Source organism: Rhodococcus sp. P4_B6 (assembly GCF_056402215.1).
Window position 1 is genome coordinate 1 of sequence record NZ_JBFUHV010000071.1, and the last position, 42,485, is coordinate 42,485.

29 protein-coding genes and 1 pseudogene are annotated in these 42,485 nt (G+C 69.1%); 14 read left to right on the top strand and 16 right to left on the bottom strand.

Translation table 11 applies throughout. From position 1 onward, the window contains the following. The coding region (locus AC1DWT_RS28060) for an amino acid adenylation domain-containing protein (RefSeq protein WP_477923169.1) at window positions 1–11,277 on the bottom strand (11,277 nt) is incomplete at its 3' end. Between the two features lie 118 nt (window positions 11,278–11,395). On the opposite strand from AC1DWT_RS28060, the gene AC1DWT_RS28065 reads away from it, so the two are divergent. From AC1DWT_RS28065 to AC1DWT_RS28075, 3 genes are all read left to right on the top strand, one after another. Beyond that, entirely contained in the window at window positions 11,396–12,094 is a 699-nt protein-coding gene (locus AC1DWT_RS28065; RefSeq protein ID WP_206014873.1) for a TetR family transcriptional regulator, read from the top strand. 174 nt (window positions 12,095–12,268) lie between these two features. Beyond that, window positions 12,269–13,429, top strand: coding sequence for an acyl-CoA dehydrogenase (locus AC1DWT_RS28070; protein ID WP_072944633.1), 1,161 nt, complete (start codon window positions 12,269–12,271; stop codon window positions 13,427–13,429). A gap of 76 nt (window positions 13,430–13,505) precedes the next feature. Continuing rightward, entirely contained in the window at window positions 13,506–14,354 is an 849-nt protein-coding gene (locus AC1DWT_RS28075; RefSeq protein ID WP_072944635.1) for a 3-hydroxybutyryl-CoA dehydrogenase, read from the top strand. Here AC1DWT_RS28075 and ubiG read toward each other — a convergent pair. Then, a complete protein-coding gene (gene ubiG, locus AC1DWT_RS28080; protein ID WP_072944637.1) occupies window positions 14,345–15,184 on the bottom strand; it encodes a bifunctional 2-polyprenyl-6-hydroxyphenol methylase/3-demethylubiquinol 3-O-methyltransferase UbiG in 840 nt (279 codons plus the stop codon). The genes AC1DWT_RS28075 and ubiG overlap by 10 nt on opposite strands. 90 nt (window positions 15,185–15,274) lie before the next feature. On the opposite strand from ubiG, the gene AC1DWT_RS28085 reads away from it, so the two are divergent. Together AC1DWT_RS28085 and AC1DWT_RS28090 are read left to right on the top strand one after the other, a co-directional pair. Continuing rightward, window positions 15,275–16,519, top strand: coding sequence for a hypothetical protein (locus AC1DWT_RS28085; RefSeq protein ID WP_477923173.1), 1,245 nt, complete (start codon window positions 15,275–15,277; stop codon window positions 16,517–16,519). 86 nt (window positions 16,520–16,605) lie between these two features. Next, window positions 16,606–18,051 carry an MFS transporter gene (locus AC1DWT_RS28090; protein ID WP_072944641.1) on the top strand — a complete coding sequence of 482 codons (1,446 nt, stop codon included), beginning with the start codon at window positions 16,606–16,608 and terminating at the stop codon, window positions 18,049–18,051. 12 nt (window positions 18,052–18,063) lie between these two features. On the opposite strand, the gene AC1DWT_RS28095 is transcribed toward AC1DWT_RS28090, so the two are convergent. Continuing rightward, complete coding sequence (locus AC1DWT_RS28095; RefSeq protein ID WP_072944643.1) at window positions 18,064–18,483, bottom strand: hypothetical protein; 420 nt, start codon at window positions 18,481–18,483, stop codon at window positions 18,064–18,066. A gap of 53 nt (window positions 18,484–18,536) precedes the next feature. Beyond that, window positions 18,537–18,992 carry a GNAT family N-acetyltransferase gene (locus tag AC1DWT_RS28100; RefSeq protein ID WP_072944644.1) on the bottom strand — a complete coding sequence of 152 codons (456 nt, stop codon included), beginning with the start codon at window positions 18,990–18,992 and terminating at the stop codon, window positions 18,537–18,539. A 115-nt stretch (window positions 18,993–19,107) separates the two neighbouring features. Between AC1DWT_RS28100 and AC1DWT_RS28105 the strand changes: the two genes are divergently transcribed. Continuing rightward, complete coding sequence (locus tag AC1DWT_RS28105; protein ID WP_095863428.1) at window positions 19,108–20,598, top strand: MFS transporter; 1,491 nt, start codon at window positions 19,108–19,110, stop codon at window positions 20,596–20,598. A gap of 34 nt (window positions 20,599–20,632) precedes the next feature. Next, window positions 20,633–21,016 carry an RNA-binding S4 domain-containing protein gene (locus AC1DWT_RS28110; protein ID WP_072944648.1) on the top strand — a complete coding sequence of 128 codons (384 nt, stop codon included), beginning with the start codon at window positions 20,633–20,635 and terminating at the stop codon, window positions 21,014–21,016. A 4-nt stretch (window positions 21,017–21,020) separates the two neighbouring features. On the opposite strand, the gene AC1DWT_RS28115 is transcribed toward AC1DWT_RS28110, so the two are convergent. From AC1DWT_RS28115 to AC1DWT_RS28130, 4 genes are all read right to left on the bottom strand, one after another. After that, window positions 21,021–21,935, bottom strand: coding sequence for a diacylglycerol kinase (locus tag AC1DWT_RS28115; RefSeq protein WP_095863427.1), 915 nt, complete (start codon window positions 21,933–21,935; stop codon window positions 21,021–21,023). Then, complete coding sequence (locus tag AC1DWT_RS28120) at window positions 21,932–23,512, bottom strand: FAD-binding oxidoreductase (RefSeq protein WP_072944881.1); 1,581 nt, start codon at window positions 23,510–23,512, stop codon at window positions 21,932–21,934. Before AC1DWT_RS28120 ends, AC1DWT_RS28115 begins: the two co-directional genes overlap by 4 nt. A gap of 82 nt (window positions 23,513–23,594) precedes the next feature. Then, window positions 23,595–24,872, bottom strand: coding sequence for an MFS transporter (locus AC1DWT_RS28125; protein ID WP_072944652.1), 1,278 nt, complete (start codon window positions 24,870–24,872; stop codon window positions 23,595–23,597). Window positions 24,873–24,917: 45 nt separating this feature from the next. Continuing rightward, window positions 24,918–25,916 (bottom strand): aldo/keto reductase, encoded by a 999-nt coding sequence (locus AC1DWT_RS28130; protein WP_378682606.1) that lies wholly within the window; start codon window positions 25,914–25,916, stop codon window positions 24,918–24,920. Between the two features lie 83 nt (window positions 25,917–25,999). Between AC1DWT_RS28130 and AC1DWT_RS28135 the strand changes: the two genes are divergently transcribed. Together AC1DWT_RS28135 and ilvD are read left to right on the top strand one after the other, a co-directional pair. Next, a complete protein-coding gene (locus AC1DWT_RS28135) occupies window positions 26,000–26,566 on the top strand; it encodes a TIGR03086 family metal-binding protein (RefSeq protein ID WP_477923181.1) in 567 nt (188 codons plus the stop codon). Between the two features lie 37 nt (window positions 26,567–26,603). Continuing rightward, complete coding sequence (gene ilvD / locus AC1DWT_RS28140) at window positions 26,604–28,298, top strand: dihydroxy-acid dehydratase (protein ID WP_477923183.1); 1,695 nt, start codon at window positions 26,604–26,606, stop codon at window positions 28,296–28,298. Window positions 28,299–28,364: 66 nt separating this feature from the next. Here ilvD and AC1DWT_RS28145 read toward each other — a convergent pair whose 3' ends face one another. Continuing rightward, complete coding sequence (locus AC1DWT_RS28145) at window positions 28,365–29,018, bottom strand: S1 family peptidase (protein WP_072944659.1); 654 nt, start codon at window positions 29,016–29,018, stop codon at window positions 28,365–28,367. A gap of 121 nt (window positions 29,019–29,139) precedes the next feature. Then, a complete protein-coding gene (locus AC1DWT_RS28150) occupies window positions 29,140–29,856 on the bottom strand; it encodes a DUF6319 family protein (protein ID WP_387490686.1) in 717 nt (238 codons plus the stop codon). Window positions 29,857–30,020: 164 nt separating this feature from the next. Between AC1DWT_RS28150 and AC1DWT_RS28155 the strand changes: the two genes are divergently transcribed. Continuing rightward, on the top strand, window positions 30,021–31,076 hold the full coding sequence (locus AC1DWT_RS28155; RefSeq protein ID WP_179377647.1) for an adenylate/guanylate cyclase domain-containing protein: 1,056 nt from the start codon (window positions 30,021–30,023) through the stop codon (window positions 31,074–31,076). 203 nt (window positions 31,077–31,279) lie between these two features. Here the strand turns inward: AC1DWT_RS28155 and AC1DWT_RS28160 are convergent, their stop codons facing one another. After that, the gene (locus tag AC1DWT_RS28160; protein WP_083395614.1) at window positions 31,280–31,951 is read right to left on the bottom strand and encodes a TetR/AcrR family transcriptional regulator; all 672 of its coding nucleotides are present in this window, start codon (window positions 31,949–31,951) and stop codon (window positions 31,280–31,282) included. A 164-nt stretch (window positions 31,952–32,115) separates the two neighbouring features. Here AC1DWT_RS28160 and AC1DWT_RS28165 point away from each other — a divergent pair, with 164 nt between their 5' ends. Together AC1DWT_RS28165 and AC1DWT_RS28170 are read left to right on the top strand one after the other, a co-directional pair. After that, window positions 32,116–33,621, top strand: a complete 1,506-nt coding sequence (locus AC1DWT_RS28165) for an MFS transporter (RefSeq protein ID WP_477923197.1) — start codon at window positions 32,116–32,118, stop codon at window positions 33,619–33,621. A gap of 115 nt (window positions 33,622–33,736) precedes the next feature. Continuing rightward, window positions 33,737–34,633 (top strand): AurF N-oxygenase family protein, encoded by an 897-nt coding sequence (locus AC1DWT_RS28170; protein ID WP_072944665.1) that lies wholly within the window; start codon window positions 33,737–33,739, stop codon window positions 34,631–34,633. Window position 34,634: 1 nt separating this feature from the next. Here the strand turns inward: AC1DWT_RS28170 and AC1DWT_RS28175 are convergent, their stop codons facing one another. From AC1DWT_RS28175 to AC1DWT_RS28190, 4 genes are all read right to left on the bottom strand, one after another. Next, window positions 34,635–36,911 carry a SulP family inorganic anion transporter gene (locus AC1DWT_RS28175; RefSeq protein ID WP_477923187.1) on the bottom strand — a complete coding sequence of 759 codons (2,277 nt, stop codon included), beginning with the start codon at window positions 36,909–36,911 and terminating at the stop codon, window positions 34,635–34,637. A gap of 222 nt (window positions 36,912–37,133) precedes the next feature. Continuing rightward, window positions 37,134–38,501, bottom strand: coding sequence for an SLC13 family permease (locus AC1DWT_RS28180; protein WP_072944669.1), 1,368 nt, complete (start codon window positions 38,499–38,501; stop codon window positions 37,134–37,136). 28 nt (window positions 38,502–38,529) lie between these two features. Next, the gene (locus tag AC1DWT_RS28185) at window positions 38,530–39,399 is read right to left on the bottom strand and encodes a hydroxymethylglutaryl-CoA lyase (RefSeq protein ID WP_477923190.1); all 870 of its coding nucleotides are present in this window, start codon (window positions 39,397–39,399) and stop codon (window positions 38,530–38,532) included. A 14-nt stretch (window positions 39,400–39,413) separates the two neighbouring features. After that, window positions 39,414–40,631 (bottom strand): CaiB/BaiF CoA transferase family protein, encoded by a 1,218-nt coding sequence (locus AC1DWT_RS28190; protein ID WP_477923192.1) that lies wholly within the window; start codon window positions 40,629–40,631, stop codon window positions 39,414–39,416. 213 nt (window positions 40,632–40,844) lie between these two features. Here AC1DWT_RS28190 and AC1DWT_RS28195 point away from each other — a divergent pair, with 213 nt between their 5' ends. Then, entirely contained in the window at window positions 40,845–41,387 is a 543-nt protein-coding gene (locus AC1DWT_RS28195) for a gamma carbonic anhydrase family protein (RefSeq protein ID WP_477923194.1), read from the top strand. A gap of 5 nt (window positions 41,388–41,392) precedes the next feature. Here the strand turns inward: AC1DWT_RS28195 and AC1DWT_RS28200 are convergent, their stop codons facing one another. Continuing rightward, window positions 41,393–42,040 (bottom strand): IclR family transcriptional regulator, encoded by a 648-nt coding sequence (locus AC1DWT_RS28200; protein ID WP_072944677.1) that lies wholly within the window; start codon window positions 42,038–42,040, stop codon window positions 41,393–41,395. Window positions 42,041–42,257: 217 nt separating this feature from the next. On the opposite strand from AC1DWT_RS28200, the pseudogene AC1DWT_RS28205 reads away from it, so the two are divergent. Then, a pseudogene (locus AC1DWT_RS28205) lies at window positions 42,258–42,485 on the top strand (4-hydroxyphenylpyruvate dioxygenase); the annotation flags it as partial.

The following is a 42,485-nucleotide window of genomic DNA, read 5'->3' on the forward strand; positions in this document are numbered from 1 at the left end:
GAACAGTGTGGTGAACCATCCGACGGTGCGGGACAGGTCGGCGCCGGGCACGACGTGGTCTTCGCGGCCGTGGCCCTCGAGGTTGATCAGCACGTCGGCCGTGTCGACCCCGCGGTGCCGCCGCCACCGGATCATAGCCAGTGCGAGGGCGGTGAGGAGGCCGTCGCCGACGGCGCCGTGGAACGCGGCGGGAAGGGTGGTGAGGAGTGCGTCGGTGACGCCGGTGGGCACGTCGACGACGACGCGGCCCGTCGTGGCGTCGACGTCGACGTCCGGATTCAGCGGCCGGGAGCCGAGAAGCGGATCGGGGCCGTCCAGGATCGACTGCCACAGTGCGCCTTCGGCGCGCCGGGACCGCACGGCATCGGTGAGCCCGTGCGACCATCGCCGCATCGACGTCCCGACCGCCGGCAGTGCGGCGGGCAGACCCTCGGCGACGCGGGAATGGGCGGCCGCGAGATCCGCGATCAGGATCCGCCAGGACACGCCGTCGACGACGAGATGATGCGCGACCAGCAGCAGACGCCCCTGCCCGTCCGGGCCGTCGAACCAGAGCACCTGCACCATGCTGGCCGCGGCCGGGTCCAGGCGGTCTGCCGCCGCGTTCAGTTCCACTCTCGCGACCGCGGCGAAGTCGCCGACGTCGAACGACGTCACGGGCACGCGGTGGATCAGCGCGTCGGCGCGCACCGATCCGGTCGGCAGCACCGTCATCGCCCACCGCCCCGCCTCGTCGGCGGCGAGTCGCGCGCGGAGCATGTCGTGGCGGTCCAGCACGGCGTCGACGGCGGCGGCGAGATCCTCGCGGGTGAGGCCGCGTGGTGCGGTGACCGGCACAGACTGGGAGAACCGCTCCAGCCTGCCGCCGCTGCGGTCGAGCATCCACGCGACGACGGGGGTCAGCGGCACCGGGCCGACTCCGCCGCCGGGCAGTTCCTCCAGCACCACGGCATCAGCGCGTTCGTGGTGGGCCACCTCGGCGAGACCGGCGACGGTCCGGCGCTCGAACACGTCCCGCGGGGAGAGGATCAGTCCCGCGGCCTTCGCGCGGGCCACCAGCTGGATCGACATGATGCTGTCGCCGCCCAGCGCGAAGAACGAGTCGTCGACTCCCACCGAGGCGAGTCCCAGCACGTCCCGGAACAGGCCGGCGAGCAGCGCCTCCGTCTCGGTGCGCGGCGGCCGGCTGTCGGTGACGGTGACACCGAAGTCTGGTTCCGGCAACGCCTTCCGGTCGATCTTGCCGTGCACCGTCACCGGGAGCGCCGCGATCACCAGAACGGCGGCGGGCACCATGTACGACGCGAGCCGCGTGCCCGCGAACTGCAGGACCTCGCCTGGATCGACGGCCGCGCCGGGTTCGGGGACGACGTACCCGATCAGCCGGTCGCCGGACCGTTTGTCCCGCCGCACGTCGGCGACTGCCGCCGCCACGTTCTCGTGGGCGAGCAGCGCCGACTCCACCTCGCCGAGTTCGATTCGGAATCCGCGGATCTTCACCTGGAAGTCGGTGCGCCCGAGGTAGTCGAGTTGCCCGTCCGCCGTCCAGCGCACGAGGTCGCCGGTCCGGTACATCCGGCTGCCCGGCGGCCCGAACGGGTTGGCCACGAAGCGTTCCGCGGTGAGGGCGTGCCGGCCGTGATAGCCGCGGGCGAGCGCGGGGCCCGCGAGGTACAGCTCCCCGGCCACGCCTGCCGGCACCGGATGCAGTCGCTGATCGAGGACGGTCTCGGTGAACCCGAGCGTCGGCGCGCCGATCGTGACCGGCTCGCCCGGCGCCAGCGGCGTGCTGATGCTCGACACGACCGTCGCCTCGGTCGGACCGTACGCGTCGAACATGGCCCGGCCCGGCGCCCACCGTGCCACCAGTTCCGGCGGGCATGCCTCGCCGCCGGTCACCACGCACTGCACGCCCTCGAGGCCGGCGGGATCGACCGAGGCGAGCGCCGCCGGCGTGACGAAGCAGTGCGTGACCCGCTCACGCCGCAGCAGGTCCGCCAGGTCGTCGCCGCCGTAGACGGACGGGGACGCGATCACCATCGTCGCGCCCGGTCCGACCGCCAGCATCAGCTCGAGCACCGAGGCGTCGAAGCTCGGCGACGCGAAGTGCAGGGTCCGGGACCCCGTGGTCGTGCCGAACGTGTCCCGCTCCGTCGCAGCGAAATTCGCCAGCCCGCGGTGTGTGGTCACCACACCCTTCGGCCTGCCGGTCGATCCCGACGTGTAGATCACGTACGCGGGGTGGTCGACGTGCAGGGCCGACGAGCGGTCGGTGTCGGTCACCGCCGTCGCCGGAAACAGCGACAGCTCGGCGTCGGTTCCGGGGTCACCGAGATCCAGCCACGGGATCGACGCGGGCAGGGCGGACCGCAGCCCGGCCGTGGTGAGACCGGTGACGGCGCCCGAATCGCCGAGCATGTACTCGATGCGCTCGGCCGGATGGTTCGGGTCGACCGGCAGGAACGCGGCCCCGGTCTTGGCCACCGACCAGACGGCGAGGACGGATTCGATGGACCGCGGCAAGGCCAGCGCCACCACCTGTTCCGGGCCGATGCCCCGCCCGATCAGGAGCCGGGCGAGCCGGTCCGACCGCTCGTCGAGGTCCCGGTAGGACACCCGGCGTCCGTCGAAGACCAGTGCCGCGGCATCCGGGTCCCCGGCGGCGGCCGTCAGCAACTGCGGCAGCGTCCGCGCCGGCACGCCGGGCCCCCCGCTCACCGGCGTCAGTGCGGCCCGCTCGCCGGCGCCGAGAACGTCGACGTCGCCGACCGGGGCGTCCGGCGAGTCGGTGACGGCGCCGAGGATCCGGACCAGGCGCTCGGCGAACGCCGCCACCGTGTCCTCGTCGAAGATGTCGGTGGCGTATCCCAGCGCCGCGCTGATCCCCGCGGGACGACCGTCGGCGTCGACGTTCTCCCGCAGGGTCAGCTGGAGGTCGAAGTTGATCGTGTCGAACTCGAGGTCGAGGGGTTCGACGTGGAGGCCGGGCAGCTCCAGCTCGGGGCGCTCGGTGTTCTGGAATTCGAGCATCACCTGGAACAGCGGTGAGTACTCCGTCGAACGGGAGGGACGCAGACTCTCCACGACGCGTTCGAACGGCACGTCCGCGTGCGTGAACGCCCCGAGGTCGGCCTCACGGACCTGCGCGAGCAGTTCGGCGAACGTGCGGGCGCCGTCGACGGGGGTGCGGAGCACGAGGGTGTTCACGAACATCCCGACCAGGTCGTCGAGTTCGGCCTCGCCGCGGCCCGCGATGGGTGTGCCCACGGCGACGTCGTCCGACGCGCTCAGCCGCGACAGCAGGACCGCCAGCGCGGCGTGCAGCGCCATGAACACGGTCGACCCGTGCCTGCGCGCGACCTGCACGACACCCTGGTGGAGATCCGGGCCGATCCCGAACTCGACGCGGCCCGCGCCGAGGGTGCGGGCGGCCTGGCGGGGCCGGTCCGTGGGCAGTTCCAGCACGTCGGGGATGTCGGCGAGCGCCGCCGTCCAGTAATGGAGTTGGCGGGCGAGCGGCGACTCCTCGTCGTGTTCGTCGCCGAGCCGGTCCCGTTGCCAGAGTGTGTAATCGGCGTACTGGACGGGCAGAGGAGTCCAGTCGGGTGCGGCGCCGCGGGCGCGGGCCGTGTACGCCGACAGGACGTCGCGGGCGAGCGGGACCATCGAGAAGCCGTCCGCCGCGATGTGATGCACCACCACGGCCAGCACGTGCTCGTGCTCGCCTGCCGCGAACAGCCGGGCCCGCAGCGGCGCCTCCGTGGTCACGTCGAATCCCGCGGAGAGCAGGCGGTGGAGTTCCGCGCCGACGTCCGACGGCGCGACGGGGTGAGGTGTGAGATCGGGCGCCACGGTCTCCGGCGGCAGGATCACCTGCCGTGGGCCGGCGTCGGTGAGCGGGAAGACGGTGCGGAGGGATTCGTGACGTTCGACGACGTCGGTGACGGCCGCCTGCAGCGCAGTCACGTCGAGCGTGCCGGTGAGGCGGAGTGCGATCGCGACGTTGTATGCCGCACTGGCCGTGTCGAACTGGTTGGCGAACCACATACGCTGCTGCGCCAGCGAGACGGGGACCTCCCGCGACGGATCCCGCGGGGCGGGCGCAGGCCGGGATTCCGCCCGGGATTCCCCAGCCTCGGCGCGGGCGGCCAGCCCGGCGACGGTCGGGGCGTCGAACACGTCCCGCACGCCCAGACGGTCGCCGACTGCCGCGTTGACGCGGGCGACGAGCCGGGTCGCGGTCAGCGAGTTTCCGCCGAGCGCGAAGAAGCTGTCGTTCGCCCCCACCCGGACGATGCCGAGGAGGTCGGCGAACACGGCGGCGACGATCTCCTCCACCGGGTTGCGTGGGGCGACGAATCCCACCGTCGCCGTGCCGAAGTCGGCGTCCGGCAGCGACTTCCGGTCGAGCTTGCCGTTGACCGTCAGGGGCAGGGCGTCGATCACCACCACCGCCGCCGGCACCATGTACGACGGCACGCTCGCCCCGACCGCGGCGAGAACCGCCGCCGCGTCGACGTCGGCGCCCGCCTCCGGGACCACGTAGCCCACCAGCCGGTCGCCGTCCCGCTCGTCGCCGCGCACCACGACCACCGACTGCGCCACCCCGGCGCACGCGCCGAGGGCGGCCTCCACCTCGCCGAGTTCCACCCGGAATCCGCGCAGCTGCACCTGGAAGTCGCTGCGCCCCACATACTCGAGCCGCCCGCCCGCACCCCACTTCACGACGTCGCCCGACCGGTACATGCGCGTCCCGGCCCGGCGGTGGTCGAACGGGTCGGCGACGAACCGCGTCGCGGTCAGCCCCTGCCGCCCGATGTAGCCGCGGGTCACCTGGTCTCCGGACACGTACAGCTCTCCCACCACCCCGGGGGGTACCGGATGCAGCCGGCCGTCGAGGACGTAGACGCGCAGTCCGGGGAGTCCGCCGCCGATCACCGAGCCGGGTACGGAGGCCGCCAGCGCCCGGTCGAGGGCGAGGTAGCTGACGTGCACGGTGGTCTCGGTGATGCCGTACATGTTCACCAGCACGGGGGCGCGGTCGTCGTGCCGGGTGTACCACCTCTCCAGTTGCCCGACATCGAGGGCTTCGCCGCCGAAGATCACGTGCCGCAGCGACAGTGGCATTGTGTCGCCGTCCTCGACGGTGCTCGCCGCGCGATCGGCCTCCGTCAGCTGATAGAACGCGGTCGGGGTCTGGTTCAGCACCGTCACCCGTTCCCGGCGGAGCAGTTCGAGGAACGTGTCCGGCGACCGCGCGGTGAAGTAGTCGACCAGCACCAGCCGGCCACCGTGGACGAGCGCACCCCACAGTTCCCAGACGGAGAAGTCGAAAGCGTACGAGTGGAACAGCGTCCACACGTCGGACGAGTCGAACCCGAACAGTTCCCGGGTGTTGGTGAGCAGGGTAACGACACACCGATGCGACACCTGGACACCCTTCGGCCGCCCTGTCGATCCCGACGTGAAGATGACGTACGCGACGGCGTCGGCCCACAGCGGCCGCAGCCGGTCCGAGTCGGTGACCGGCAGACCGGACAGTTCGGCCACCGCGCCCACCGTGTCCGGATCGTCGATCGCCACCACCGGAATTCCGGCCGGCGCCAGCGGCGCGAATTCTGCGCTCACCACGGCGCACACGGGTCGCGCGTCCTCGAACATCGCTGCCACCCGCTCGGCGGGATAGCTGGTGTCGACCGGCACGTACCCGCCACCGGCGGCGAGCACCGCCAGCAACGTCACCACGAGGGCAGGCGTGCGATCGACCATCACCGCGACCAGCGACTCGGTGCCCACACCCTCGGCGATCAGCAACCGGGCCAACCGGTTCGACCGCTCGTCCAGTTCGCCGTAGGTCAGCGTCTCGTCGCCGCACACGATCGCGGTGGCGGCCGGGGTCGCCGAGGCCACCCGCGCGAACAACTCGACCACCGTCTGCGCGTCGGCGGCGACACCCTTACGGTTCCAGCGGTCCAGCACCAGGTCGCGCTCGACTGCACCGAGAACCGGGATGTCCCCCACCACCACCGCCGGGTCGTCGACCACCGCCCGCAGCACCCGGACGAAGCGTTCCCCGAACCCCTCCACCGACGACCGGTCGAACACGTCCGTCGCGTACAGGAAGGCGGCCGACATCCCGGCGGCGGTGCCCTTCTCGTCGTGGTATTCGGCGAGCGACAGCTGGAGGTCGAATTTGGCAACCCCCGGGTCTACGTCGACGGCTTCGACGGTCAGGCCCGGCAGTTCGAGGTGGGCACGCACGGTGTTCTGGAATTCGAGCAGCACCTGGAACAGCGGCGAGTGGGACGTCGACCGGCCCGGAGCAAGCTCGTCGACGACGCTCTCGAAGGGAACGTCCGTATGCCCGAACGCGCCCAGATCCGTGTCTCGGGCCCGGGCCAGCACGTCGGTGAACACCTCACCCGGCTCCACCGGGGTGCGCAGCACCAGCGTGTTGACGAACATCCCGACGAGGTCGTCCAGCGCCGCCTCACCGCGACCCGCGATCGGGGTGCCGATGGCGACGTCCCCGGATCCGGTCATCCTCGAGAGCAGCACGGCGAGCGCCGCGTGCATCACCATGAACAGCGTCGCGTGGTGTTCGCGTGCGAGGAGGAGCAGTTTCCGGTGCAGGCCGGCATCGATCGGGAACGCCGCGGTCGCACCCGCGAGCGAGCGGGTGACCGGCCGGTTCCGGTCGAGCGGGAGGGCACTGACCTCCGGGAGGTCGGCCAGCACATCGCGCCAGTACTGCAGTTGCCGGGACATGAGGCTGTCCGGGTCCTCGGCACTGCCGAGCAGTCGACGCTGCCACATGCTGAAGTCGGCGTACTGCACGGGCAGCGGTTCCCAGCTCGGCAGGGTCCCGGACCGGCGCGCCGAGTAGGCGACGATCAGGTCTCGGGCCAGCGGCGCGAGCGACGCCCCGTCGGCAGCGATGTGGTGCACCACGATCACGAGCACGTGCTCGTCCGGACCGGTCCACAACAGGGCCCCGCGCAGCGGGACCTTCGTGCTCACGTCGAACCCACCGGTGAGGAGCGTCCCGATCCGGTCGTGCAGCGACTCGTCGCCGTCGACGTGCGGGGTGAGGTCCGGGGCGACCTCCGCGGTGTCGACCACCACCTGGTAGGGGCCGTCCTCCGATGCCGGATACACGGTGCGCAACGACTCGTGCCGCTCGATCACGTCCCCGACCGCGGCCCGCAACGTGTCCGCGTCCAGAGGTCCGGTAAGGCGCACTGCCATCGGAATGTTGTACGCCGCCGACGACGTGTCGAACTGGTTGAGGAACCACATCCGCTGCTGCGCCAGCGACAACGGGATCCGATCGGGCCGATCCCCGACGGTCAGGGGCGGCCGGTCCACGAATTCGGTGCCTGCCCGGCGGACGTACGCCGCCAGCAGTTCGACGGTGGGCGCCTCGAACAACGCCCGCACCCCGACGTCCGATCCGAGTGCCGCGTTGACCCGGGCGATCACCCGCGTCGCGACGAGCGAGTTACCGCCGAGGTCGAAGAAGCTGTCGTCGACACTGATCCGTTCGACGCCGAGGACTTCGGTGAAGACCTCGGCGATCGACTCCTCGACCGGGTCGGCAGGCGCCTTGAACTCGGCGGCCGCGGACAGGAACCGCGGTTCCGGCAGCGCCGCGCGGTCCAGCTTCCCGACCGGGTTCAGCGGGATCTCGTCCAGCACCACGATCACCGAGGGAACCATGTACGCCGGCAACCGGTTCCGCACCTGCCGCAGTAGTTCCGACGTCACGATCGGCCTGCCCGGAGCCGGGACGACGTAGGACACCAGGACCGTGTCCCCGGACGGTCCCGGCCTGCCGATGGTGACGGCCAGTCGCACGTCCGGATGCGTCTGCAGCATCGCATCGATCTCACCGAGCTCGATGCGGAACCCTCGGACCTTCACCTGGAAATCGCTGCGCCGCAGGTACTCGAGCGTGTGATCGGGCCGCCACCGCACCACGTCGCCGGTGCGGTACATCCGGCCCCGGCCGTACGGGTCGGCGACGAACCGCGCCGCGGTGAGACCCGGGCGGCGGTGATAGCCCCGCGCCACCCCGGCACCGGCGATGTACAGCTCACCCGGTACCCCGACGGGTACCGGATGGAGCCGGGCGTCGAGCACCATTTCCTCGACGCCCCGGAGCGGCCCACCCAGCGTGATGGGGTCACCGGGGGTCATCGGTGCGCTGATGTTCGCCATGATCGTGGTCTCGGTCGGACCGTACGCGTTGTGCAGCCGGCGGTCCGGCGCCCACCGGGCGACGAGGTCGGGCGGGCAGGCCTCGCCGCCCACGACCACGTCGAGGAAGTCGCCCAGCGAATCGGGCGGGATCGTTCCCAGCGCCGCGGTGGTGACGAAGCCGTGCGTGACGCGCTCCGACCGCAGCAGGTCGGCCAGTTCGGCGCCGCCGTACGCGGTCGGCGGCACCACCACCATGGTCGCGCCCACTCCGAAGGCCTGCAGGTACTCGAACACGGATGCGTCGAAGCTGGGGGTCGAGAAATGCAGCGTTCGAGACGATCTGGTGGCGCCGAACCGCTCCTGCTGATCGGCGGCGAAGTTGTCCAGCCCGCGGTGGGTGACGGTGACGCCCTTCGGCTGCCCCGTCGAACCGGACGTGTAGATCAGGTACGCGGCATTGTCGAGGTGCAGGGGCCGAATGCGGTCCGAGTCGGTCAGCGGATTGTCCGGGCGGACGGCGCACTCGGCTTGGAAGTCCGGATCGTCCAGCACGCACCACGGAATCGAATCGTGCAGGCGGCCACGCACCGACTGCTCCGTCAGACCGAGCACCACACCCGAATCGGCAAGCATGTAGTCGATCCGGTCGGCCGGGTAGTTCGGGTCCACCGGCACGAACGCCGCCCCCGTCTTCGCGACCGCCCAGACGGACGCCACCGACCGGAACGACCGCGGCAACGCCAGCGCGACGAACGATTCCGGTCCCACACCCTGGTCGATCAGCACGCGCGCGACCTGCGTCGACCACCGGTCCAGCTCGCGGTAGGACAATTCTTCGCCCTGCCGGGTCAGGGCCGTTGCTGCCGGATCCAGTGCCGCGGCATCGGCGAACAGGCCGGGCAGGGTGCGCTCTGACCGGGCAGGCAGGCCCCGGACCGGTGTCAACGCGGAACGTTCGGCCACGGACAGGATCTCGATGTCACCGACCGGAACGTCCGGATCGGCCGCCATCGCACCGAGGATGCGCAGGTACCGTTCGGCCGCCACCCGGATGGTGTGGGCGTCGAACAGGTCTGCGGCGAAACCGAATTCGACGGTGGCCCCGGCCAGTCCCCCCGACTCGCCGACCGCTTCCGTCACGGACACGCACAGGTCGAGGCCGGGGAATTCCGCATCCGGGGAGCCGGGGGGCCTGGTGTCGAGCAGCACCTGGACGATCGGTGCGTACGCCTCCGACACCGACACGCCGAGCTCCTGCACCAGACGGTCGAACGGAACCCCGGTGTGCGACAACGCCTCCGCGGCGACGTCTCGGACGTGGGCCAGGTAGTCGCGGCACGACACCTCGCCCGCGTACCGCGAACGCACCACCACGGTGTCCGTGCGGTCGCCCACGTCCACTGCCGTCCCGACGGCGATGTCGCTGCTCCCGGTGACCCGGCCGAGCAGGATCGACAGGGCGGTGAGGAACACCGTGCGGCCGGCGGTGCCCGCGTCTTCGGCCAGCGCGCCCACCCGGCGGTGCAACTCCGCAGACACCACCACGGTGACCCGGTCGCTCTCCGGCGACAGCCTGGCGGGCCGGCGCCGGTCGGTGGGCAACGGCAGGAGGTCGGGCAACCCATCCAGTCGCCGGCGCCAGTACTCGACTTCCCGGGCCTCGCCCAGCAACCGTTCCCCGATGCGGGCGCTTTCCTCGTGGATGTCGCCCACCCGGGACGCCGGGTTCGCGGTGGCCAGTTCCGCGAGCAACTCCACGAACTGCCGATGGTGTTCCCGCAGTTCGCCACGCTCGTAGCGGCTGGGGTTCGCACGGAAGTCGACGAAGATCCTGGTGGGCGTGCCGCTCTGGTACACGTTGATCAGCAGGTCCTCCACCGGACCCGAGGTGACGATGTGGAAATCGCCCACCAGCGAACCCAGCGCCACCTCCTGGCGGAACAACATGACGTTCACCATCGGCCCGTACAATTCCGTCGACGCGGTGTCGCCGGCGTCACGTCGGATGTCGTCGAGGCTGCACCGCTGGTGCCGCAGTGCCGCGACCAGCTCACGCTGGACCTGCTCGATCAGGTCCGCGACGGTGTCCTCGGCCCGGACGCGGACGGGCATCGGGGCCACGTTGACGAGCATGCCGCCGGAATTGCGCAGCACCGCCGTCGTGCGCGCCGACACCGGGATGGTCACCAGCACATCGGTTCTGCCGGTGCGCCGCGCCAGGTAGCACGCCGCGGCCGCGATGATGGTCGCCRCCGACGGGCTGTCGCGGGAATCGAGAACGGCCACGACGTCGTTGGAGAGGACCGCACTCTCCACCGTGCTGGCGGCGGACACGTGTCCCACCGTCCGCGCCAATGTGGTGCCCTCGACCCCGGCGACCCGCTCCGCCCAGTACTCGCGGTCGGTCAGGAAACGGTCCGAGGCGCGGTACCGGCTGTCGATGTCGTACAACTGCCGCAAGCTGACCGCCCTGTTCGGATCCGGTTCGCGGCCCGCAACTTTCGCGGAGTACCGGTGCGCGATGCGGCGCAGCATCGTCATCGCACCGTAGCCGTCGAGGGCGACGTGGTGAATCCTGCTGTACCACAGGAAGTGCGCGTCCCCGGTCTGCAGGATCGACGTCTCCACCAGCCGGTCTGCGCTCAGGTCGATCGGCGTGACGTAGTCACGCTCCATCCATTCGTGCGCCGCCGACATCGGATCCTCTTCGGCGCGGAAGTCGACGTACGCGATCGACGTGTCCGTCCGATGGTCCACGTACTGCAGCGGGCGGCCGTCGACGTCGTAGACCTTGAGGAACGGCGATTCGAATTCGCGGGCCGCCTCCACTGTCTCCTGCCGCAACAGGTCCATGTCCAGCGCACCGCGGAACTCGACGTACTGGGCGATGAAGATCGGGACCCGCGGTTCCAGTTGCTGAGCGAACCACGTGGCCCGCTGCGCCGCCGACAGCGGAATCGGTTCACCGCCGCCCGGGGCGGAACCGTCCGATCGCTGTCCCGGGACGCGCAGGTCCGCGGGGCGGCGCGGATCCCCCGCCCCCGGAACGGGTCCTTCATCTTGTCCAGGGCACACTAGAACTCGACCTCGCCCCGCCCAACCAGGACGGACGCACTCTTTCGAGTATCCGCCCGCGCGGCGTTCCGGGTCCAGGGCACTGCGGGTCCAATGCCGCCGATGGATACTGGGCCTCATGACCGAGCGCGTCGACACACCCGGCATCGATCCCGCGGACTTCCGCGTCCACGTGGTGGCGCAGGCCATCCGGCTGTTCTCCGAGAACGGGTACGAGGCGACGACCGTCGAGCAGATCGCGTCGGCCGCCGGGGTGTCCCGGCGGACGTTCTTCCGCCAGTTCCGCTCCAAGGAGGACGTGATCTTCGCCGATCACGAATCACTGTTGCAGCAGGCAGAGGACCATCTGACCACGGAAACCGACGACCCGTGGGCGGCGGTCTGCAGGACAGCGGGCCTGGTCTTCGACAGGTTCCGGGAGAACCGGGAACTGGCGGTGCGCCGGTACCAGGTGGTCCAGAGGGTTCCCGCGCTCCGCGACCGGGAGATCGTCACCGGCGTCCGCTACGAGCGGTTGTTCGTCGACTACCTGCGCGGCGTAGTGCCCACCCAACCGGTCCTTAAGGTCATCGGATTCGCGGCCGCTGTCACCGCGTGCCACAACTTTCTGCTTCGGAACATGATCAAGGGCGACCCGGACGCCACCGCGGAAGAACTCGAGCGGGCCCTGCTCGACGTGCGCCGGACGTTCGGCGTCGCCCCGGGGGCATCCACGCAGGAAGAGGACGCCGTACTGGTGGTCTCGTACCCGCCGGGGACTCCCGTGGAGGAGATCACCGGGCGCATCCGGACGCAGTTGTCCCGGCGCCGGGGCTGAGCGGCCGAAGGTGACGACACCCACCCTTGACTGGCACTCAGTGCCGTGGTTGACTGCACTCCAGTGGCAGTAGTTTGCCGACCACGAACGTTGCGGCCCACCTGAACGGAAATAGACCTGGCACGGAGTGCCGCTCAGACTCGGTGCCGTCGAGACTCAGCAAGGAGCGCCCCCATGGCCGGAAATCCGGACTTCGATCTGTTCAAGCTCGGTGAAGAGCACGACGAACTGCGGTCCGCGATCCGCGCGCTCTCCGAGAAGGAGATCGCACCCCACGCGAAGGAAGTCGACGAGGATTCGCGCTTCCCCGAAGAGGCGCTGCAGGCCCTCGTGAACTCCGGCTTCAACGCCATCCACGTCCCCGAGCAGTACGACGGGCAGGGCGCCGACTCCGTCGCCACCTGCATCGTCATCGAAGAGGTCGCCCGCGTCTGCGGCTCCTCCTCCCTGATCCCCGCCGTCAACAAGCTCGGCACCATGGGCCTGATCCTCAACGGCTCCGAGGAACTCAAGCAACAGGTCCTGCCGCAGCTCGCGTCCGGCGAGGCGATGGCGTCGTACGCGTTGTCCGAGCGCGAGGCCGGTTCGGACGCCGCGAGCATGCGCACCCGCGCCAAGGCCGACGGCGACGACTGGATCCTCAACGGGTCCAAGTGCTGGATCACGAACGGTGGCAAGTCCAGCTGGTACACCGTCATGGCCGTCACCGACGCCGACAAGGGCGCCAACGGCATCTCCGCGTTCATGGTCCACAAGGACGACGAAGGATTCGTCGTCGGACCGAAGGAGAAGAAGCTCGGCATCAAGGGTTCGCCCACCACCGAGCTCTATTTCGAGAACTGCAAGATTCCCGGCGACCGCATCATCGGCGAGCCCGGCACCGGTTTCAAGACGGCGCTGCAGACCCTCGACCACACCCGTCCCACCATCGGCGCGCAGGCAGTCGGCCTCGCACAGGGCGCCCTCGACGCCGCCCTCGCCTACACCAAGGACCGCAAGCAGTTCGGCAAGTCGATCAGCGACTTCCAGGCCGTGCAGTTCATGCTCGCCGACATGGCGATGAAGGTCGAGGCCGCGCGCCTCATGGTCTACACCTCCGCGGCCCGCGCCGAGCGCGGCGAGAAGAACCTCGGTTTCATCTCCGCGGCCGCCAAATGCTTCGCCTCCGACGTCGCGATGGAGGTCACCACGGACGCCGTCCAGCTGTTCGGTGGCGCCGGCTACACCACCGACTTCCCCGTCGAGCGGATGATGCGTGATGCGAAGATCACCCAGATCTACGAAGGCACCAACCAGATCCAGCGCGTCGTGATGTCGCGTGCACTGTTGAAGTAGGCGGCTACGCCGCCCGTGCGTGGTTAACGAGTCTCTGGACTCGCTAACCACGCACGGGCATATCTAAGGAGAATTTGTGGAACTAGTAGGCGTGATCGGCGGCGGCACCATGGGTGCCGGCATCGCCGAGGTATGTATCAAGGCCGGCAGCTCGGTTCTCATCCTCGAGACGAAGCCGGAGTTCGCCGAGGCCGCGCAGGCCCGGATCGAGAAGTCCCTCGCCCGCGGGGTCAAGGCGGGCAAGCTCGACCAGGAGGCCGCGGACGCCGCGCTCGCCCGGGTGCGGGTCACCCTCGACATCGACGACTTCGCCGACCGCGACCTCGTCATCGAGGCGGCGCCGGAGATCGAATCCCTCAAGGTCGACATCTTCCAGAAGCTCGACAAGGTCGTGAAGCCGTCCGGCATCCTCGCGTCCAACACGTCGTCCATTCCGCTGATCAAGATGGCCAACGCCACGCAGCGTCCCGGGCAGGTCGTGGGTGTCCATTTCTTCAACCCGGTGCCGGTGATGCCGCTGGTGGAGATCGTGGTCAGCCTCGTCACGTCGGAGGAGACCGTCACCGCGGTCACCGACTACGCGAAGAACACGCTGCGCAAGAAGACGGTGCGAGCCGGTGACCGCGCGGGATTCATCGTGAACGCGCTGCTCATCCCGTACCTCACGTCGGCGGTCCGGATGCTCGAGTCGGGTTACGCCACCGCCGAGGACATCGACGAGGCCATGAAGGGCGGCTGCGGGTACCCGATGGGCCCGCTGACGCTGATCGACACCGTCGGTCTCGACATCACGCTCGCCGCCGCGGAGTCGCTGTACGCGGAGTTCGCCGAGCCGCACTACGCTCCCCCGACGCTGCTCAAGCGCAAGGTGGATGCCGGGCACCTCGGCAAGAAGAGCGGCAAGGGCTTCTACGACTACAGCTGATCGCGCCCGTCCGGGAGCCCGTCGCGTTGTCGCGGCGGGCTTTCGCCGTTCGCGACGGCGTATCCCATGTACGAGATGGCCGTGCTCCGGATCTGCCCGAAGTCGAGGCGGCGGCTCAACTCCCCGTAGCTGAGCCGGGTTCCGCCCGCCCGGGCGAGGTCGAGGAGCCGGAGAGGATTCTTCGACCGCGGCCCGAGCCCGACGATCTCGCCGAGCCGCAGATCGCGGCGCTCCAGGATCGCCGTCAGCTCCGCGGGACGGATGCACATCGACCAGTCGTGGATGGGGGTGTCGAACATCCGCGTCATCCGCCACTCCTGCATGATCTTGATGGCGACGAGCTTGCTGACGAATGTGCGGTTGATGGTGTCGAACAGGTACAGGCCGCCGGGTTTCAGCACGCGGGACGTCTCGGCGATCACTTCGCCCAGATCCGACACGTGCTCGAGGACGTCGCAGCAGTAGACGACGTCGAACGTGGAGTCCGGCACGGGGAGTCGCTCGCCCGACCCGATGCGGTACTCGATGTCGAGTTCCGCGCGGTCGGCGTGACGGCGGGCGGTGTCGATCGACACCGGGGACGGATCGATTCCCGTCACGCGGAATCCGATCCGGGTGAACTCCTCCGCGAGGAACCCTCCACCCGACCCGACGTCGAGGGCACGCAGACCGCGATAGTCAGGACCGATCGTCTGGCCGAGCACCTTGCGGAAGTAGGCGAATCGTCCCGGCGTCAGGCTTCCGTGCAGCAGGTTGAGCGGGTTGTCCTCCTCCCACCACGACTCCCCCACCCGGTTGTAGACGTCGTTGTCGATGACCACACGGACCACCCCTTCTCTGCCGAGCGCACTTCGACGACTCCAGCCTTCCCCTGCGCGTCGGTCACTTCAAGGCCGACACCCGTACGCGATGCTCGGAGGATGACTTTCCGGATCTCGCACGTGTGCCTGCTGCTGGGCGGGTTCGTCGCGGGAATTGCGTTGACGTCCACCGGGTCCGGTGGGTTCGTGTTCGTCGTGGGCCGTGAGGTCCTGGACGCGTCGTATCTCGATCCCGCCGCCGGTGCCACCCTCGCCGCGGTCGTCGCAGTCCTGGTGACGGTGCTGGTTCGGGCCCGCCGGGGCCTGTCGGCGCTGTCGTTCGCCGGCCTCGCACTGCTGGGCGTCGCCCGTTCGATCGGGCCGTGGGACTTCGAGATGTTCCTCGGCGGCGTCGCTGCGGGACTTCTCCTCGGCGGTCTCGTCGGACTGTGCGCCACCGCCGACCTCGAGTGGTTGCAGACCGCACTCGCGGCGGGTGTCCTCACCGGGGTCCTCCTCGACGGACCGATCGAGCATCTCCGGATATCCCTCCCCCGGCGCTACGCGGACTACCTTCCCGGACACACCGTCGATGCGGCGGCGCTGGCCGTCCTAGCGCTCACGGCCGTGGTTTTGGCTGTGGCGTTGCGATCCGGCGACTTCGGCGAGCGGGCGGACCTCGCGGTGAGCAGGCGCGCCGTCGTCGCGGGGATCGTGGTGCCGCTGGTCGGGCTGGTGCTGTGCTGGTGGTTCGTTCACCAGGCGTGGGACGTGGACTCCGACGGCGGAATGAAGGGCCGGTGGGTGTTCGGGATCGTCCTCGTCGCGGTGGTGATCGCCGCCGCGCTGTGGCTGGAGGGCCGCACCGGGATCGTGTTGCTCGCCGCGATGGCGCTCGTCGCCACGGGCGGCATCGGCAGGTCCGCGTTCCCGGATTCGTGGCCGTGGCTGCTGTTGCCCGCGGCACTGTCACTCGCGGGTGCCGTGCTCGGACGGCGTTTCCCCCAGCCGGTTCTCGGCATCGCGGCGCTGGCGGTGGTCGCCGCGTCGGCAGTGTTCGAGCACCCGCCGTGGGACAACCTGCAACTCGGCGCGATGTGGCTGCTCCTTCCGCTCGCGGCCACGTACACGTTCGCGTCGAGCGTGCCGTCGAGCGGACCGGTCACCGCGGCGGCGCTGGCGATCCCCGCCGCGCTCACCGTCCCCCTGGTCGTCGACTACGGGTGGACGGCGTACACGCCGCTCACCACATCGGGGACCACGCCGTGGCCGGACTCGTGGGGGTGGACGTCCACGGGAGTGTCGGTGGCCGCCGTGGTCGCGTACGGCCTCACCGCGGCCTACCTCGGAAAACGCCCCTCCTGACTAATATGCAGGATACATATGTTGTGCACCATGCATAGACTGTGTAGGGTGCACAAATTGTGTTTCGCAACGTCAAGGAGATTCGTGTGGACAGTCCGACGCCCGTCGTCCGCCCGGGCGGCCTCGTCGCCGTGCTGGCATTCACCGGCATCGTCGCCGCACTCATGCAGACCCTCGTGGTGCCGCTGATCGGTGACCTGCCCCGACTCCTCGGCACGACCGCCTCCAACGCATCCTGGGTGATCACCGCGACGCTGCTCGCCGGCGCGGTGGCTACCCCGGTCACGGGACGTCTCGGCGACCTCTACGGCAAGCGTCGAATGATGCTGATCTGCACGGTGCCGCTCGTCCTGGGCTCGGTGGTCTGCGCACTCGCGACGACCCTGGCCCCGATGGTGATCGGCCGGGGACTGCAGGGCGTCGGGGTGGGCCTGATCCCGCTGGGAATCAGCGCCTTGCGGGACCTGCTGCCGCCCGAGCGCCTGCACTCCTCCATCGCCCTGATGAGCTCGTCGATGGGCATCGGCGGTGCCCTCGGCCTGCCGCTCGCCGCGACGGTCGCCGAGAACGCCTCATGGCGGGTGCTGTTCTGGGGCGCCGCCGGGCTCAGCGCGGTGATCGCCGTACTGCTCTGGTACTTCGTGCCCGCCACCCCGGTGCACGGCACCCGGGGCCGCTTCGATCCCGTCGGGGCGGTCGGGCTCGGCGTCGGACTGGTGTGCCTGCTGCTGGCCGTGTCCAAGGGCGCCGACTGGAGCTGGACGAGCGGCACCACCCTCGGCCTGTTCGCGGCCACGATCATCGTGTTGACGGCGTGGGGCCGGTGGGAACTCCGCACTCCGCAGCCCCTCGTCGACCTGCGGGTCATCGCCGGACGTCAGGTGCTGCTGACCAACGCCGCGTCCGTCGTCGTCGGCTTCGCGATGTACGCCCAGTCGCTGATCGTTCCGCAACTCCTGCAGTTGCCCGCGTCGACGGGATACGGCCTGGGACAGTCGATGCTGGCGATGGGTCTGTGGATGGCCCCGTCGGGCCTGATGATGATGGCGGTGTCCCCGTTCGGCGCCAAGCTGTCGTCGACCCGCGGACCGAAGGTCACGCTGCTAGTCGGCAGCCTCGTCATCGCCCTCGGCTACGGGTCGTCGATGTTCCTGATGGGGTCGACGTGGGGTCTGGTCGTGGTGACCTGCATCTGCGGCGCGGGCGTCGGTCTCGCCTACGGCGCGATGCCCGCCCTCGTGATGAGCGCCGTGCCGCAGTCCGCGACGGCGTCCGCGAACAGCGTGAACTCCCTGATGCGTTCGGTGGGCACGTCGGTGTCCGCGGCCGTCGTCGGCGTGGTCCTGGCGCAGATGAGCGTGCAGGTCGCGGGCCACACCCTGCCCACCGAGGGCGGATTCCGGACCGGTCTGCTGATCGGTTGCGGTGTCGCGCTCGTCGCCGCGGCCATCACCGTGGCAATTCCCACCCGACGTGCACCCACACCGCCGAACACGGCTCCCACCGAACCGCTCGCGTCGTCGAAGGCATAGCCGTCGACCGCCCTACTTGTGCAGGGCGTATCCGGCCACGGGGTTGCCGTTGATGTAAACGGTGCCCTCGTAGGTCCCGTCCGGCCTCGGGGTGATCCGGTCGGTGAGGAAATTCAGGCCGGACGGGCTGTAGTCGGTGACGAGGGAGCCGCCCGGTTCCGGGGTGGTCATGCCGAAGATGTAGGGGAAGAACACCCCGAAGTTGTCCATGACCCATCCGGGTCCGAACGTCTTGCCCTTCCAGATCAGGTCGCCACCGAGAACGTTGGTGGTGCCGAGGTACGTGCCGGCAGGCAACGGGACCGGCATGGGCGCGGGGAGCGGCGGCGGCATGGGCGCCGGTACCGGGTCTGCAGCGGCCGTCCCCGCAGCGAAGAAAGACAGGCCGGCCACCGCGACGGCCCCGACCGCGACCTTGCGCATGATGTCCATGAGTTCTCCGTATATCGAGGTGCGTGGCGGAAAGTGTCGCACGTACACAGCCGTCACAGGGCGAGTGTGAAGAAGATGCTGTTCGGATCGTTGTCGTAGTCCCCGAACGGAGGACATTCGGTGAAGCCGTGCTCGGTGTACAGCCGCCTTGCCGGGGCGAAGAAATCCTCGGTGCCGGTCTCGAGGCTGAGCCGGACGTACCCGCGTGCCCGCGCCTCGTCGACCAGGTGCGTGAGGAGCCGGGTGGCCACACCCCGCCCGCGCGCCTCCGTGGCCGTCCGCATCGACTTGATCTCACCTTCGGCCGCCGAGAGCTCACGCAGAGCCACGGTTCCCAGCACGGCCTCCTCGTCCCACAACGTCCACACGGTGACCGAGGGGTCCCGCAAACCGGACAGATCGAGGGCGTGAACGCTCTCGGGCGGCGACGTGGCACGCATGTCCGCCAGGTGCTCGGCCAGCAGTCCGTGCACGTCCTCGCGGGACAGGTCGTCGACTTCGATATACACGTGCAGGCTCTCGACTTTCGGTTTCCGACCGGGCAACGCTGTCGAGTATGCCGAAGCCGGCGCGAGAAATCGCAACGAGTACCGCACTGCCTGGACCGCAGCGCACCATGGGGAGATGACCGAGACAGTTCTGCGCCTGAGCACCCGCCAGGGGCGGTGGGTGGTCACCGCCACCGTTCTCGGCTCGAGCCTCGCGCTACTGGACGGCACGGTGGTGAACATCGCCCTGCCCCACATCGGCGAGGACCTCGGGTCGGATGTCGCCGGAATGCAGTGGGTACTGAGCGGCTACACCCTCGCCCTGGCGTCGCTGATCCTGCTGGGCGGGGCGCTCGGGGATCGCTGGGGCCGGCGACGCGTCTTCGTCTGGGGGACGGTCTGGTTCGCGGTGGCGTCGCTCCTGTGCGGCATCGCACCCGACATCACGATGCTCGTGATCGCCCGAATTCTGCAGGGTGTCGGGGCTGCAATGCTGACCCCCGGCAGCCTCGCACTGATCTCGGCGTCGATTCACGAGGACGACCGCGGCGCCGCGATCGGACTGTGGTCGGGGCTCGGTGGGGTGGCCGGGGCGATCGGACCTCTGCTGGGCGGCTGGCTGGTGGAGGTGGCCGGCTGGCGGTCGGTGTTCCTGATCAATCTTCCGCTCGCCGTCGTCGTCGTGTGGGCGTCGATGCGGCACGTCCCCGAGAGCCGGGACCCGCATCCGTCCGATCACCTCGACGTGCTCGGGTCGGTGTGCGCGGTGGTCGGTCTCGGCGCCCTCACCTACGGTCTGATCGAGATGAACCTGATCGCCGGGGTGGTCGGAGCCGTCGCGCTGATCGCGTTCGTCGTGGTGGAACGGCGCTCACCGAACGCGCTGGTGCCGCCGAGCCTGTTCGCGTCGCGCATGTTCGTGGCGGCGAACCTGGTGACGCTCGCCGTGTACGCCGCGCTCGGCGGCGTCTTCTTCCTGCTGGTCCTGCAGTTGCAGTTGGTGGCCGGATACTCGCCGATCGAGGCCGGGGTCGCCACCATCCCGATCACGCTGGCGATGCTGGCGTTCTCCTCCCGCGCCGGCAGCTACGCCCAGACCCACGGCCCCCGGCTACCGATGACCGTCGGGCCCGCCCTCGCAGCGGTCGGGCTGCTGTTGATGACGCGGATCGGGCCGGACGCGAGCTATTGGACGGTCGTGCTTCCCGGCGTCGTCGTGTTCGGTCTCGGACTGTCCGCCATGGTCGCGCCGCTGACCGCCGCCGTGCTCGGGTCGGTCCCGGTGGAGCAGTCGGGCATCGCGTCCGGGGTGAACAACGCGGTCGCGCGCACCAGCCAACTGCTGGCGGTGGCCGCACTCCCTGGGATCGCCGGGATCGACGCCGAAAGCATGATCGACCCCACCAGCTTCTCGCACGGCTTCCGCATCGCGATGTACATCTGCATCGCACTGCTCCTGGTCGGGGCGATCATCGCCGCAGCCCTGATCCGCGCTCCCGCTCCGCCGGCTCCCACCCCGCTTGGTCCCGTCCCGGATTCGGTTGCATGCAAACCACATTGCGACGTCACCGGTCCGGCCGTGCAACCGGCCCTCGCGCGGCCCGGCCCCACCCCGCCGGAGGGGTGACGCGACTGCGGGCACGCTTTCGTATCCTGGTCGGGTGGCGATTTCCGGTACCGACCCGTCGAGCGTCCGGGTCGACAGCTGGACGTGGGCGGTCCGGCTGTTCAAGACGCGTTCCGCGGCGGCGGCCGCGTGCAGGTCGGGGCACGTGCGGGTCAACGGCAGCACCGCGAAACCGGCGCAGCCGGTCAAGGCCGGCGACGAGGTCCGCATCCGCGCGGCCGGTGTCGAACGGATCGTCGAGGTGATCCGGCCGATCACCAAACGGGTGGGCGCGGTGGTGGCCGTCGAGTGCTACACCGACAACACACCACCACCCCCACCGCGCGAGGTCCTCGCGTCCATCCCGCAGCGCGACCGCGGCGCGGGCAGGCCGACCAAACGCGAACGCCGCGAGATGGACCGGTTGCGCGGGCTGTGACCGCTCAGGCCGGGGTGTGGCTGAGGATCCGCAGCGCGGCAGGCACCGCCTCGATGGTGACCGGCAGCGGGCCGACGCGGTCGCCGTCCGCGTAGGCCGTGATGCCGTCGCACTGCAGTCGCACCGTCCGCGAGCGGTAGGTCTGCACGTCGGGGAGTTCCACGTGGGTGCCCTTGTACACGCGGGGGAACAGCCGGACCAGCCTCGACCGGCGGCCGTAGTCGACGACGGTGACGTCGAGCAGTCCGTCGGTCTTGTCCGCGTTCGGGCAGATCTGCATCCCGCCGCCGTAGGAGCGGCCGTTGCCGACGGCGACCAGTGTCGCGTCGACCTCGAAGGTCTGGTCGTCGAGTGCGATGCGGTAGTGCAGCGGGCGGAGTTGCGTCAGTTCGGCGAGCATCGCCAGGTTGTACCGCATCGGGCCCTTCGGCCAGGACATCCGGTTGGCGCGGTCGGTGACGAGTGAGTCGAAACCGCTCGCGACGATCGTGCCCGCCCACACGACCGCACCGCTGTCGAGGGTGATCCTGGCGAGGTCGGATTCCTGCACCTCGCCGTCGGCGATGACGTCGGCGGCCGCGACGGGGTCGCCGACGGGGATGCCGAATTCGCGCGCATGGTCGTTGCCGGTGCCTGCCGGGATCAGGCCGACCGGTGTCCCGGACTGCGCCGCCGCCTGCAACCCGATGCTGATGGCGCCGTCTCCCCCGACGACGACGAGCGCGTCGGTGCCGTCGTCGATGGCCCGGCGGGCCAGCGTGCGCGCGTGATCGGCGTCCGTACCGATGATTTCGGTGACGGCGACGCCGCGTTCCCGCAGGCGCGCGACCCCCTTGCGCCCGGCGACCGGCGCGTGGCCGTGCCCGGCGAGCGGGTTGACGAGGACGGTGACCTTCTCGATCACCTGCTGCGTGCTCACGGAATCAGCTTGCCGGGGTTGAGGATTCCCGCGGGATCGACGGCGTCCTTGACGGCCCGCAGAATCGTGACGCCCAGATCGCCGATCTCGTCCCGCATCCACGGGCGGTGGTCGACGCCGACCGCGTGGTGGTGCGTGATGGTTCCGCCGGCGGCGACGATCGCGTCCCCGGCGGCGGTCTTGGCCCGCCGCCACTGCTCGATCGGGTCGTCCGCCTGCGCCGACACGACGGTGAAATACAGCGAGGCGCCCGTCGGGTACGTGTGCGAGATGTGGCAGAGGACGAGCGGCGGGGTGCCCTGCGCCGACAGCGATTCCGTCAGCGCGGTGGTGACGGCCGCGCGGAGGGCGGCGAGGTTGCCCCACGTGGTCGCGGTTTCCAGCGTCTCGCACAGCGCTCCCGCGTCGAGCAGCGAGTCGCGCAGGTACGGTGCGTCGAAACGGCCGTGCTCCCAGCCATTTCCGGGTTCCTCGCCCAGGGACGTGCCGCCGCGCGCCTGCAGCACCGCGCGGGCCTCCGCCGTCCGTTCCGCGGTGTGCTCCGCGGTGCCCTCGAACGTGGTGATCGCCAGGCAGCCGCCGGTGACGGTCTCCTCGCCGATCTTGTCGGTGGTCGCCAGGTTCACCGCCGTCTCGGCCTCGTCGGACAGTCGCAGCACGGTCGGGACCGCACCCTCCTGCCGCAGCGCGCGCAGCGCGGCCGCGCCGGTCGCGAAGTCGGGGAAACGCCAGCCCTCCCGCACGGTGGTGGCCGGGACCGCGTGCACGCGGACCCGCACCCGGGTGATGACGCCGAGCGTGCCCTCCGACCCGACGAACAGTTCGCCGAGGTCCGGGCCTGCCGCGGACGCCGGGGCACGCCCCGTGTCGAGGGTTCCGGCGGGGGTCACCACCCGCAGTCCCTGCACCATGTCCTCGAACCGGCCGTACCCCGCGGACGCCTGCCCCGACGACCGGGTGGCCGCGAAACCGCCGATGGTCGCGAACATGAAACTCTGCGGGAAGTGCCCGAGCGAGAAGTCGTGCGCGCCGAGCAGTTCCTCGGCGAGCGGACCGGTCACACCCGCTCCGAGCGTCGCGATGCCGGAGTCGGTGTCGAGGTCGATCAGCGAGTCGAACCGGCGCAGGTCCAGCGAGACGACGGCGTCGAATCGGTCGCGCACCGGGTCGAGTCCGCCGACGACGCTGGTTCCGCCGCCGAACGGGACCACGGCGATGCCGTTGGCGGCGCAGTACCGGAGCACGTCGGCGACCTCGGCGTCGGTGCCGGGGGTGACGACGGCGTCGGGCGCGTTCTGGGGTTCGGTGCTGCGGCGGCGCAGCAGGTCGAGCGTGCTCTTGCCGCCGGAACGCAGCAACCGGTCGGTGTGTGCGGTACTGGCGAACTGCTCTCCGACGATGCCCGCGAGCGCGGTGACGTGCTGGTCGGAGAGTGCGCTCGGAGCGAGGACGGCGTCGTCGGCCGCCCGGCCGGAGGGTTCCCTGATGGTGACGCCGAGGGCCTGCTGCAGCAGTCCCTTGATGCCGTCCGAGAGGACCTTGTGCTTCTCGGGCGCGCCCCAGGCGTCCCACTGCATCGGGGGTGCCGTCAGGACGGCGTGATCTTCCGAACGCTCATTGCTCATGCGTTATAGTGTTACACATCATGTAAGAGTGTAACTAGTCCTTCGGGCGATCGCCCCGCTCCCGCCACACCTGCCGGATCGGCCGCAGCACCAGTCCCATCTGCTTCCGCGTCTTCCCCCGCGTCACCAGAACCCCGGTGATCGCCACGATCCAGACGGGATACTGCACGAGCCAGGCCACCCGGAAACTGTCGAACGAATACCCGCCCATCGCGTCGAGGATGAGCCCCATCGCCTGGATGACCAGCAACGAGGCCAGGAAGCCGCCGATGTTGACCATTCCCTGCGCGGTTCCCATGCTGGTACTGGGGTTGAACATGCGGGCGTAGTCGAAGCCGATCATCGAACCGGGGCCGCCCACCGAGATCACCATCACCAGAAGTGCCAGCAACCAGATCGGCGCCGGGCCCGGCAGTGCCAGCACGACGGTCCACATCGCCGCGTTGCTGATCATGATCGCCAGCACCAGATACGAGCGGCGCATCGGGAACCGGCCGCTGAGGATGCCGATGATCGGCCCGGCCACGATCGCCGAGATCACCGACAGCGTGAGCAGCGAACCGGCCTCGGCCGCCGACAACCCCTGCGCCGACCTCAGGTACGGCACACCCCACAGCAGGGCGAACGTCGTCATCGAGAACTGCGTGCCCATGTGGGTGAAGAAGCCCAGCCGGGTGCCGTGCCGCCGCCACACCGCGCGGATCTGCGTTCCCACCTCCCGCAGTCCGGCGGGTGCGGCCACCACCTCGAGACCGGGCGGGGCGTTGCGGATGACGGACACTGCCAGCACGAAGGACAGCAACCCGAGCGACGCCGCCGTGCCGTACGCGAAACTCCAGCCCGGCCCGTTCAGCAGCAGCATCAACGGCAGCGCCGACAGGATCTGACCGATCTGACCGAAGATGCCCGTCAGCTGGGACACGAGCGGGACCCGCCGCGGCGCGAACCATTGCGGCACCAGGCGCAGCACGGAGATGAACGTCATCGCATCGCCGACGCCGACGAACACGCGCGCGGCGACGGCAAGCGGCAGCGATTCGGTGAGCGCGAGCAACATCTGCGCCGACGCCATGATGAGCGCGCCGGCGGCGATCATGACCCTCGACCCGTACCGGTCGAGGAGCACACCGGCCGGGATCTGCATCCCCGCGTACACCACGATCTGGAGTACGACGAAACTCGACAGCACACTCGGACTGATCGAAAATCGTTCCGACGCCGCGAGGCCCGACACACCGAACGAGGTTCGATGCAGGACGGCGACGATATATGCGACAACCCCGACGCCCCACACCAACCACACTCTGCTCATCGCAGATCAAACTACCCGCCAGCAGGTATTACCCGCTGGGTGAAGTCACTCGCGGCCCAGCGACACCCAGGTCGGATCGGCCGTGCGCTCGCCGACGGTGAGGTCCGCGAGCAGGTCCAGACGGGCGATCTGCCCCTCGGTCAGGGTGAGCGCGACCGCACCTGCGTTCTCCGTCACACGGGCCGCGAACCGGGTGCCGGGAATCGACACGGACGGCAACCCAAACTCGCGGCCCTTCGCGTCCAGCCACGCCAGCGACACCTGGGCGGGCGTCGCGTCGAGTTCGGCGGCCACCTCGCGGACGACGTCGAGCACCTTCAGGTTCGACGGCAGCGCGTCGTCCCCGAAACGCGGGAACCGGCGACGCAGATCCTTGTCGCCCAGCGCGGCCGGGTCGTACGTTCCGGTGAGGAAGCCCCGGCCCACCGGGGAGTACGGCACGAAGCCGATGCCCAGTTCCGCCGCCGCGGGCACCACGTGCTTCTCGACGTCGCGACTCCAGATGCTCCACTCGCTCTGGATCGCGGCGATGGGATGCACCCGCGACGCGCGACGGAGTTCGTCGCCGGTCGCCTCCGACAGTCCGATGTGGCGGACCTTCCCCGCTTTCACCTGTTCCGCGATCGCGCCGACGGTGTCCTCGATGGGCACCTCGGGGTCGACGCGGTGCAGGTAGTACAGGTCGACGGTGTCGACACCTAGCCGGCTCAGCGATTCGTCGAGGGCCTGCCCCACGTACTCGGGCTTGCCGTTGATGCTGCGCCTGCCGTTCGCGATGTTGCCGACGAGACCGAATTTGGTGGCCAACTGCACCTCGTCGCGGCGTTCCTTCAGCACCGTGCCCACCGCGGTCTCGCTCGCGCCGTCGCCGTACACGTTGGCCGTGTCGATGAACGTCACTCCGATGTCGATGGCGTGGTGGAGGGTCGCGAGCGCCTCCGCGGGATCGACGGGGCCGTACACGGGGGCGACGGACATGGCGCCGTAGCCCTGCGCACTGACGGTGAGGCCTTCGGACAACTGCACGGTGGGGATGTTGGTCATGCGCCCATCCTTCCCGAGCACCCCGACAGGTGCATCGTTTGGAATCGCGCTGATCGTGACCCGGCTGCCTCTACCCTGAAGGCATGGCATTCGACTGGTTCGAACTCGCCCGCATCGCCCACCGCGAGTTCGGTGCGCGGGTCACCGCGATCACCGACTGGTCGGCGCCGACACCGGACGGCGAATGGGACGTCACCCACCTGGTGCGGCACGTCATCGAGGAACAGCAGTGGGTTCCCCCGTTGCTCGCCGGGAAGACGGTCGGCGAGGCGACCCCGGACATCGAACCCCTCCACGGCGACATGCGGGCGGAATGGCAGCGGTATTCGGACGCGGCCATCCGCGCGTGGTCGTCGACCGACCCGCAGACGCACGTGCATCTGTCCTACGGCACGGTGCCGCTCGAGCCGTACCTGAGGCAGCAGACCGCCGACGTCACCATCCACGCCTGGGACCTCGCCAAAGCCACCGGATCCGACGACACGCTCGACCCGCAACTCGTCGCCGGGGTCTGGTCGGACCTCGACGGCCAACGCGAGATGCTCTCCGAGAGCGGACTGTTCGCCGACCCCGTCGACGTACCCGCCGACGCACCGCTGCAGGATCGCCTGATCGCCCTGACCGGTCGCGATCCCCGGCAACGCATTTAACCAACCGCCGCCGAGGGTCCCGCCTACGCTGGGATGCATGAGTACTCCGGATCCGAAACCCCGCAGCCGCGACGTCACCGACGGACTGGAGAAGACCGCAGCACGCGGCATGCTCCGTGCGGTGGGCATGGGCGACGACGACTGGGGAAAATCCCAGATCGGTGTGGCGTCGTCGTGGAACGAGATCACCCCCTGCAACCTGTCGCTCGACCGGCTCGCGAAGGCCGTCAAGGACGGCGTCCACGCCGCGGGCGGGTATCCCCTCGAGTTCGGCACCATCTCCGTCTCCGACGGCATCTCGATGGGACACGAGGGCATGCACTTCTCCCTCGTGTCCCGTGAGGTGATCGCCGACAGCGTGGAAACGGTGATGCAGGCCGAACGCCTCGACGGATCGGTGCTGCTCGCCGGTTGCGACAAGTCGCTGCCCGGCATGCTGATGGCCGCGGCCCGCCTCGACCTGTCGAGCGTGTTCCTCTACGCGGGTTCGATCCTGCCGGGGGTCGCCAAGCTGTCCGACGGCACCGAACTCGACGTCACCATCATCGACGCGTTCGAGGCGGTCGGCGCCTGTTCGCGCGGACTGATGAGCCGCGAGGACGTCGACGCCATCGAGCGCGCCATCTGCCCCGGCGAGGGCGCGTGCGGCGGAATGTACACCGCGAACACGATGGCCAGTGCCGCCGAGGCACTCGGCATGTCGCTGCCCGGCAGCGCCTCCCCGCCCGCCACCGACCGTCGTCGCGACGGGTTCGCGAGGCGCAGCGGTGAGGCCGTCGTCGAACTGCTCCGCCGCGGCATCACCGCCAGGGACATCCTCACCAAGGAGGCGTTCGAGAACGCCATCGCCGTGGTCATGGCGTTCGGCGGTTCCACGAACGCCGTCCTGCACCTGCTGGCGATCGCGAGCGAAGCGGATGTCGAACTGACCCTCGACGACTTCTCCCGCGTCGGCGCGCGCGTCCCGCACCTCGCGGACGTCAAACCGTTCGGCAAGCACGTGATGAAGGACGTCGACCACATCGGCGGTGTCCCCGTCATCATGAAGGCCCTGCTCGACGCCGGGATGCTGCACGGCGACTGCCTGACCGTCACTGGCCGGACGATGGCCGAGAACCTGGCCGACATCGCGCCGCCCGACCCGGACGGCAAGGTGCTGCGGGCGATGAGCTCGCCCATCCACCCGACCGGCGGGATCACGATCCTCAAGGGTTCCCTCGCCCCGGGCGGCGCGGTGGTGAAGTCGGCCGGGTTCGACTCCGACGTCTTCACCGGCACCGCCCGAGTCTTCGAACGGGAGCGGGCCGCGATGGATGCTCTGGAGGACGGCACGATCACGAACGGCGACGTCGTGGTCATCCGCTACGAGGGACCCAAGGGCGGTCCCGGCATGCGCGAGATGCTCGCGATCACCGGCGCCATCAAGGGCGCAGGCCTGGGCAAGGACGTCCTGCTGCTCACCGACGGCCGATTCTCCGGCGGCACCACCGGCCTGTGCGTCGGGCACGTGGCACCGGAGGCCGTCGACGGCGGTCCGATCGCGTTCGTCCGCGACGGCGACCAGATCCGCCTGGACGTCGGAAAGGGCACGCTGGAATTGCTCGTCGACGAGAAGGAACTCGCCGGCCGCAAGAGCGAGTGGGAACCCCTGCCCCCGCGCTATACCCGCGGGGTCCTGGCCAAGTACACGAAGCTCGTCGGTTCCGCCTCGGGCGGCGCCGTCTGCGGATAGGCGCTTCGCGCCCGTGCGCCTTTCTGGTTGTCCTGGCTACCAAAAAGGCGCACGGGCCCGAAGGGCCTAGATGGGCCGGAACCCGGCGCCGGGACCGGCGTTCGCGTTCATGTCGGCGACGATCGAGTTGAGGTTGGTGCCGATCTCCGGGCCGATGCACGGGGCGGCGAGGTAGGCGTTGACCATGGCGACGAGGGTGGTGCCGACGACCATCGGTGCGCCCGAGTCACCTTCGATCACGCAGGCCTGGGTCCACGTCTCCCCCGTCTGCATGAGGTCGCCGTAGACGATGCCGCACGTGTTGCCCGTGGTTCGACCTTCCTTGCACGCCACCTGCGGGAACGCTGCCGGGGCGCCGATCCGGGTGATGGTGACGCCGCCGACCCGGTTGACCGGGACGACCTTCGCCGGATCGAACTGGATCACCGCGTAGTCGAGCGCGGGGTTGGAGATGACGAACGTCCCGATGATGCCGCTGTCCTGACTGGCCTCGGGCACCACGTACGAGCCGACCTCACCGCAGTGGCCCGCCGTCAGGCCGACGAGCCTGCCCGCATTGTCGTGCCCGATGGTGGTGAGTGAACAGACCAGTTCGTCGTTCACCACGATCCCCGAACCGCCCCCCATGACGGCGGCCGGAGCTGCTGTCGCGGTCCCTGCCGCAACGAATCCCAGAATTCCCGCTGTCGCCGCAACAACCGCCGCGAATCGTTTCAACATTTTTCGAACCTTCCCGGATGAGCCCCGACGGCCGCGTGTCTCTCCATAAGAATCCCACCCCGCACAAGACCTGCGTGGGGGAATGCCGATGTAGAGACCGCGGCCGTTGCCCGCTCCGGTACTACTCGCCGGCGCCGAGTGCCTCCAGTGCTTTCCGGGCGTCCTCGAGTTGCCGGCTCAGCTCGTCGACCCGGGCGGCGGCGAGGTTGCGGGCCGCCACGATGATCGACTCGACGGCCTCGATCGCCGTCTCCTCGCCGAGTTCCCGGACGGCACGCTCGACGGCGTCCGGTGACACGGGGACGGCCTTACCGGGACGCTTGGCTCCGTGCGCGACGGTGACGCTCCAGTCGTTGTCGGCGCCGGCGTGGATGGTGACGCTGACTCCGGCCGGCACCTTCTTGGCGGTGCGTTTGGCCGGTGCCGCGGCGGGTTTCGGGACCGCGGCGGCGGCCGGTTGCGGCACCGCGACGGTCTTCGCCGCGGGCGTCTTGGGGGCGGGCGGCGGACCCGGTTCGATCTCCTGGTGCACGACCGGCGCTGCGGGGGCGGACTTGGCGGCGGGCGCCGGCTTGGGCGCCGGAATTCGTCTCATCAGAAGCTCCTCGGCTTCGAAGGGGAGCTCGTCGTCGACACCCTTGGGGCGGATCAAGACCGTATTGCCTTGCACGGAGATGACTTTGGCCGAGTCTCCGGCCTCGAGCCCGAGGCTGGGCATCGCCTCGCGCAGATACACGGTGGCCCGCTTGCCTTCCGCGATCGCGGCAGCGAGGGTCTCGAGATTCTCCGCGGTCAGGTGATCCGGTGCGGCGGCGCCGGAACGTCTACGGGGCGGCATGCGCTGTCCTTTCTGGTCTGTCTCCTGGTTACGCTCGTGAGCACCGCAACTCTTGCACACACCACCGACGGTTCCGCATCGGACGGGCTCGCACAGTGGCAGATTGAGGGCGATGGTCGCACGAGCGACAGCGCGTGCGCATCGAAGATATCGAGAGGAACGACGTGACCTCGGAAGCACCGGAAAACGGCGACGAGACGGCAGCGCCGACGGAGATCTCACCGACCCTGCTCCGCGACGTCCAGGCCGATCTCGAGGAGTCGCTGCTGGGTGGGCCCCGCCGGTACACGCGGGCCGAGATCGCCGATATCGCGGGCGTATCGGTCGAGCGAGCGGACCGCCTGTGGGTGTCGATGGGGTTCGCGGTCGACATCGACCCGGACAGCGTCATGTTCACCGAGGGGGACGCCGCCGCGCTGAGGACCATCGCGTCACTCGTCGACCGGGGGATCATCTCACCGGAACGCGAAGTGGCGGCGGCCCGCGCTCTGGGCCAGTCGTTGTCGCGGCTCGCCGAATGGCAGGTGTCGCTGATCAGCACGCACATCGTCGATCAACTCGCGGGCTCGGCGGGCAGCGACGAGCAGGCGATCCGGGAGCAGGTGCGGGGACTCACCGCCGAGATCCTTCCGGCGGTCGAGTCGCTGCAGGCGTACGTGTGGCGCAGGCACGTCGCCTCGACCACGGGCCGCAACGTGGGCAATCCCGGTGAGGAGGTCGCGAGCCGGACCCTGGTGGTCGGATTCGCGGACATCGTCGGATATACGTCCCTGACGCGTCAGCTCGGTGCCCGGGATCTCGCGGACCTGCTGGAACGCTTCGAGTCGGCCTCGACGACGGTGATCGGCGGGCATCAGGGGTGGGTGGTGAAAACGGTCGGCGACGAGGTGATGTTCGCCGTCGAATCGCCGGCCGATGCGGCGGAAATCGCCCTGCAACTCCAGGAGCGGGTCCTGCCGGACGAGACGGACCCCGAACTGCGGGTCGGTCTGGCGATGGGTCCGGTTCTCGTCCGGTTCGGCGACCTCTACGGTTCCGTCGTCAACACCGCGGCGCGACTCACCGGTTCGGCGCGTCCCGGCACGGTGCTGATCGACGAGGAACTCGCCCACGAACTCGACGGCGCTCCCGATTACTACCTCAAACAGCTACGCCCACGACGCGTTCGAGGGATACGCAGGCTCGAGCAGTTCGTGCTGCGYCGGAACCGGGACGCCTGACGAGCGTCAGCTTCCGAAGGGAAGGGTTCCGGGCGGGATGGAGTATCCGCTGCTGCCGGCGGCGACGCCGCCCCACGCACCGAGGAGCCAGTTGAGTGCATCAGTGATCATCGAAAAACCTTCCCACACCATTCATCAGACAGGCGCGGCGTCGGGTGCCGCGCGCACTGCCACGGTAATGACGACAGCCTGAGCTGTCGACGTCATAATGCCTGAGCAGGCGGTATCTCGTGCAGCGCCGGCGGCCGGGCACCGGCTTCGACCTGCGCGGCGCGTGCCGCGAGGAAGTCGTCGACGATCTGCTCACACGCGGTGCGTCCGAGCGGGGTGAGGGTGGCGAGCCGGGTGAAGACGAGCGGTCCGAGAAGCTGGGCGAGGGCGAGGTCGTAGTCGAATTTTCCGAGGCGTTCCGCCGCCTCGGGTGTGCCGAAGACCTGGTCGAACGCCGCCCGGTACTGCGCGACGATCGTCTGCCGGAGCGTCCGCAGTTCCGGTTTGTCCGACTGGGCGGCGTCCGCGCTCGAGTAGTCGTCCAGCGCGGGGCCCATGCCCAGCCAGCACATCGCCGTCACGTTCATGGGGGCACTCTCGATGAGTTTCGCCTGACTGACCATCAACTCGACCAGCCGGTCGCGGAGGTCGCCTTCGGCGGGCACCGTCGGGGCCGGCGGAATCAGCCGCCCGAACGCCGCGGCCACCAATTCGGTGCCGTTGTCGAAATGCCGGTAGAGCGTGGCACGAGCCACCTTCGCCAGCGTGGTGACGGCGTCGATGGTGACGGCGTCCGTGCCGCCCTTCGCGAGGAGAGTTGTCGCGGCGTCGAGAAGTCGCGCACGCGAGCGCTGCCTGCGGGGATCCTGCTCGGTCATCTGCACCGCCCGTTCCTGCCACTGCCCGACCTCTTGTGAACTGTCAGTCTACCAACGATACTGACAGTCTTATTTCTATCGGGAGGAGTGTCGTGCACGCTCGGAACGAGGCATCGCAGGAACAGCAGGAACAACCGGAGAACGCCGGCTGGACCCTGCGGCAGATATGGATGCTCACGGTCTCGTGCTGCGCCGTCGCCCTCGTCGTCGCGGCGATGGCGGCCCTCAACACCGCGCTCCCCGACCTCGCCCGCGACACGGGTGCGACGCAGAGTCAGCTGACGTGGATCGTCGACGGCTACACCCTGACCCTGGCCGCCCTGCTGCTTCCGGCGGGCGCGCTCGGCGACCGGTACGGCAGGCGTGGGCTGCTCATGGTCGGACTGTTGATCTTCGGCGCGTCCACCGCGATCCCCCTCGTCAACGACGCACCCGAGTGGATCATCGGCTCCCGGGCGATGGCGGGCGTCGGCGCCGCCCTCGTCATGCCCGCCACACTGTCGCTGCTCACGTCGGGTTTTCCGCCGGCACACCGGGGCCGGGCTGTGGGCATCTGGTCGGGTGTCGCCGGTTCCGGCGCGATCGCCGGCCTGCTGGTCTCCGGATTCCTGCTCGAGAAGTGGTCGTGGCACGCCATCTTCATCGGCCTCACCGTGGTGTCCGCGCTGATCTTCGTCACGGGCTTCACCATCTCGTCGTCCCGGGAGTCGCAGCGCCCACCGCTGGACCTGCCCGGCACCGGCCTGATCGCCGCCGCGGTCGGCCTGTTCGTCCTGGGAACCATCGAGGCGCCGCAACGCGGCTGGCTGGATCCCGTCGTGCTCGGACTGCTCGTCGGCGGACTCGCCGCCGCGGCCGCGTTCACCCTCGTGGAACTCCGCAGAAAACACCCCCTGCTCGACGTCCGGCTGTTCGCCAACCGCGCGTTCGGCTCGGGCTCGATGTCGCTCCTGCTCCAGTTCCTCGCCTCACTCGGCCTGTTCTTCCTGCTCGTCCAGTACCTGCAACTGGTGCTGGACTACTCGCCTCTGCAGTCGGCGCTCGCGCTCGCTCCCCTCGCCGTGCCGGTGGTGGCGATGTCCGCAGTCATGCCGATGCTCGTCCCGCACGTCGGGCTGCGGCCGCTACTCGCGTCCGGCTCCGCGCTGCTCGGCCTGGGCATTCTCCTGCTGGTGCGGCTCGACGCGCATTCGAGTTACGCGGAGGTGTGCGCCCCGCTCATCGTGGCCGCTTTCGGGATAGGACTGTGCACGGCGCCCGCGACGGCGGCCATCGTGCAGAACACTCCCGACGAGAAGCAGGGTGTCGCATCGGCCGTCAACGACGCGGCGCGCGAGATCGGTTCGGCCATCGGGGTCGCGCTCGCGGGCAGCGTCCTGGCCGCGGGTTACGGCAGACATGTGCAGCCCGCGGTCGACGTCGTTCCGGAGGCCGCGAAGGAGCCGGTGTCGAGTTCGCTGGCGGCGGCACTGCAGGTCGCCGACGTCGCCGGCCCGCAGGGTGAGCAACTGGCGACGTTCGCCCGGGATTCGTTCCTGAAGGGTTTCGACGAGGCGTCCATCGTTCTGGCCTGCGTGCTGTTCGGCGCATCACTGCTGCTCGCGGTGTGGGCGCCCGGGCGGAAGGGGCCCGCACCGAGGGCTGAATCGCCGCAGGAACTGGCCGAGATCGACTGAGCGGACATTGCCCTTGTGACCGCCATCGCTGTATCGTTCAGTATCAGTAACTGAATGTCACAGTTAGTTGACCGCCCAAATCACAGATCAACTAGTCACAGATCAAGGGGTAGTGATGACCGCATCGATCGTCGTCTCCGACCGCGAAGAGACCGCCCAGCGCTTGCTGGCGTCGTCGGCACGCAAGTCCTACGACCCGATGGTCGAGGTCGACTGGGAAGCACCGATCCCCGAAGACAAGTTCGGTCTCACCCCCGAGTGGAGCACGCTCTACGGCACGGCCCTCTGGGACGAGATGACCGACGAGCAGAAGATCGAACTCACCAAGCACGAGGCCGCCAGCGTCTCCAGCGTCGGACTGTGGTTCGAGATCCTTCTCATGCAGATGCTCCTGCGCGACGTGTACGGCCGCGACAAGCACTCGCGGCACGTCCAGTTCGCCCTCACCGAGGTCGCGGACGAGTGCCGCCACTCGGTGATGTTCGCCCGCGCGGGCGAACGCCTGAACATGCCGAGCTACGGCCCCCATCCGGTGATCCACAAGCTCGGGCGTATCTGGGGCGGCTTCTTCCGGGGCGCCAACGCGTATGCCAGCGTGATGGCCGCCGAGGAGATCCTCGACATGATGCAGCGCGACTTCATGAAGGACGAGCGCGTGCAGCCCGTCACCCGCACGGTGAGCAAGATCCACGTCCTCGAAGAGGCCCGCCACATCCGCTTCGCCCGCGAGGAGGTCGGACGACGCATCCAGGGCGCCAGCTGGGCCCGCCTCCAGATCGAGCGGCTCAACACCGCCGCGGTCGTGTACTTCGTGATGAAGAGCATGATCCGCAAGGAGGTCTACGAGAACGCCGGCCTCGACCCGAAGCGGGCCGCCGCCGAGGCCAGGAGCAACCAGCACTACAAGGACACCGTCCGGACGTCCGGTTCCAAGTTGATGCAGTTCCTCGATGGCGTCGGCCTCGTCGGCGGCCCGTCGAAGCGCCTCTACAAGAGGGTCCATCTCCTCTGAATCATGTCGGCACGTGGTCCAGGTAGGACACACCGGTCGAGGTGATCTCGAGTACGCGCGCGGACGGAATGTCGAAGAACATTCCCGCGACGCGTACTCGGCCCTCGGCCGCTGCCGCACCGACGAGGGGATGGCGCCCGAGGGTTTGCACCTGGACCGCCACGTTCACCATGCCCAGCTGGTCGACTTCGTCGAATCCCAGTTCTGCCGCTGCACGCGCCACCGGGTGACCGCCGAGGAACGCCTTGCGGCTCGGCTGCGCGAACGTCAGCCACTGCTCGACGGCCCCCTCGGATCCGTCCGTGTCTGCCTGCGCCTCTGCCAGGACGGCCTTCATCGCGCCGCAGCCGGAGTGGCCGCACACGATCACCGAGCTGACCTCGAGTTCGTCGAGCGCGAAGGCCAGGCCCGCTTCGACGGACACGTCCTGCTTCCCGGTCGGGACGAGGTTGCCCACGTTGCGCACCGTGAACAGGTCGCCGGGACCGCTGCTGGTGATCACGTTCGGCACGATGCGTGAATCGGAGCAGGTGAGGAACAGCGAGTCGGGGCGCTGCCCGTCCCGCAGGTCGTCGAGGTGCGGCTGCAGTTGCGCCGCGTTCCGCCGGTGGTACTCCGACACTCCGGCGAGGACGGGTCGCAGCGCCGCCGGTGTGGTGGTCTCCGCGGTGTCGTGGTGCCGCGGCTGCCAGCTCTTCCACGGGGCGAACCCGCGGGGGCTCGCCACGCCGACGCCGCGCCGGGGCGGCGACGCACCCACGGCGTCCATGTCGACGGGACCGAGCGCGTCGATCAGGACGGTTCCGCCGTTGTTCTCGTAGTGCCGCTTCCAGTCGTCGATCGCTTCGAACATGGCGTGGTCCAGGAAGTCGACCGCCAGTTCCACGGTGACGTGTGCGCCCGCGGGAACCTTCGCGAGTAGCCCGGTCAGTGCGGGCATGGACAGGAAGCTGCACGACCCCTCGACGGTCACGCGCCACCGCCCGGAGTCCTCGGATCCGATGGGTTCGGCGCGCATCCTGGGGTGGATGACCCGCCACAGCAGCAGGACCACCGCGAGTGCGAGACCGATGATCACACCCTCGAGCAGGTTCAGGAAGACCACACCGGCCACGGTCACGCCGTACACCCACAGGTCGCCGGTGCGTCGCGCGGTACGCAGATGCGCCATCTTGACGAGCTGGATGCCGATCACGATGAGCAGTCCGGCGAGCGCGGCCATCGGGATCTGCTCGACCAGCGCGGTGAGCAGTGCGGCGAAGACGAGGATCCAGACGCCGTGCAGGACGGCGGACGCCCGGGTCTTCGCCCCGGCTGCGACGTTGGTGGAGCTGCGCACGATGACACCGGTGACCGGCAGGCCGCCGATGAGACCCGAGATCATGTTGGCCGAGCCTTGCCCGACGAGTTCCCGATTGAACTCCGACCGGGTCCCGCCGTGCATCTTGTCGACGGCCACCGCGGAGAGCAGGCTCTCGACGCTGGCGATCAGCGCGACCGTCAGCACACCGGTGGCCACGGCGAGCCACGGACCTTCCGGCATCGAGGGCAGCGCCACGGCGTCGAAAAGGGAGCCGTCCAACGTGATTCGATCGAGGTCGAACGGGAGAACCAGGGACAGAACGGTGGCGGCGACGACGGCGACCAGCGGCCCCGGGAGCACCTTCAGCTTGCCGGGAATCTTCTTCCAGAACAGCAGGACGGCGATGACCACCGCTCCCACGAGGACGTCGCCGTACCGGGCGGACGTCAGCTGTCCGGGCAGCTGGGTGATGTTCTCGACGGTCGAGCTGTGCGAGCTGCCGCCGAGGAGGACGTGAATCTGCTGGAGGGCGATCGTGATTCCGATGCCGGCCAGCATGGCGTGGACGACGACCGGCGCGATGGCCAGGGCGGCACGGGCAATTCTACTGAGCCCGAAGATGATTTGAAGGAATCCGGCGGCGACGGTGATCGCACAGGTCGCCTTCCAGCCGAAGGTGGCGACCAATTCTGCTACCACCACGGTCAATCCGGCGGCGGGACCACTGACCTGGAGCGGTGAGCCACCGACGGAACCCGCCACCACACCGCCGACGATCGCGGCGATGAGACCCGCCATGATCGGGGCGTCGGACGCGATGGCGATGCCGAGCGACAGGGGCAGGGCGACGAGGAAGACGACGAGCGACGCGGGTAGGTCGTATCGCGCGTTATTTCGCCACCTTTCGCCGCGGGTCGGTCCGGGGGCGGGGGCACCGGATGGGGGTGCTTTCTCGTTCTCGAGGATCGACGACATGTCGACACCCTACGGGCGGAGACCGACGAAACGCCCGAAACGGACGCGATCCTGTGGCATGTGTCACTGTGGCAGCACTTTTCGCCCAGTTGAATCGAAAACTATTGGACAACAGTCCATTACATGAAGATTAAAGTACGTAAAGTTCACACCGGGCGGCCTCGTACCGTGAGAAGTGCCGGTCACCGCCCCGAAGACGGCGACCGGCACTGCCCGGAAGAGCTACACGGACGTCGGCACGACGACCAGCGCCCAGACGAACATCGGGGCCGACAGCACGATCAGGCCGCAATAGGCGAGCATCTTGCGCTGGAACCGCGCCTTGTCCTCGACCTGTGCGTTGGCGAGCACCATCACGCCGTTCGTCGAGAACGGGCTGACGTCGACCACTGTCGCGGAGAACGCCAGGGCGGCGACGAATCCCACGGCGCCCACCTCCCCCATCGCGAGCATCGGCGCGGCGAGGGGCAGTGCGATGCCGAGCGTGCCGATCGACGATCCGAACGCGGAGATGATCGCGACCGCGTAGCAGAGGATCAACGCGGTCAGCAACGGCGAACCGAGAGCCGACGCCGCGTCACCGAGGAAGTCGAGCGTGCCGTTCTGCGTCATGACCGCCATGTAGGTGAGCATCCCGCACACGAGCACCACGGCGGGCCATGCCACGTTGTCGACGACCTTGGGGTGCGACTTGGGCGCCATCAACAGCAGGACCGCGCTGATGCAGATCGCGCTGACGCCTACGTCGATTCCGAACGCGACCGACCCGACGACGAGGAACCCGATGCCCGCGAGCGTCGCGAACCGGTACCTGTCCATCTTCACCGGCTTCATGCCCTCGTGACTCAGCGCTTCCTCGATGACCTCGCGATCGGTGAGCGTCGCGGTGTTCCCGCCCGGACCGCCGGCGGGGGCGCCACCACCGGACGACCGGCGCGAGGAACCGCCGAATCCGCCGCCGTCGGAGGTCTCCCCGACCGGGCGCGGGGTGCGGCGCCCGATCAGGTCGAGGCCGTAGATCAGGAACAGCACGATCGCGATGGCCAGGTTGAGGACGAACGGCAGGGCGAACAGGACCAGCGGGTTCGCCCCCACGCCGGTGGAGTCCATCAGTCCGTTGATGAACGCGCCGTAGAGGTTGATGGGCGAGAACGCGCAGGCCAGGGCGCCGTGGCTGATCACCATGCCCATGAGGAACGGATTGATCTTGTTCTTCGCCGCGAGGGGCATCGCGATGGGGGCGAGCATCCCGACCGCGAGCACGGACCCGAGTGCCATCAGCAGCCCGGACAGCAGGAACATCATCCACAGGATCGCCCACCGCCTGCCGCGCACGAGGCGCAGCGAGGCCTCGATGACGAGGTCGATGGTCCCGTTCGTCTTCGCGATGGCGAACAGCAGCGTGATGCCGCCGACGATGATGAACGTGCTGCCGGGGAAGGCGTCGATGATGTCCTCGACTGGGATCCCGGACACCCAGCCGCCGATGACGAATGCTCCGGCGAACGCGAGGATGCCCATGTTGATCGGGGTGAGTGTCGCCACGGTGAAGATCGCGATCAGAGCGACGATGGAGATTGCGTAGACCATGGTCGGCCTTTCGGGGTGAGTGCGCAGTTCACACTGCGGAGAGGGGCCGAGCTTGTGCCAGAGCAAGTTTCACGGTGCCGACGGCGAGGCCGAGGGCCTGCTGATCGATCCCCGTGTCGATGTCGTGCGCGTGGAGGTGCGCTACCAGTTCCTCGGTGGCGAGATTGCCGTGGGCGCCCGGGGCGAACGGGCAGCCGCCGTACCCTCCGATGGCGCTGTCGAAGTGCGTGATGCCGAGGTGCCGGTGCGCGGCGATCACGGTGCCGAGGGCCTGCCCGTGCGCGTTGTGGAGGTGCAGGCTCAGTTCGATGTCGGGGAGGGCGTCGCGCACCGCCCCGACCGATGCGAGCACCTGCTCGGTGGTGGCCGTTCCCAGGGTGTCGGCCAGCCCGAGCCTGCGTACACCCATCGCGGCCATCGCGCGCGCCACCCGCACCAGCGCGGCGGGGGCGATGATGCCCTCGAACGGGCAGACGAACGCGGTCGACACACCTCCGAGGAAACTCCGGTCCGGGTACTTCTGCAATGCCTCGGCGAGTCCGGTCAGCGCCTCGTCCGGATTCCGGCCCGTGTTCGCAGTGCTGTGCCCGGCGCTGGCGGACGTCACGACCTGGATCTCGTCGATGCCGGTCGCGGCGGCACGGTGCACCCCACGCGGGTTGAGTGCGAGTGCGCTGTAGGTGACCGACGGATCGGTGCGGGGCAGCCGGGCGATGAGGTCGTCGGCGTCCGCCATCTGCGGGACGCGTGTGGGCGAAACGAACGATGCCGCCTCGATGTGCTTCACGCCTGCGGCGACGAGTGCGTCCGCGACGGCGATCTTGCGGTCGGTGGAGACGACCGCGTCCTCGTCCTGCAGTCCGTCCCGCAGTACGACATCCGTTATGGTGACTGTCATTTCACTTCTCCGATTCAGACGATGTCGCGGGCGCGGTAGTCGTCGAGCTGATCGCCCGACAGGTTCAGCAATCCGCCGAGGATCTCGTCGGTGTGCTCACCCAGCTCGGGGCCGGCCCAGCGGATCTGGGTGGGTTCGCCGTCGAGCTGCGGGACGACTCCGGGAAAGCGCACCTCTTCGGGTTCCCCGTCGACGGACACCTTCAGGCTCTGCAGCATGCCGCGGGCGTTGTAGTGCTCGTCGTCCGCAATCTGGACCGCGTCGTACACCTCGCCCACCGGCACGCCTGCGGCGCCGAGTTCGGCGACGACGTCACGGGGACGCCGCTGCGACGTCCACGAGGAGATCGCGTCGTCGAGTTCGGCTTCACGCCGGAATCGCTGATCCCCGTCGGCCAGTTCGGGATCGTCGGCGAGATCGCCCCGTCCCACGGCCTGCATCAGCCGGCCGAACACGCYGCTCGAGTTACCGGCGATCATCACGGAGCCGCCGTCGCACGGATAGACACCGCTCGGCACCACGCCGGGCAGGTTGCCCGCGGTCCGTTCGCGCACCATGCCATACGCGTCGTAATCGGGAACGAGGGACTCCATCGCCATGAACACCGATTCGTACAGGGCCACGTCCGCCACCCGCGGGGTCGAGTGATCGCCCTGTCTCGCCTTGGCCAGCAACATCATCAGGGCGCCGATCGCGCCGTGCAGCCCGGCGAGGGTGTCGGCGATGGGGGCGGCCGCCCGGACGGATGGGCGGTCCGGGTAGCCGGTGACGTGCCGCAGCCCGCCGAAGGCCTCGGCGACACCGCCGAATCCGGTGCGCTCCCGGTACGGGCCGGTCTGTCCGTAGCCGGAGATCCGCACGAGGACGATGTCGGGGTTGGCGGCCGTCAGCTGGTCGGGACCGATGCCCCACCGCTCGAGCGTTCCCGGCCGGAAGTTCTCGATGACGACGTCCGACTTGGCGGCGAGGTCGAGGATGATCGCGCGACCCTCGTCCGTCCGGAGGTCGAGCGTGACGGACCGCTTGTTGCGGGCGATGGTGCGGAACATCATCGACGTCGCGCCGCGACGGCGGCGCCAGCCCCGCAGTTCGTCGCCGACGCCCGGCCGTTCAATCTTGACGACCTCGGCGCCGAAGTCGGCGAAGATGCGGCTCGCCATGGGGGCCGCGATGAAGTTGCCGAGTTCCAGCACACGGATGCCGTGCAGTGGGCCGTTCTCTGGGACCTGCATGTGAGAGTTCTCCCTCGTCGATCTGTACCGGATGGCGACTGGGGTCCTACCTGCTGATTCTCATTATTTGGCAGTTAGATTCCCGTCTGATAAGAATGACGGTAGTGGTAGCAGTCACAATTGGCAATGCCCGGAGTCCGCGCCACACGACAATGGACGACGGAACGCTGCGAGATGCAGCGCGAATCCGCTGCTCGACAGGAGGAGAACACGGTGAGAGAACCACACGTCGTTGCGATCAACGGACGGTCGCCGCGCGCGGAGAAGACCGCGTGGGTCGCGCCGACCGCGGCGGTGATCGGCGCCGCGACCCTCGGCGCGGAGACCAGCGTCTGGTACGGCGCGGTGCTGCGGGCCGATTGCGATTCCATCACCCTCGGCGAGGGCAGCAACATCCAGGACGGAGTGGCCGTTCACGTCGACCCGGGGTTTCCCGTCGTCGTCGGCCGGGACGTCAGTGTGGGGCACAACGCCGTGCTGCACGGCTGCACCGTGGGGGACGGCGCACTCGTGGGTATGGGGGCCACCGTTCTCAACGGCGCGGTGATCGGCGAGAAGTCGCTGATCGCGGCCGGCGCACTGGTGCTCGAAGGCTCGCAGATTCCGCCGTGCTCACTCGTCGCCGGTGTGCCCGCGAAGGTCCGCCGGGAACTGACCGACGACGAGGTGGCCCACAACGCCGCCAACGCCGCGGTCTACCGTCAACTGGCGCAGCAACATCGGTCGGCCGACGTCACCACGTTCGACATCGCCTGAACGAGTCAGTCGCCCGGCACCGACTTCTCGATCTGCCGCGCAGCAGCGACGACTGCGTGGCCCATCCGGGCGCCCAGATCCTCCCCCATGCGCCCCTCCGGACCGGACACGCACACGGCGGCCACGATCTCGCCGTGCCTGCGAACGGGTGCGCTGATGGAGGCGGATCCCGGCGTCCGTTCCGAAACCGACACCCACCAACCCGATTTCACCGCCTCGGGGTCGGTCTCCCAGTCTCCGGACAGCACGTGCCCACTCGACCCCTGAGGAAGCGGCACCAGTGTTCCGACGGGCAGCGCGACCCGCAATTCGTGCTGCGAGTCGACGCTGGCCGCGCACAGCCGCGATTCGCCCCGCCGCACCCATAGCTGTGCGGATTCGCCTGTCATCTCCGCCAATTCGCGCAGCGCTGGGATGGCGAGGTCGCTCAGCGCCGTCGTGACGAAACGCTGACCGAGGTAGAAACGGCCTTCCTGATCCTTCCGGAGGAGGCCGTGCTTGACCATGTCCGTGGCCAGCCGGTACGTGGTCGACAAGGACAGGTCCAATTCGCGGGCGAGGTCGCTCGCACCCATCGGGCTCGCCTCCACGACGTCGAGGATCGCCACCGCGCGTGCGAGCACTCCGACGCCGATCTCACTCCGCGCAACCATCGCAGTCCATTTCTATTGCCCCATTGAAGTATTCAGATTGTATAGGAAAGCGGGGGCGGGGCTGCTCTCATCCGTCGATGCGGCTAGATGTGCGGGTCTCGGTTGACGACCGGGCCGGCGGCCGGTTACCTCTGTGTCAGGCATTCGCCACTCCCCCGGTGCGCAGTCGCACTCACCTTCTCCGTACCCGAAAACCGTTGCAAGGAAAGGCACCATCATGACGATCGAGCAGACTCTCACCGACAAGGAACGCCTGGCAGGTCTCGACCTCAGCCAGCTCGAGCAGCTGGTCGGGCTCGTCGAATACGACGGCACCCGCGACCCGTTCCCGGTCAGCGGCTGGGACGCCGTCGTCTGGGTGGTCGGCAACGCCACCCAGACCGCCCACTACTTCCAGTCCGCGTTCGGGATGACCCTCGTCGCCTACTCCGGACCGACCACCGGC

What these genes read in the sequence shown, in the direction of transcription:
- AC1DWT_RS28065 (WP_206014873.1), top strand. Translation starts at nt 11,396, where the DNA reads ATGACCGAGCGCGTCGACACACCCGGCATCGATCCCGCGGACTTCCGC.
- AC1DWT_RS28070 (WP_072944633.1), top strand. Translation starts at nt 12,269, where the DNA reads ATGGCCGGAAATCCGGACTTCGATCTGTTCAAGCTCGGTGAAGAGCAC.
- AC1DWT_RS28085 (WP_477923173.1), top strand. Translation starts at nt 15,275, where the DNA reads ATGACTTTCCGGATCTCGCACGTGTGCCTGCTGCTGGGCGGGTTCGTC.
- AC1DWT_RS28095 (WP_072944643.1), bottom strand. Translation starts at nt 18,483, where the DNA reads ATGGACATCATGCGCAAGGTCGCGGTCGGGGCCGTCGCGGTGGCCGGC.
- AC1DWT_RS28105 (WP_095863428.1), top strand. Translation starts at nt 19,108, where the DNA reads ATGACCGAGACAGTTCTGCGCCTGAGCACCCGCCAGGGGCGGTGGGTG.
- AC1DWT_RS28120 (WP_072944881.1), bottom strand. Translation starts at nt 23,512, where the DNA reads ATGCAGTGGGACGCCTGGGGCGCGCCCGAGAAGCACAAGGTCCTCTCG.
- AC1DWT_RS28125 (WP_072944652.1), bottom strand. Translation starts at nt 24,872, where the DNA reads ATGAGCAGAGTGTGGTTGGTGTGGGGCGTCGGGGTTGTCGCATATATC.
- AC1DWT_RS28130 (WP_378682606.1), bottom strand. Translation starts at nt 25,916, where the DNA reads ATGACCAACATCCCCACCGTGCAGTTGTCCGAAGGCCTCACCGTCAGT.
- AC1DWT_RS28135 (WP_477923181.1), top strand. Translation starts at nt 26,000, where the DNA reads ATGGCATTCGACTGGTTCGAACTCGCCCGCATCGCCCACCGCGAGTTC.
- ilvD (WP_477923183.1), top strand. Translation starts at nt 26,604, where the DNA reads ATGAGTACTCCGGATCCGAAACCCCGCAGCCGCGACGTCACCGACGGA.
- AC1DWT_RS28145 (WP_072944659.1), bottom strand. Translation starts at nt 29,018, where the DNA reads ATGTTGAAACGATTCGCGGCGGTTGTTGCGGCGACAGCGGGAATTCTG.
- AC1DWT_RS28150 (WP_387490686.1), bottom strand. Translation starts at nt 29,856, where the DNA reads ATGCCGCCCCGTAGACGTTCCGGCGCCGCCGCACCGGATCACCTGACC.
- AC1DWT_RS28165 (WP_477923197.1), top strand. Translation starts at nt 32,116, where the DNA reads ATGCTCACGGTCTCGTGCTGCGCCGTCGCCCTCGTCGTCGCGGCGATG.
- AC1DWT_RS28170 (WP_072944665.1), top strand. Translation starts at nt 33,737, where the DNA reads ATGACCGCATCGATCGTCGTCTCCGACCGCGAAGAGACCGCCCAGCGC.
- AC1DWT_RS28175 (WP_477923187.1), bottom strand. Translation starts at nt 36,911, where the DNA reads ATGTCGTCGATCCTCGAGAACGAGAAAGCACCCCCATCCGGTGCCCCC.
- AC1DWT_RS28180 (WP_072944669.1), bottom strand. Translation starts at nt 38,501, where the DNA reads ATGGTCTACGCAATCTCCATCGTCGCTCTGATCGCGATCTTCACCGTG.
- AC1DWT_RS28185 (WP_477923190.1), bottom strand. Translation starts at nt 39,399, where the DNA reads ATGACAGTCACCATAACGGATGTCGTACTGCGGGACGGACTGCAGGAC.
- AC1DWT_RS28200 (WP_072944677.1), bottom strand. Translation starts at nt 42,040, where the DNA reads ATGGTTGCGCGGAGTGAGATCGGCGTCGGAGTGCTCGCACGCGCGGTG.